The sequence below is a fragment of the Bradyrhizobium sp. HKCCYLS2038 genome (assembly GCF_051167655.1).
GTDB lineage: Bacteria > Pseudomonadota > Alphaproteobacteria > Rhizobiales > Xanthobacteraceae > Bradyrhizobium.
In genome coordinates this window covers 1-56,566 of the sequence record NZ_JBNPTM010000013.1, presented here as the reverse complement: position 1 = coordinate 56,566, position 56,566 = coordinate 1, and the positions used below count along the sequence as shown (strand labels likewise).

Genomic DNA, 56,566 nt, shown 5'->3' with positions numbered 1-56,566 from the left:
CGAGGTGATCGCCGAGCGGCTGTCGGTCACGGCGACACCGCTGTTCTTCTCGACCGACGAGTTCGTCCTTCTCCAGGCGATCGCGGCACGGATCGTTCCTCAACCGGCCACGCGCCCCGCCATTCCGGTCGCAGCGCTTGTGGACCGCAAGCTTCATACCAATATCTCCGACGGTTACCGGCCGGCCGGCATGCCCAGGCAGCGCGATGCCTGGCGGAGCGGACTGCACGCGCTCGACGCCGAGGCCCGCTATGCGTTCGAGCGATCATTTGTCGATCTGTCCACTGCGCAACAAGACCAGTTGCTCCACCGCGCCGAGGCCGGCCAACTGACCGCAGCCGACTGGGGCGACATGCGCTGTGACGACTTCTTCAAGCGCCGGCTGCTGCACGACATCGTGCTGGCCTACTACTCGCATCCGACCGCCTGGAGCGAGATTGGATGGGGCGGCCCGGCCAGCCCGCGCGGCTATGTCCGTCTCGGCGACAACGAGCGCGATCCCTGGGAGGCGGCCGAGGCCAGCCCCGGACATGAGGCCGACGCAGAGAGGATCAACCGCCATGTCCGATGATCCGCTCGAAACGCCGCGCGCCCGCAGCGGCCGCGCCCCTGACGTCTTTCGTCCGGGCGGATGGGTGCCGATGCGCTGTTATGGCAACGACGACCTGGTCGACTTCGTCATCGTCGGCACCGGCGCCGGCGGCGGCACGCTGGCGTGCAAGCTGGCCGAATACGGCTTCTCGGTCGTCGCGCTCGATGCGGGGCCCTACTTCCGCCCGCTGGAGGACTTTGCGTCCGACGAGGCCGAGCAGACGAAGCTGTACTGGACCGACGATCGCATCGTCGACGGCGCCAATCCGCTGCAGCTCGGCAGCAACAACAGCGGCAGGGCGGTCGGCGGCTCGACCGTTCACTTCGCCATGGTGTCGCTGCGGTTCCGGCCCGAATGGTTCAAGTCGCGCACCCTGCTCGGCTATGGTGCCGACTGGCCGCTCGACTGGCGCGAAATGTGGAGCTACTACACCGAGGTCGAGCAGGCGCTGAAGATCTCGGGGCCGATCACCTATCCGTGGGGACCGAAACGGCCGCGCTATCCCTATCGCGCGCACCCGCTGAACGCCGCAGCGCGCGCGCTCGCCCGTGGATGCGAGGCGCTCGGGATCTCCTGGACCGAGACGCCGCTCGCCACCGTCTCGGCGCCGCGCGGCCTTTCCCATCCTTGCGTCTATCGCGGCTTCTGCGTCGCCGGCTGCTCGACCAATGCCAAGCAGAGCGCATTGGTGACATGGATCCCGCGCGCGCTGGCGGCGGGAGCCGAGGTGCGCGATCTCGCGATGGGGGGCCGGATCGAGGTGAGCGGCGATGGTCTCGTCAGCGGGGTACACTATCACCGCGACGGCGGCTGGCACTTCCAGCGCGCGCGCAACGTCGTCGTCGCCGGCTATGCGATCGAGACGCCGCGGCTGCTGCTCAATTCGGCGACGGACAAATTCCCGGACGGGCTCGCCAACAGCTCAGGCCTGGTCGGCAAGAACCTCATGGCGCAATCCAACCAGGCTGTCTGGGGGCTCATGGACGACGAAATCCGGTCCTACAAGGGCCCGCCCTCGCTCGCGATCACCGAACACTGGAACTATGAGGACAAGGGCAAGGACTTCTTCGGCGGCTACGCCTATATGAGCCAGGGCCCGTTGCCGCAGCTATGGGCCAACACGCAGGCCCAGGCACGCGGCCTGTGGGGCGCGCGCCTCGTCCAGGAGATGGCGAACTACAATCACGTCGTCGGCCTCAAGATCGTCGGCGAGATGCTGCCGCAGGAGCGCAATTGCGTCACGCTGGCCGACGAGGTCGACCAGTACGGCCTGCGCATCCCGCGCGTCAGCTATTCCTGGTGCGACAACGACAAGCGGCTGATCGATCATTCGCTCGCCTTCATGAGTCGTGCGCTGCAGGCGGCGGGTGCAAGGGACATCTGGACGCAGGAGGACGACACCTGCCATCTCAACGGCACCGCGCGCATGGGCGCTGATCCCCGGAGCAGCGTCGTCGATGCGGACTGCCGCAGCTGGGATATCCCGAACCTGTGGATCTGCGACGGCTCGGTCTTCCCGACGGTCGGCGGTGTCAATCCATCCCTGACGATTCAGGCGATCGCCTGTCGCACCGCGGACCGCATTCGCGCCATGTCCCGTCGCGGCGAGCTCACATGCCGGCGAAGCGCAACGTCGAAGGCGGCGCTTGCCATGTAGGCGACGTGACCAGTCGTCAAGCCTCACGCATGCCGGGAGCGGATTGGTCAGTCCGCGATCGCGTAGCGTTGAGGATCCAAACTGCAGCTGTCGCCAACGACTTGCAGCCGGGCGATGAACTCGATCAGGCCCGATAGCACGTCTTCAAAGATACAGCTCGAATGCCTCGCGTTCGGCACGGCTCAGATGCAGGCCGTGCTTGGTTCGGCGGTCGAGCACATCAGCCGCCGTGACCGCCCATTCCCGCTCGCGCAGATAGGTCAGCTCGCGCTCATAGAACGTGCCGCCGAAATGACGGCCGAGATCGTCTGCGTTCCGCGCCGGCCCGAGCAGATCGCGCGCGCAGCTGCCATAGAGCCTTGCGTAATGCGCCACCGCTTCGCGCGGCACGCCGGCATAGTCGTTGGTGAGATCGGCGAGGAACAGATCGAAGGACGAACCGAGATCGCCGCCGGGCAGACAGGCGCCCGCCGTCCAGGCCGGCCCCATCTGCGGAAACCACGGACCGAGGCGCTCCAGCGCATGCTCGGCGAGCTTGCGGAACGTCGTGATCTTGCCGCCGAAGATCGACAGCAGCGGCGGCTGCTCGGGCGTGCCATGCACCTCGAACACGTAGTCGCGCGTGACGGCCGAGGGATTGTCGGCATTGTCGTCGTAGAGCGGCCGCACGCCGGAGAAGGCGTGGATGATGTCCGCTCTGCCGGGCGCGGCACGGAAGTAGCGGTCGAGCACGGCCAGCAGATAGTCGGTCTCGTGATCGTCGATCGCAACATCCTCGGCACGGCCGTCATGCACGATGTCGGTGGTGCCGATCAGCGCCAGATCCGTCTCGTACGGGTTGACGAAGATGACGCGGCGGTCGGTGTTCTGCAGCAGATAGGCCTGCGATCCACTCCAGAATTTCGGCACCACCAGATGGCTGCCCTTGACGAGCCGCACGTTGTGCGCCGAGTTCAGGCCGGTGACCCCCTGCACCACGTCCTGCACCCAGGGACCCGCGGCATTGACCAGCGCCTTGGCGCGGACCGTGCGCAGCTCGCCGCTTTCCGACCGCATCTCAAGTTGCCAGCAATCGGCCTCGCGCCTGGCGCTCACCGCCCGGGTGCGCGGCAGGATCACGGCTCCCTTGCGCGCGGCCTCGACGAGATTGAGGATGACGAGCCGTGCATCATCGACCCAGCAATCCGAATACTCGAAGCCGCGTTGAAACTCAGGGCGCAGCGGTGCGCCTTCCGGCTCGTGCGCGAGGTCGACGTTGCGGCTCGCGGGCAGCTGCTTGCGGCCGCCGAGATGGTCGTAGAGAAACAATCCGGTGCGCACCAGCCAGGCGGGGCGCTGCTCCGGCGAATGCGGCAGCACGAAACGCATCGGCCAGATGATGTGCGGCGCCGAGGCCAGCAGCACCTCGCGCTCGATCAGGGCCTCGCGTACCAGGCGGAACTCGTAATATTCCAGATAGCGCAGGCCGCCATGGATCAGCTTGCCCGAGCGCGACGACGTGCCTTCCGCGAAATCGTCCTTCTCACACAGCAGCACCTTCAGGCCGCGGCCGGCGGCATCACGGGCGATACCAGCGCCATTGATGCCGCCGCCGATCACGGCGAGGTCCAACAAGCCGTAATCGGATCCGCTGCGTGAGACCGTCGCGTTCATCGCGAAGAGCTGCGCTTCTTGTCAGGCTTGCGACGCACCGCAGCCGCCCGCGCCTTCGTTGTCGCCTTCGCCGGCTTGGGCTTGGCCTTTGCCTTTGTAGTTGTCTTGGGATCCTGCAGTCCGTAGGTGGAAAATCCCTGCGCCGTCTCGGCAATCTCGGCGTCGCCCAGGATGTGCGGCTGGCCGAGCGCCAGCGACAGATAATATTGCTTGGCGATGGTCTCGAGCTCGACCGCGAGCCACATCGCCTTGTCGAGATTGGCGCCGACCGCGATCATGCCGTGATTGGCGAGCAGGCAGCCATTGCGTCCCTCCAGCGCCTGCAGCGCGAGCTCAGACAGCTCGGCCGTGCCGTACCGCGCATAGCCGGCACAGCGGATGTCGGTGCCGCCGAACGCCGCCATCATGTAGTGGCAGGCCGGAATCGGCTTGCGGGCGATCGCAAGCACGGTGGCGTAGGTCGAATGCGTGTGCACGACGCCGCCGACATCCGGACGGCCGCGCATGATGTCGAGATGAAAGCGCCATTCGGTCGACGGCTTCAGCGGCCCGTCCCAGGAGCCGTAGTCGCCGTTGAGCGGCATCGAGGCGATCATCTCCGGCTTCATCGCGTCGTAGGGCGTCGCCGACGGCGTGATCAGCATCCGGTCCTTGTAGCGGGCGGAGATGTTGCCGGACGTCCCCTGGTTCAGCCCCGATGCGTTCATCCATCGGCATTTTGCGATGATGTTCTCGCGCAGCAGTCGTTCCTCGCGATTCATTCGAAAGACCTTTCGTCAGCAGGGATTGAGCGGCGGCTCGCCGGCGAGATAGCGGCGAACCTCTTCGGCCGCCTGGTCGGCGGCAAAGGTGACGGTACGCACCGAAGCGCCGGCGATGTGCGGCGTCAGCGTGACATTGGGAAGCTGCAGCAGCGGCCAGTCCGGCGGCACCGGCTCGACCGCGAACGTATCCAGCATCGCGCCGGCCAGGCGCTGCGAGCTGAGCGTGTCGTAGAGCGCGTCATAGTCGACCAGCGGCCCGCGCGCCGTGTTGATCAGGATCGCCCCCGGCTTGATTGTCGCCAGCGCGTCGCGATCGATGAAGCCGGTGGTCTCCTGCGTCACGCGGGCGTGCAGGCTGATGACATCGGCACGCGCCAGCAGCTCGGGCAGCGCGACATGCTCGACGCCGTCGTTGCGGTCCTGCGCGCTGAGCTGGACATAGGGATCGGTAACCAGGATCTTGCAGCCGAACGCCTTCAACAGCTTGACGACGCGGGTGCCGATCGCGCCGTAGCCGACGATGCCGACGGTCATCTCGCCGAGCTCGCGTCCGGTACGGTCGGCGCGGTAGAGATCGCCCCGCCACTCCCCGCTCCGCATCGACTCGTGCCCGCTGCGGATCAGCCGGGTTTCGGCGAGCATCGCACCGATGGTGAATTCCGCGACCGCGCTGGCATTGCGTCCGGGCGTGTTGACCACCAGCACGCCGTGGTCGCGCGCGGCCTGCATGTCGACATTGACCGGGCCGCCGCGGGACACCGCGATGAATTTCAGGGCTGGAAGCCGCTGCAGCATCGCGCGCGAGATCGGCGCCAGATGGGTCACCAGCAGCGGCGCTTCGCCGATGAATTCGGCGAGCTCATCGGGATCGCCCATGAACTCCTTCAGACCGTCGAGCTTGGAGCCGGCATAGCCATGCTCCATCGGCTCGTCCGGCCAGGGCTGCTCGAGCATGCGGATCTCGAGACGATCGCCGCAGATCGCGGTGATGCGCTCGGCGAATACCGAGGGCAGCATGAAGCGGTCGCCGATGATCGCGATGGAGCTAGACATGATTGGCTCCCGCGCGCTGCGCCGCAAGCTGCTTCCACACCGGACGCGCCGCCAGCCGCGCGTCGACATAGGCCGGGAACAGCTGCGCATAGCGTTCCGTCAGCGCCGCGTCGGGCGCTTGCGGCTCATCCAGATACGGTCTCACCCACTCCTCCGCGCAAACCATCATGTCCGGGTAAAGGCCGGTGGCCACGGCAGCGATCATCGCGGCGCCCGAAGCGCCCGCCTCCTCGCGCCGGCAGACCCGGATCGTGCTGCCGAGCGCGGCACCGAGAATGGCACCGAGCGCGCGGCTGCGGGCCGCACCGCCGGTCAGCCGGATCTCTGCCGGCAGCGACCCCATCGCCGCGTAGCAGTCGCGCGCGGCGAAGGCCAGACCCTCCATGACCGCGCGCATCAGGTCCCAATAGCCATGACGGGTGCGCAGTCCGATCAATTGCGCAGATGCCTCGTGCGACACGAACGGGCCGCGTTCGCCCGCATCCGAGATGAAGGGATGATACAGCAGCTCACCCGCCTTCGCCTGGAGCACACGCTCATCCAGCCGCCGGATCAGGTCGTTGCGCGACCGCGCGATGCCTTCCATGGCGAGGATGCCGCGCGCGACATCGAGCAACCAGTCGATGTTCAACGTCGCCGCCATGGTCGACTGCATCTGCGCGTAGTGACCCGGCACCGGGAACGGCATCGTGTAGCCGGTCGCCTCGGCGTTCAACTTTACTGCCTCCGCACCGTTCACCAGCCGCATATGCATGCCGGTCGAGCCGATGATGGTGCAGCCGACATCTGGGGCGGGATCATAAAGCCCGCCGCCGAGCGCGTTGCAGATGACGTCGACATAGCCGAGCGACACCGGCACGCCTTCCGGCAGCCCCGTCTCCGCCGCTGCCGCGGACGTCATGCGATGCGTCGTCACGACGCCATCGACGACATCAGGAAACAGCCGCGCGGACTGCGAGATGCCGATCAGATCAGCGGCTTCGGCGTCGAAGCAGCGTTTGCGGAAATTGCCACAGGAGAACGTCGCTTCCGATGGATCGGTGGCGCGCTCGCCCGTCAGCTTGAAATAGAGCCAATCCTTGCAGTGGAACACGGTGCGCGCACGTTCCAGCATTTCGGCATCATGCGCCTGCAGCCAGGCCAGCTGTGGCCCCTGCTGGCAGGCATTGAGCCCCGATCCGGTGCGCCGATAATGCGCGGCGTTGCGTTCGCCGGCGCGGAAGGATTCGACCAGGCCTGCGGCCCGCGAGTCGAGCCACAGCAGAGCGGGCGCAACCGGATGGCCCTCGGCATCGATCAGCCAGGTGCCGTCGCCCTGCCCGGTCACGGCGATCGCGGCAACGCGTGGGGCGAGATCCGGCAGCGCGGCGCCGAGTCCGCGCAACGCGGCCACCGTGTCGGTCCAGGTCCTCGCCATGTCCTGCTCGACGCGACCGCCCGGCGCCGTGGTGTAGCTGTTGGGGATGGCGAAGTCGCCAAGCTGGCGACCGTCCCGCGCGAAGGCAACGGCCTTGATCACCGACGTCCCAGCGTCGATGCCGATGATCACGTCGCGGGTCGCGGCGGAGCCCATGCTCAACGCGCCTCCGCATGGCGGATGCAGTTGCCGTCGGCGCCGAAGATGTGGAGGTGGCGCGCCTCCAGCGCACAGGGCACGAGGTCGCCCGGCCGCGCGGCGACCTTGCTGGGACTGACCGCGACCAGCATGTGTCCCGCGCATTCGCCAGCGACATGCGCCTGATCGCCGAGCCATTGGTTGGAAACGACGCGCAGCCGCGCCTCGCCGCTGCCGATCGCGACGCGCTGCGGCCGGATGCCGATCTTGATCCGACCGAGCTGCGCCAGCGCCTGCTGTGCGTCCACATCCAGCGTCTGCCGGGCAATCTGAAAGGCCAGGTCGGAGCCGACCGACAGGCGGAAGCCGCCCTCCTCCTGCGCAACTGCGACGTCGAGCAGGTTCATCGGCGGCTCGCCGATGAAGCTTGCGACAAACAGATTGGCCGGACGATTCTTCAGCTCGCGTTCGCCTGCGAACTGCTGCAGGACGCCATCCTCCATCACGGCGATGCGATCGGCGAGCGCGCTCGCCTCGGTCTGGTCATGGGTGACGAAGATCGCGGTCATGCCGCGCTCGGCCAGCAGGCCCTTGATGCGGCCGCGCAGCACCGCGCGCAGCTGCGGCTCCAGCTGCCCCATCGGCTCGTCCAGCAGATAGAGGTCGGCGTCACGCACCAGCGCGCGCGCCAGCGAGACGCGCTGCTGCTGGCCACCGGACAGCGCGCGCGGATATTGATCGAGGATGTCCTCGATCTCGACCAGCCGGGCGATGCTGTCGACGCGCTGCGCGATCTCGGCACGCGACAGCTGCTGCGCCTTGAGCGCGAAGCCGATGTTCTCGCGCACGGTCAGCGGCGGATACAGCGAGTAGCCTTCGAACGCCATCGCCACCCTGCGCTTCGCCGGCGGCAGATCGTGGATCGGACGTTGCGCCAGTTTGATCGATCCGGAGCTCACGCTCTCGAACCCGGCGATCATGCGCAGTGTCGATGTCTTGCCGCAGCCGGACGAGCCGAGCAGCGCGACGATCTCACCCGACCTGATGTCCATGTCGAGCGCGCGCACGGCATGGACATCGGGCTTGCCCCTGGTGTGGTAGATCTTGTCGACGCTGCGGATCTCGAGCATGCCCATGTCAGATCCTCACGCCGCCTGCCGCCGCGGCGAGAGCCCGATGCGGTCTCCCGTGGCATGATCGAACAACAGCGCCGTTTCAGGCGCGAACCGGACGAACACCTCATCGTCGGCGCCAGCGTCCAAGGCCTCGGGCGCCAGCGCAGCCAGCCATTCGGAGCCGTCGGCAAAGCGTAGCAGCACGACGGCCCGCTCATGCAACGGCGTGATCGCGACGATGCGCGCCGGAATCGCGCCCTCGCCGCCCTGACGTGTCACGACGACATCGTCGGGACGCACGCCGAGCCAGCAGCGCTGGCGTGCCTCGAGGGCTTGTTGGTCGGCATCGAGCCGAATGTGCGTCCCGGCCACGGTCGCGATCAGCCGGCCCTGCTCGGCCACCGGGGCGACCTCCGAGAGATTGATGCTGGGATCCCCGAACAGCCGCGCCACCGCGACCGACGCCGGCCGCGCATAGATGTCCTCCGGGCGCGCCACCTGCACCAGCCGACCATTGATCAGCACGGCGATACGATCGGAAATCGCCATCGCTTCGCGATAGTCCTGTGTCACATAGAGTACCGCCGCCGAGCTCCGGCGCAACAGGCTCGGCAGTTCCAGCCGCATCTCATAGCGCAGCTTGGCATCGACGTTGCGCAGGGGATCGTCGAGCAGCAGCACCTCGGGATTGCCGATCAGCGCCCGCGCCAGCGCCGTCCGCTGCTTCTGGCCATTGGACAATTCGCGCGGCCGGTGACCGAGCACGTGCTCGATCTTCAAGAGCCGGCTCATCGCCGTCACTTTCGTGGCGATGTCGGCCGCGCCGCTCGCGCGCAGGCCGCTCGCGATGTTGTCGCGCGCGCTCATGTGCGGGAACAGCGCAAAGTTCTGGAACGCCATGCCGATGCCGCGCTGCTCGGGCGGCGCATCGACGATCGAGCGGCCACCGACCAGGATGTCCCCCGCATCAGGCTCGAACATGCCGGCGATCATGCGCAGCAGAACGGTCTTGCCGCTGCCGGACGGACCGAACACGGCGACGATCTCGCCGGGCTCGACCGTCAGCGACACGCCCTTGGCGCAGCTGACGGCGCCAAAGCTCTTGTCGACGGATTTCAGCTCGAGACGCGCCATGTGTCCTCAACCCTTGACCGCACCAAGAGACAGGCCTTCGACCAGATAGCGCTGCGCATACAGCGCGAGCAGCAGGGTCGGTGTCACCGACAGCACGATCGCGGCCGCGATCTGCCCGTATTGGATGCCCGAGGCAGTCACGAAGGCCAGCGCGCCGACCGTGACCGGCTGCTTGTCGGCGGACGCCAGAATCAGCGCGAAGACGAAATTGTTCCAGCAGAAGATGAAGGACAACAGCCCCGCCGCGGCGATGCCCGGCCCCGCCAGCGGAACGGCGATGCGCGTGAACGCCTCACGCCAGGAGTGCCCCGCCAGCCGGTAGGCATGCTCGATGTCGGGGCTGATGTCCTCGAAATAGCCGCGCACGATCCACAGGATCAGCGGCAGCGCGATCAGCTGGTAGACCCAGACGATGCCGAAATAGGTGTCGTTGAGGCCGAGCTGCTGATAGTAGAGCGACAGCGGCAGCAGCACCAGCAGCGGCGGCGCAAAGCGGAACGACAGCAGCGTGAAGGCGATGGTCTCGCCGAGGCGGAACTTGAAGCGCGCGAACGCATAGGCCGCGGGAACGCCGAGCAGCAGCGCCAGGATCACCGAGGCGCTCGACAGCACGAAGCTGTTCATGAGGTTGCGCATGAAGGTGAGCTGCAGATTGCCGGCAGCGGTCTTGAGCTGCCCCGAGATCAGCGCCTCGTAATTCGCCAGCGTCGGTTCGAACAGGAGGCGCGGCGGAATGCGCAGGATCTGCTCGTTGGTCTGGAACGACATCAAGAGGATCCAGACGATCGGGAACATGAAGAACACGAGTACCAGCGACAGCGCGATGCCGCGGAAGATGCGTCCGGCGAGACTGGAGTGATCCATGACCTCGCTCCTCAGGCGTGACCGTGGGCGCGTGCGCGCAGCCGCAGCCAGTTCTTGATAAAGATGTTCGACAGGATGTTGGTGATCAGCCACAGGATCATCAGCAGTGCCGCCGAGCGTCCGACATTGGTGTACTGGAAGAACTCCAGATAGGCCTGGACCTGGAACACCATCAGCCGGTCGCCAGGCCCGCCTTGCGTCATCGCATAGACGATGTCGAACTGCTGGATGGAGTCGAGCAGCCGGAACAACGACGCGGTGATGATGTATGGCGCGAGCATCGGCAAGGTGATGCGGAAGAACACGAAGCTCGCCGGCACGCCGTCGAGCGCCGCCGCCTCGAACGGCTGCCGCGGCAGCGAGCGCAGGCCTGCCAACAGGAGGATCATGATGAAGGGCGTGTAGACCCAGACGTCGACCAGGACGACGGTGAACAGCGCGGTCGATGGATCGGAGGCCCATTTGAAATCATGCACGCCGAACAAGCCGACCAGATAGGACAGGATGCCGAAGCTCGGATTGGTCATCAGCTTCCACATCAAGGCGGCGATCGCCGGCGCGGTCATCAGCGGCAGCAGCAGCATGATCGAGACGGCGTTGTGGAAGCGCGTCGGCCGGCGCAGCAGCAGTGCGATGCCGAGGCCGAACAGCAGCTCGGCGATGACGGTCACCGCGGTGTAGACCAGCGAAATCTTGAGCGTATTCCAGAACGCGGGATCGGACAGGAAATCGATGTAGTTATCGACGCCGATGAAGCCGCGCAGATACGGCAGGTTGAGCCGGTAGCGCTGCAGCGAATAGATCGCCGCCGTCACGAACGGCACCAGGATGGCGATGCAGACCAGTAGCGCCGGCAGGCTCAGCAGATACGGCAGCAGCCGCCCGCGCCAGCGTTTCGTGCGGCGCGGTGCCGCCTCGGTCTCGACAAGTTGGGCCATGCTCATGACAGGCGTGATCGCATCGACGCGGGATGGCGCCGGTCCGGACGCTTGTGGGGAGCGTCCGGACCGACAGGTGGTCATGGAAGATGCGGGCTCAGCCGAGGCCGGCCTGCTTCAGCTGACGGTTGATGCTCTCGGCAAGCTTGTCGAGGCCCTCATCGACGCTGATCTCCTTGGCCACCATCTTCTGCAGCGACGCCGCCCACTCGGTGGTGAGATCGAAGAACAGCGGCTGCGCGGTGAAGTAGATCTTGGCACCGGGCGCCGAGAGGTCATGCTGCTCGAGATATCCCGGATAGGATTTTGCGATACGGTCGCGGAATTCGCTGTCCTTCCACACCGAGGTGCGGACCGGATTGACGAAGTCCATCTTGCGGGCGCCGAACAAATCGTGCTCGACCGAAGCCGCCCATTGCATGAACAGCCATGCCGCGTCCTTCTGCTTGGAGAAGCTCGACATCGCCAGCGACCAGATCCAGACGTTCGGCGTCGGCGCCTTGGCGGCCGGATTGGCCGCGAACGGGGCGTAGCCGAGATTGCCGCGCTCCTTGTTCTCGCCGCCGTTCATGAAGTAGCCGAGAATGTCGGCGTCGAAGATCATGCCGGAGGCGCCGGCGCCGAGATCGGTGCCGACCTGGTACCAGGTGTAAGTCGACCAGTTCTTCGGACCCGAGCCCTGGATCATCTTGACCCACTTCTCGTGGAAGTCCTTCGAGGCCTTGGTGTTCATCGCGGCCTTGAGCTTGCCGCCCTCCATCACGAAGTCCTTCTGGCCGAAGTTCGAATAGGCCGAGAGGAAGCCGGGATGGATGGTCGCCCAGGAGCGCGAGCCGCGCACGCCGACGCCATAGGGGCCGCCGGCGTCCTTGGTGATCTTGGCCGCGACCTCCAGCATCTCGTCGAGGTTGGTGGGCGGCTTGACGCCGACCTTGCTGAAGATGTTGCGGTTATAGGTGATGTTGTTGAGCTCGTAGCCCCACGGAATGCACCACTGCTTGGCCTTGCCGGAGCCGAGCTCGGAGCCGGCGACGCCATCCCAGGCGGTCGAGGAGCGCAAGCCCGGCAGCACGTCGTCCCAGGCGAAGGCCGGATTGGTCTTGCCGGGATCCTTGATGTAGGTGTTGAGGTCCTCGATCCAGCCGGCCGGGCCGTAGGTCCAGGTCATGTAGGCGCCGGTCATGAAGGCGTCGTACTGATCTGACTTGGACGACAGAGCCGCCGTCACCTTGTCGAAATAGACGTCCTCGGGGAAGATGTCGTAGGTGACGTTCATGCCGGTCAGGCTCTTGAACGCCTCGATGTCGCCGATCATCGCGTCGACGTAAGGATGCTTGTTCAGGAGCAGCTTGACGGTCTTGCCGCTCTGGGCCTTCCAGTTGAAATCGGCGGCCATGGCGTTCGACATCGCGGACGCGAAGGCGGCATTGGCGGCGACGCCGGCGATGCCGAGCTTGGCGGCGCCGTCGAGCAGATCACGCCGGCTGATGCGCTTGCCGGCATAGGACGCAAACAGATTCTTCTCACGATCGTGCATTTCAACCCTCCCTTTGTTTTTGTAGAGACTTGAGCGCGTTACCTGCCCTTCCGACTTTTGTTTTTGGATTGACCGGATGTTGTCTCCGGCTTGTCGGTAGAAAGTGCCTGAGCGGTCGCTTCATCGATGATGAGACCGTTCAGGAAGCCGCTGCGCAGCACCGCGCGCAGGGCCGTGATCTTCGCCCCGCCGCCGCCGATGGCGACGATGCGGTGTTTTTTCAAATCGCTCGCAGCCATCGAGGTGGCGCGCGCGGAGAGATCGAGATCGAGCAGTTCGCCCTGGGCATTGAAGAAATGCCCGAGCAGGTCGGCGCAGGCGCCGGCGCGCTTCAGCTCGACGACCTCGTCGGGCTTGATCATGCCGCTCGACACCAGGAATCCGTCGGCGTGGATCTGGCCGATACCGACGAACAGCAGCGAGGCCTGCTGCGCCAGCGCGAACACGTCCGCGATGCCGAACTGCTGCATCAGCACGCGGCGGTCGGCGACGGAATTGGCGAACACGGGAACGGGCAACAGATACGCCTCGGCACCGGTGCGCTCGGCGAGACGATGGATGACGTCGAACGGATTGGCGGCGAACTTCCGCGTCAGGCCGCCGAGCAGCGACACGAACTGCACGTCGCGCGCCGGCGTCTGCGGCAGTTGCGCGACGACCGCGGCGAGCGTGCGGCCGTGGCCGACGCCGATGATCTTGTCGTCGCCGCGCTCCAGCACCTGGCGCAGGAAGCTCGCGCCCTCCAGCGCCAAGGCCTTCAGCGGCAGGTCGCCCTCGCCGAGATCCGGCGCGACGCGGCAGAAATCGAGGCCGTAGCGATCAGCCAGCGCATTCTCCAGCGCGACGCATTCGGCGACGGGGCCCTCCACGAAGACGCGGATCATGCCCTCGCGGCTGGCGCGGGCGATCAGGCGATGCGCCTTGGTGCTCTGGATGTTGAGGCGGTCGGCCACTTCCGACTGCGTCAGCCCGGCCGCGAAATACAGCCACGCCGCGCGCGTCGCCAGCGAGGCCTCGCCGTCCACCATGGGCGCCCTGTCGGAAGCTGTCGTCACGCGCGATTGCCTGCTTGCAAAATTCTTCACACCTTGCAAAAAATTGCAGACGCCGATCCGGCCGTCAATCCCGAAAACGTGCTGCAGCGCATCAGGCGTGACGGATTGAACGAGCCGGGTCATGCTCGCGAGCGGACAACGAGTGAGGTCGCATGGCGGAGTTGTTTGTCGGCATCGACGTGGGCACCAGCGGCGTGCGCGCCTGCGCCGTCGATCACAGCGGCGCGATCCAGGGCGCAGCCGCGGTTCCACTCGCGTCGCCGCACCAGGATGGCGCGGCAATCGAGCAGGATCCGGAACTGTGGTGGCAGGCGACGGTCGCGGCGATCGACCGGCTCGGCAGAAGCGTCGATCTGCAAACCGTGGCGCGCATCGCGGTCGACGGCACCTCCGGCACGCTGCTGCTGATCGATGCGGACGGACGGCCCCGCTCGCGCGGGCTGATGTACAACGACGCGCGCGCGGCCGATGAGGCCCGGCGCATCGCCGCCATCGCGCCGGCCGAGAGCGGCGCACATGGCGCCAGCAGCGCGCTTGCCAAGCTGCTGCACCTGCTCGCCGCAACCGGCGGCGCGCGCCATGCCGTGCATCAGGCCGACTGGATCGCCGGACGGCTCGCCGGTCGCCATGGCATCAGCGACGAGAACAACGCGCTCAAGCTCGGCTACGATCCGATCCGGCGCGAATGGCCGCGCTGGCTCGATCAGCTCGACGTGAACAGCGCCGTGCTGCCGGAGATCCTGGTTCCCGGCACGCCGTTTTCCGACATTCATCCCTCGATCGCGCGTGCGCTCGGCATTTCCGCATCGGCGTGCATCGTGGCCGGCACCACCGACGGCGTCGCAGCCTTCATCGCCACCGGCGCCGACGCGCCGGGCGATGCGGTGACGTCGCTCGGCACCACGCTGGTGGTGAAGCTGGTCGCGACCCAGCCGATCTTCGCCGCCGCTCAGGGCGTCTACTCGCACCGGCTCGGCGACAAATGGCTCGCCGGCGGCGCCTCGAATTCCGGCGGCGCGGCGCTGCTCGCGCATTTCTCCGCCGACGACATGGACCTGATGACGCCGCAGCTGCGCCCCGACGATCCGACCGGGCTCGACTACTATCCGCTGCCGAAACCAGGCGAGCGCTTCCCGATCGCCGATCCCGCGCTGGCGCCTCGCATCACGCCGCGGCCGGCCGAGGACCACCGCTTCTTCCAGGCGCTGCTCGAAGGCATCGCCGGCGTCGAGGCGCTCGCCTATCAACGTCTGCAGGCGCTCGGCGCGCCGGCGCTGCGGCGCGTGATCAGCATCGGCGGCGGCGCCAGGAACGATCGATGGACTGCGATCCGCGAACGCATCATCGGCGTCCCCGTGAGCGTCGCCGCGCAGACCGAGGCGAGCTACGGCACGGCGCTGCTGGCCTTGCAGGGGCCGCCACGATGACCGCCGCGGCCTGCGAGATCAGCGGCCTGTCCGCGATCGCCGACCGGTTCGATCACGTGCTGCTCGACCAATGGGGCACGCTGCACGATGGCCGCGCGGTGTTCCCGGCCGCCCATGATTGCGTGCTCAAGCTGCGCAAGGCCGGCAAGCACATCGTCGTGCTGTCGAACTCCGGCAAGCGCGCGAGCGCCAATGCCGAGCGGCTCGCCCGGCTCGGCCTGCCGCGCTCGACCTATGACGGCATCCTTACGTCAGGCGAAGTGACCTGGACGGGCCTGCGCGACCGCACCCGCGCGCCGTTCACCGATTGCGGCAACGCCTGTTTCCTGATCACGCGCGGCAACGACGGCTCGCTGGTCGAAGGGCTCGACCTCGCCCTCGTGACGGACACGCGCGACGCCGATTTCATCCTGCTCGGCGGCCTCGACGACGATCTCGCCGAGCCCGACCTCTGGCGCGAGCGGTTCAGGCAGGCGGCGGCGCGCCGTGTGCCGATGATCTGCGCCAATCCCGACCTGATGATGTTCGGCGCGACCGGCCTCGTGCCCGCGCCGGGCACCCTCGCCCGTGCCTATGAATGGCTCGGCGGCCCGGTGTCGTTCGTCGGCAAGCCGTATCAGCCGATCTTCGCAGCGGCGCTGGAGCAGCTCGGCGGTGTCGATCCGCATCGCGTGCTGATGATCGGCGACTCGCTCGACCACGACGTCGCCGGCGCCCGCGCGATGGGATTGCAGAGCTTGCTGCTCGCCGATGGCGTCCATCGCACGACGCTCACCGGCGCACCCGATCTGGCCGCTGCGACGCGCAAGCTCGCGGGCTCGGCCAACCGCATGCCGACCTGGACGATGCCGCAGCTCGGCTGGTGACGAGGAGACGAGAGATGCGCGAGCCCGGAGAGCTGCATGCGTTGCGCGCGATGTCGGCGCGTGTCGGCCGCAACATGCTGCTGGTGCAGGGCGCCGGCGGCAACTCCTCGCTCAAGGACGACGACGTGCTCTGGGTCAAGGCATCTGGCACCTGGCTGTCCGATGCGGACGACAAGGACATCTTCGTTCCGGTGCTGCTGCCCGCGGCCCGCGAGGCGCTGGCCCGCGATGACGAGCGCATTCCGCTGGCCGCGCCCGGCCCGTTGCGCGCCTCGATCGAAACCTCGCTGCACGCGCTGCTGCCGCACCGGATCGTGCTGCACGTCCACGCCGTCAACACCATCGTCTGGGCGGCGCGCCGCGACGCGCGCGACGAATTTGCCGCACGGCTCGCTGGCCTCTCATGGCGCTATGTCGACTACGTTCACCCGGGGCTGCCGCTGGCACGCGCCGTGAGTGCGATCGTCGCGCGCGAACACGTCGATGTTCTGATCCTCGGCAATCACGGCCTGGTCGTCGGCGCCGACAGCAGCGAGGCGGCCGAGGCGCTGGTCCACGACGTCGAGACGAGGCTCGCATTGCCCGTGCGCGCGACGCCGGCCGGCGACGAGACCGCATTGCGGCGGCTCTGCGCCGGCACCGATTATCGGCTGCCGCATGATGCCAGCTGTCACGGCCTTGCGACAGATCCGTTCAGTCGCGCGGTTGCCACCGGCGGCTCGCTGTATCCGGACCATGTCGTGTTTCTCGGACCGGGCCTGCCGACGGTCGAGGGCAGCGAGGCTCTCGCCACCATGCTGGCGCGGGCAGAGGCGAGCGGCCTGCCCGCCCCGGTCGCAGCCCTCGCGCCCGGTCTCGGCGCCATCATCCGCAACGATGCGACACCCGGCGCGGAGGCGATGCTGAGCTGTCTCGCGCTGGTGACCAGCCGGCTGCCGCTGTCGGCTGACATCACCTATCTGTCGTCCCAGCACGAGCAGATGCTGCTCAACTGGGACGCCGAACGCTACCGGCAGCAACTGACGGCGAGCCGCCAGTAGCGTCAGGCCTGCAACTACGCGGCGAGCGCGCCGAGCTGCTTCAGCATGCCGAGATTGTCGAGCTGCGCCCAGTGCTCGACCAGCACGCCGTCCTGGATCTTGAACAGATCGAGCACGGCGACGCGGATCGGCTTGCCGGTCGGCGCCATCGGTCCGAACGGACCGGTATGCGTGGCGTGGATCACCAGCCGCACCAGCACCTTGTCCTCCTCGGCGACGAGATCCAGGAGATCGAGCTTCATGTCGGGAAACGCCGGCATCAGCGCGTCATGCAGCTGCAGCACGCCATCAGGGCCGCGCACCTCGAAATCCAGTCCGGGATCGTGGCGCACGAACGTCTTGGCGACATGCTTCTCCATCCACGCCGCATCGCGCGCGAGGAAGGCCTTGAAGTAGTCCCGGCAGATCTGCTTGTTGGTCTCGGACATTGTGGTTCTCCCTTGATCTTCGTTGGTTTTGATGTGGCATTTGCTGCTGCGACAGGAGAGGCTTGTGTTCGCCTCTCGCCCCATCGTCATGGCCGGGCCTGTCCCGGCCATCCACGTCGATCGGCATCCTGGGAACGACGTGGATGCCCGGGACAAGCCCGGGCATGACGGCGTAACTAATTGACGGAAGTGTTGGTAGCCTCGGTGATATCCTTAGTATGCGATCGCTCTGCTTCAGGCGGGGCGAGGTGCACCGCCCGAGTCGCTACGTCTCGACTCACACTCCCACTAAGCTGCCACCACTTCGAACCCCAGCCGCGGGAAGTGGATGTGTCTCACCCCTGTTCGGGTCCATCTGCAGCACGCCGATCATGATGTGGACCATCGCGTCGATCACCCCCATCGCGGCGCCGGCACGCGAGATGATGCGGTCGAGATCGCCGTCGAGCAGCGATGGCTGTGGCACCTTGCGCTCCAGCCAGGTGACGATGAGCAGGCTCTCGGTCAGCGGAATGCCGGAGTCGAGCTCGAGCGTCGGCACCCGCGAGGCCGGCCAGGCCGCTCTCGGCCTGCACCAAGAGGTCATAGGCCTTCATGTCGGTATAGGCATTGCCGGCGCCGTAGCCGGAGATGTCGACGGTGATCAGGCGCGGATGCCTCTCGCGCAGCGCCGCCGAGCCGAAGCCGGCGCGCGCGGCAGCACCAGGCGCGAGGTTCTGCACGACCACGTCGGCGCGCGCGATGATCCGGTGCAGCAGCGCGGCGTCGTCGGGGTTCTTGATGTCGGCGACCAGGCTCTGCTTGCCGCGGTTGAGCCAGACGAAGTAGCTCGACAGCCCGCCGACCGAGGCATCGTAGCCGCGTGCGAAGTCGCCCTCGGCGCGCTCGATCTTGATCACCCGCGCGCCGGCATCTGCGAGACGCGAGGTGCAATACGGCGCGGCAACCGCCTGCTCGAAGGCGACGACGAGAATGTCTTTCAGGGGCTTCATGGCACGACCACCGCAACGGGGAGACGGCGAGCGGCACCGCGCGCGGGAAGGCCATGCCGCAACGCGATGCGACATAGCCCGGCCCCCCCGCTTTGTGCGGCTTGGTCCGTCTCCTCCCGGACAGGTTGTTTGTGGCGCAGACCCTGCCCCCGATCCGCTCTTGCCGTCCAATATATAATTGGTAGCCTGTTCATACCCTGGAGGTATGGGGCGGTAGCGATGCAAGCAGCAGTCCCGACGATGACGGCCCGACTCGCGCGTCAATCTCCGCTGTCGTCCCGGCGAACGCCGGGACCCATAACCACAGGGCTTTGTTGTGACGCTCGATCTCTCCCCGCGTGCCCCAAAGTTAGATCACGCGGTATGGGTCCCGGCGTTCGCCGGGACGACGTGTGGAGAGGCCTTGTGTCGCCCGCGAAGTCCTGACCTCGCGGCACGACTGACGAGTAGATAGGAGACCCCCCATGGAGCTGCGCCTGTTTCGCTACTGTGTCGCCGTTGCCGAGGAGGCAAGCTTCACGCGCGCGGCGGCGCGGCTGCGGATTGCGCAGCCGGCGCTGAGCCGGCAGATCAAGGCCGTCGAGCAGGAGATCGGCTTTGCGCTGTTCCAGCGCGGCCTGCGCGGCGTCACGCTGACGGAGGCCGGGCGCGTGCTGATCGCGAGCGCGCGCACCGTGCTGGCGGAAGCCGAGGCCGCGGTGCAGAAGGCGCGCCGCGCCGGCCGCGGCGAGCTCGGGCTGCTCCGGATCGGCTTCACCGCCTCGGCCTCGTTCAATCCGTTCGTGACCGGGGCGATCCGCGATTTCCGCACCACCTATCCGGACGTCGAGGTCGAGCTGATCGAGGAGGCCACCAGCTTCCTGCTCGAGCGCTTCGCCACCGGCCGGCTCGACGTGGCGTTTCTTCGCCCTGCCCCCGGCGAAGTCGATCATCTGCTGTCGCAGCGCGCGGTGTCCGAACCGCTGGTGGTCGCCATGCCGAGCGGTCGTCGGCAGGCCGGCCGCAAATCGGTGGCGCTGAACTCACTGGCGGACGATGCCTTCATCCTCTACCCGCGCCCGAATGGCCGCGCACTGTTCGACAGCATCGTGTCGGCGTGCCAGGCCGCGGGCTTCTCTCCGAAGATCCTTCAGGTGGCGCCGCAGCTCACATCGGTGGTCAATCTGGTGGCGACCGGCATCGGTGTGTCGATCGTGCCCAGCTCCATGGCGCAGGTGTCGACCGATGGCGTGGTCTATCGTCCCCTCACCCACGCGCCGAAGGCGGAGATCACCCTGGTCCGGCGCAACCAGCTTGAACCGCGATCGGCGGTGCTGTTCGCCGAGCTGGTGCGGGCGCGGGCGTCGAAGCATGCGGCGACGTCGCCGGACCGGCCGGCGACGCCATCACCGCCCCTGCAGAAGCGCCGTCAGCGGCGGGACACAGCGTCGGCTCGCCGTCGCAACTGAGCGCATCGCAGAATTGAACATCCCGGCGACGCACAGCCGCCGTAGCTGGCCGTCGGGCGACTCAGCCGGTTGCGCCCGCGGCCACCGGCACGCGGCAGCTTCCAAGGCCCGCCCGATCGAGCCTAAACGGCTCGCACCGAAAAGCTCATTTCAGCTGTGGTCCCAACCACATCACCTCTGTCCAGTCCTCTCGCGCAAAATATTTCACTTTCCAATTTTCCGAAATCATGATTGTCTGTGCCCGTCCCGCCTCGGCACGAGGGGCGTTTCGCGATCGTCACGACACGCGGGGTGGGACGCGGTGGGCGCGTCGGAGCGCAGCATGGTGATCATGCGGACGAACGTCTCCGATGCGCCGGCGAAATCGTAGGGTCCTGGCCTCCCGGTGCTGAGGCCAAGCGGATGGCGACGATGATCCGTCCGTGACGGGGGCAAGACAGCCGGTCCCCGGGGAGAGAACGTATAAGCCGTCAAACCATCGCGCGGGGAATGCCGGGATGTCTCGGCTGAACCTGTGGTTCCTGCCGCCTGCATTTTTTTCGCAGGCGGGCCATGGGTGCGGCCAGCGCCCGGCATTCCCTGCGCCCTCGGCTCTTTCGAGGGCGAGACCACCGGCACAGCTCGGACGCATCGGCGCCGCGAGGCCGCAGCATCACGCTGCTCGCCCGGACGACGTGCCTGCCGTCGGCGTCGTTCGACGACCGCTCCCAGCATGCGCCTCTGCCGATGTCGTTTAATTTTTTAAACTCGCTTGCCGGGCGACATTATATTTATTATAAATTAAATCAAGCGGCACCCCAGATCGTTTAATGACGCGAAAAAATAAATCATTGTTCAGGCAGGCATCCGGACGGCCCCGGCGTCCGAAGCGCAACTCATGAAGCTTCAAAAACATGCTGCATAACCCTAACGCAAGCACGGCTGCCTATAATCCTCAACAGGACCAGGGCTGGGAGCGCAACAGGGCAGGCGCGCTCGATATGGCGCTCGGATTCCTGCGCCGGCGTTACCGGCTGATTGCAGCCACCGCTGCGGTGTCGCTCTTGGCCAGCATTGCCGTCGTCAAGATCCTCCCGCCGACCTATTCGGCTGATGTCAAGATCATGATCGGCAGTGCCAAGCCTCCGGCGGTTCAGCCACAACCAGCCCAGGACGATCCGCCGCTCGACATGGAATCGCAGATCGAAATCCTGAAGTCCAAATCGATTGCGGCGGCGGTCATCACCAAGCTCAACCTGGCTGAGGATCCCGATTTCAACGGCAAGGCCAGCCCGCTGCACGGCCCGGTCACCGCGATCCGCGCGCTGCTGGGCGCCGCTCCGGAGCCGACGACGCCGTCGATGGATGATCTGCTCGAAGAATTCCAGCGGCGCATGAACACCTTCAGGATCGGCACCAGCACCGTCGTCGAGGTCGATTTCACCGCCAGCGATCCGCAGCGGGCGGCCGTGATCGCCAATGCGATCGTCAAGGAGTATTTCGATCAGCAGCTGAAGGCGGAAGCCAACGAGCAGCGCACGTTGACGGCCTGGCTGCATGAGCGCCTGCAGGAACTGGGGAATGACGCAACCGCGGCCGAGCGCTCGGTGAACGAGCTGAAGAACCGCCACAACATCATTTCGGCCGACGGCAGGTTCATGGACCAGCAGCAGGTCACGGAGCTGACCAACCGCCTGATCGCGGCCCGTACCCATACGGCCTCGCTGATGACTCGTCTGAACCGATTTGACGACATGCTCGCCGCGGGACATTCGAATGGGCCGCTCGACAGCGTCGCGGCCGTCTCGGACTTTTCCCCGGCAGAACTCAGCGGCAACCTCAACCCGCCGGACGGGCTGTCCCTGAGCAACTCCAACGGCACCCAGATCATCAACGGCCTGCGCCAGCAGTATCTCGATATTGCCAAGCGGGAGTACGAATACGCCGCCAAATACGGCAATGACCACTTGGCGGTCATCAATATCCGCGCCACGATGAAGAGCATTCGCCAGGCGATGCTGGAGGAGGTTCGCCGTCTCGCCGATGTCGCCAAGCACGATTACGAGGAGGCCAGGCGGCAGCAGCAGGAGATCGAAAGCCAGCTGGCTGATGCTGTGGCGCGGTCGCAGGACACGCGGGCTGCCGAGCTCAGCATCAAGGAGCTGGAGACCAGCGCCAAGAGCTATCGCGCGTTGTATGACAGTTTTCTGCAGCGCTACATGGGCTCGGTACAGCAGGGCTCGTTCCCGATCACCAAGGCGCGGGTCATCTCTGCGGCCACGCCGCCCAAGAAGAAGAGCAAGCCGAAATCCATGGCGCTGCTGGCGATCGGTCTGTTCGGCGGCCTGGCGTTCGGCGGCGGCCTGGGACTGCTTCGCGACATGAGGGACCGCAGCTTCCGCACCACGGCGCAACTCGAGGACCGCCTGCGCCTGCCCTGCCTCTCGGTCGTGCCCCTGTTGAACCAGGGCGAGGTGATCAAGGTCACCCAAAAGGCAGCCGTCGGTAGTGCGCCGGCAGAGACGGCTTGCAGCGAGCGCACGGTGACGAGACGTCCCGGCACGTGCTGGGCTGCGTCGGCGATGCCCTCCTCCCGTTTTGCCGAATCGATCCGGTCCCTCAAGGTCGCGATCGAGCAGGATCCCAGCCGAACCTCGCGCAAGGTCTTCGGGCTGACATCCGCGTTGCCCAACGAGGGCAAGTCCCTCATCGCCGCCTCGCTGGCCCAGCTCATGGCGAGGTCCGGGAAGCGGGTCATCGTGGTGGATTGCGATCTCAGGAATCCGTCGCTCTCCGCGACGCTCGCTCCGGAGGCCCGCACCGGCATTGCCGACATCGTCCTGGGCGCACGAAGCCTTGAAGAAACGGTCTGGACCGATGCCGTCACCGACCTGCATTTCCTGCCCGGGAAGGGCGTTGCCGCGCGCGACACCAGCGACATTCTCGCCCACGAGCAGATGCGAAAGCTGCTCGACCGGCTGCGCGACACCTACGACTACGTCATCGTCGATCTTCCGCCGCTGGCGCCGGTCGCCGATGCGCGCGCGATCTCGGCGCTGCTCGACAGCTTCCTCCTGGTGGTCGAATGGGGACGGACGCCGGCAGAGGTGATCGAGCACGCGCTCAATACCGCGCCGAACGTCTATGATGCGCTGCTCGGCGTCGTGCTCAACAAGACCGACATGAAGGCGCTGAAGCGCTACGGCACGCATTTCGGCGACTACTACAACCACGAGCACTATGCCCGCTACGGACAGGTGATGGCCGAGTAGCAGCCGTGCGCGATCCGCTCGCCGCAGACGACAAGCTCCGCAATCGGCTCAGGCTGATCATCAAGGCCGTGCGGCGGCTGGCGCGGGCTATCGCTGCGGTCGGGGATCAGGCGTCCGTCGGCGACCGCCGAGACGCGACGGAACGAGCTACCGCTGGTGTTCCGGGCGGACGGATGGCTGGGCGATACCGACGCGCTCGAGCGCGCTGCGAAGGTAGACGCCGGCGAGATACCCGACCTGGACCGCGATCAGGGCGCCGATCGACAACAGCGCCGCGGACAGGCCACTGATGGCTGCGGCCACGAGGCATTCCACGGCGGCGATGGCCACGAGTGCAATCAGGGTGCGAACATTGAACGCCGCTCCCGCGACGGCCCCGGCTCCGAAATGAAGCGCGATCACCCACATCAGATTCATGCCTCCTCGCTCAAGTCCAGAGGCTAGCGGCGAATGGTTAGGGATGAGCTAAGCCGCCTCGGCGGATTCGAACAAGCGCAGGGGAGCAACACTGCACCGCCAAAAAATCGCTATCGGCGGTCCACCGGCTGAAGCACCGGGAGGGGATGCTGCCAATGCTGGCGATAGAGCCATAGCACAATCGTCACCAGCACGACGTCGAACAGGCCCATGACGGTCTGACCGAGAACCTGAGGATGAACGCCTCCGATCACGAGCGCCAGCTTCACCGACTGGCGGACCACCTCCGAGCCGAGGAACGCGACCAGCGAATTCTGGCCGACATTGAGGACCAGCGCGACGACGGGCGATTGCCTGGTGCGGGCGAACAACGCCCACAGCAGCGCCAGCAGCAGCGGCGTCGTCTACGGAGTCGCGAAATTCGTTTGCCGTGTGGTGATAGAACACAAGCAGCATCGAGCAACCACGGTAGAAGTCGATCAAGACTTCGCGCCGTGTCCGGCCTGCCGCGTCTGGCACTGCGGCTGCAGACCTGTGCGGCGCGCTCCACCCCAAAGCCTAGGCCTTCAGAAGGCGGTCAGGCGCGCGCACCGATCACGTCGCCGCCGCAAGAGCGGCATCTCGTCCCCGCGCAGGGATGTCACCGCCCCCTCCGAACCGGCTCTTCAGACGGAGAATCCGCTTCTCGAACAGCTCATAGCTCAAGACGGCGACGGCCACCGAGGCCAAGATTCCGAACGCCGCCTGCAATGCGACGGCCAGCCCATGGGAGCCGACCCGGCTGGCCAGCTCCAGCTCGGTCCGGTTGCTGGCGAAATAATACGAGAAGAAATGATGGTAGACATACAAGCCGTAGCTGTAGGTGCCGAGAAACACCATGACGCGGCTGCGAAAGAAGCGAGAGATCGCCGAAGGCTGGGGCGCGACGAGGGTCCAGACCAGCAGACAGGCGAGCATGATCTGGAGCAGCGCCGCCCGGATCGCCCCCGTGATTTCGAGACCCTCGCGCGACACGAGACCAGTCCAGACGAAGGTGAAAACGACGAGCGCGCCGGACACACCTGTGAGTCTGGGAAGCGCGCCCACCAGCCGATCCAACCCGCCAGGCTGGCGCGCAATGAGCGCGACGGCCGCCCCCAGCGCCAGACCGTCGAGCTTGAACGGCGTGAGTACGATCGTCGTCCACCAGCTCAGCCCCGCCGCGAGGCCGACAATGCGCGCCAGCATGGCGCCGACAGAGATCGCCAGGCTGGCCGCAATGAGCGCCTTCGGCCGCTTGGCCAGCAACGACACCACAAACGGCCAGAACAGATAGAAATGTTCCTCGACCGACAGCGACCAGAAATGATTGAGGTAGGAGAACGACCACTCCTCGTGTCCGGCAAGATAGACGTTCACGCCGTAGAGCCAGGCCCAGCCCTGCCGCTCCACCAGGGAGTTCAACGTCGGCCCCTGGAAAGACGGTATGTGAGGGGCGACGAAGAACACGAGCATGAGCACGCCGTAGTAGAGCGGAAAGATCCGCAAGGCGCGTCGAAGATAGAAGTTGCGCAGACAATGCGGCGTCTCGCGCGCGTCGTAGAGCAGCCCGGTGATCAGGAAGCCGGACAGAACGAAGAAGAGGTCCACTCCGATCACGCCCTGCTTGACGACGGCGAGGATCGCACGCTCGACCGAATTGGTCGAAAGCATCGATCCCACGAAGTGAAAGACCAGGACCATCATGACAGCCAGCCCGCGCACACCATCGAGCGCCGGAAGGTGTCCACGGAGCGCAGGCGGCAACCCGGTCGACACGGCGCGGGTGTCCGCGACGGCCGCTCTCGATGACTTCATCATCATTGCAGCTCCAGGCCGCCGAAGCGGAAGATCCTGGCGAGTTGAGGCGAGACGCCGACGAAGGTCGCGCTGCAGCCCTGGGTCTCCAGCTGCTTCCGCAGCATCAGCAGCAATCCGAGGAAGCGCGAATCGATGGCGCAAACGTTGGAGAAGTCGATCAGCACGCGCTTGCGGACCGCCACCGCGGAGCGGAACACCGGAACGGCCCGATCCACGTGCCGCGCATCGGCAGGTCCGGAGAGGCTGAGCGTGACCTCCCGCGAGCCGTAATCCTGCGTGATCGTGAGAGCCTCTCCCCGCTCATGCGTGCGCCGCATCCACCACGTCGAGACCACGAAGGGCAGCACGCGGGTGAACAGCAGCCGCAGCATCGCCGTGCCGTCGTTCCAGTAGCGCCGCCAGAGGTAAGGCTCCTCCTTGATCCTCCAGAGCCACTCCAGGCCCAATCTGCGCATGAACGGCGGCGCGCGCTTCACCGTGCCGGCCTGGAAGTTGAGCGCAGCGCCGAGATGGGCGCGCACCGGAATCTCGAGCCGCTGGTGATTATGCTGGAGCCAGGATTGCCCCTTCTGACTGCTCAAGGATGCCACCAGGAAATCCGCCCCGCTGGCGTTGATCTCCTCGATGATGTGATCCCGGCTCATCTCCTCGGCGGAACAGTAGCCGGGGTTCGACCAGCCGACGCAGCGAAGCCCACCCGACTGGCTGTTCAGCGTGCGAGCGGCGCGCTCGGCGGCGCCTTCCGGGCCGCCGAACAGAAACAGCTTGAGCGACCTCGACGGACCGGCGTCGGACTTGAGCGCATCGAAGATGTCGGCTCCGGCCGTCCGCCTCTTGATCGGGATGCCGATGAGCCGGGCGATCCACACCACCGGCATGCCGTCCACGGTGCAGAGGTCGCTTAGGATCAGGGAGTCCCTGAAGCTCCTGTTCGACTGGCTCGTGACCAGGAAGTTGAGATTGGGAGTGGAGATCAGCAGCCGCGTTCTTCGTCGGGCGGCATCACGGATGCGACGCAGAACCCCGCGCATGCCGATGGCATCGATCGGTATTCCGAGCACGCAATAGACGTCACGCGACAGGTCGTCGTCCGAAACGGCCGGATCAGGCATCAGCGCATCGATCTCGGGCCGATCGAGCCCGGTCCCGGCGCGGCCCACGCGATGATAGGAACGTTCGGCCTCCTGCAGTTCCTGCGTGGTCAACATCGACTGCCTCCCTCGAGCTCGCACCACGGCGCGGCTCCGGCAACTCCCCCGCCAAGGGGCGCACGGCCTGAATTAAACCATTTAAATTTAAATCATCTGATTTATTCAATGTGGTTTAATTGTGGGCGGCGAATTGATTTTCGGCAGCCTTGAAGCAAATCATCGAGAATATCGGGATGTCGTTTGATTTAATTGCAGCCCCGGGCCATAATCGGACGGACGGCTACCGGTTCAAATTCTTCCGGCCACGACATTCAGACAGAGCGCAGATGCCCCGACCTTCAACGACGCAGCTATCAGCCGGGCCGCACGTCGCCGCGCCGACCTTCGACATCTGCGCGCTGATCCCGATTGCGGCCTTTGCCTATTCTTCGCTGATCCAGCCCCTGATCTATTTCGGTTTCCCGCCATCGCCCGGGCTTGAAGGCCTGCTGGAGAGCCGCATCGAGAACCGCGTCTTCTGGCCGGCTCTCGCGGCCATTGCCCTCATCGTTGCCGCGCAGCGCCTCGCGCGCGGCGGCCGCCTGTCCGTTCCGCCGAACATCGTCAGTCTCTCGGCTTATTTCTGCTTTGCCGGCGCCAGCGTGGGATGGGCGCTCAAGCCCGAAATTACCTTCGTCCGCTTCGCGCAGGAAGCGATGGTGCTCACTGCGATCGTGCTGCCCGCGTTGCTGGCCAATCCGACGGCAGACATCCTGCGCGGGATGTTCGCCTGCTTTGCCGTCGGCGTGATCCTGAACGTGCTGCTGATCCCCGGCGGCTATGCGAGCTACGCGCTATACGGCGCGCAGCTGGTCGATATCGGCTACCAGGGATATTTTTCGGGAAAGAACCTGCTCGGTGAATTTGCCGCCGCAGCACTTCTGCTCGCGATCCACGAGCTGCGTTATGCAGGCCACCGCCGCGTCTTGGCGATCGTGGTGGCCTGCGGTGCAGTCACCTTGATCTTCATCTCGAGTTCCAAGACGGCCCTTGGGCTCGCCCTCCTGGCTCCGGCTCTGGCCTTCGTTGTCCTTCTCCTTGCCCGGAGCTGCCGGATCTCGCCGGTTCTGATCCTCACGGCGATGGTCCTGGGCTACATCGTTCTGAGCGAGCTGTTTGGCTTCAGCACCAATCGCATCGCCTATCTGCTGACAGGCGACTCCAGCTTCACGGGTCGGACGACGATATGGGCTTTCGCGAAATCAGAGATCGCTCAGCGGCCGCTGCTCGGTTGGGGCTATCAGGGCTTCTGGCTGGTCGGAGCGGATGCGCCGAGTATCACGGAAGCGCCCGGCTGGGTGAAGGGCATGCCGAATTCCCACAACGGCTATTACGATGCGATGCTTGAGCTGGGATATTTCGGCCTGGCCTTTCTGCTGATGTTTCTTGCGGCCACTGTTCACGTGATCGGCCGCGTCATGGACCATGACTACAAGCGGGCATGGATCCTGCTCTCCGTTGCCTTGTTCGTCATGATTTACAATTTCCTCGAAACGTTATGGCTGCGGGCCTTCGATGTGTCCTGGGTCTTGTTCGTTCTCGTCGCCGTCGACGCCGCACGCTACTGGCGCCGATCGACGGTGAGCTTGCCCGCACGCCGCACGCAGGAAACACAGGTTCGCGCCGGGCGCTCGCGCCCGGCATGGCGCCCCCGCGTTGGCATCCGCATCTGAGCTCTTGCGGAGGGCGCCCTGCTCGTTTGATTGCAGGCTACTGCGTAGCGCCGGGCGCTGCGGCGAACGGCGACCCGGCATCAAGTCTCGCCTTGGCCGGCAGCGTATGGAGCTTGGTCTCCCCGGTCGGATCGACCCATGGCCACGGATGTGTGCCGAAAAAGCCTGGCTTCGTATTCAGGTAGAGTGAGGCGGGCAGAGGCCGAGCCTGCAAGCCCTCGCTCCACACCACCTTGTTGGTCAGATAATCGAAATTGCCGCCACGAATGACGGTCGCCAACGTCTTCGGGTCTGCAGACATCGACCAGCGCTCCGGATCATAACCCAGCATCCAGATGTTGCCGAGGCCGCCTTGCCCCCACATGGCGCCGGTCAGAACCATCGACGGATCATCATAGCTCCATCCGGACATGCGCCGCGGACGACCGAGGACGTTTCCAACGAAGGAATCCCACCACGATCCGTAGGCGAGGCCGACGGTGCGGAGGCCTGCGCGGTCGACCAGACGCTGGCGCTGTCCCGTCAGGTGATTGCGAAAGAAGGTCAGGTAGATGGCGTTGCCGTGCGTGTAGTCGCTGTCGGCATTGTGAGACAGATTGCCTTCGAACAGAACGTGATGCGGACCGGCCATATGCGAGGCGTTGATCCCGACTTCGACCCACCCGGGATTATCGAAGTCGAACGAATCGTCGGCATAGTTGTAGCCGACGACGCTGCCTGCGCCCGAGGAACGAAACACCATGTTCTTGCAGACATCGACCAGGATGTTGTTCTCGATGAGGATTTCCGATGAACCCGCGGCAAGGCTGATCGCATAGCCGGCGCCGCCTGGCTGCGGCCAGGACCCCTCATGGATGTAGGAGTCGCGAAGTTCGATCCGGAACGAGTTGTTGATGGCCACTCCCTCCCCAAGCCACTGCGTCACTTCGATCGCCTTCGCCCACGAGAACGCGGCGGTCTCGAACCGCAAGGCGCCATCCGCACCGCCGATCATGCTGAGATTTTCGACGCCGGCATGGGCGATGTGAACGTCGCGGGCGTTGGCTGCATGGCGACCACTGTTCGGATCGGTGCTGTAGGGCGTGAGTTGCGCCTGATGGCTGGCGCGATAGCTGATCGTCAACGGCGACGTGAACGTCACCATGCCATCCGTTACCGAGGCGATCTGCTTGATCTCGGACGTCGGGCGGTCGGCGCGCGCGAACCACGACATCGATTTCGGCAGCACGCCGGGCGTCTGATCAAACGGACCGCCGGCATCCGCGCCGGCGTTGTCGTCGCCGGGCTGCACCGGAAGGTGCATGTTCCAGGCGACGCGATCCCCTTGCCAGACCTTGGCGGCTCCCGGGAAACCCGCAGGCGTCGGCTGCCATGACGCGCCGCTGGCTTCATCGAGCAGGACGACATCGCCGGCTTTGAAGCCCACGGTGCTGTCCAGCGTGATCGAGGTTGCGCTCTGGGCGCCGTCCACGCGCAGGTTCTGCGACGCGCTGCTGTCGGGGCCGTTGTTCCAGCGCGATGGCCCGACGATGATGATCGGCTTTGCATCATAGCTGTATGATCCCGGATCGACCGGAGCGAGAATCCCACTGGTGCCGGCAATGACGGTTGATGTTCTGGCACGCGCGCCATTCGGCTTCATCAGGATCGTCGAACCCGCACCGGAACCGCGTAAGGTGACCGCGCGGCTGATCAGAAGCGGTTCTCGGACAATGAAGGTGCCCGGCCCGAGCATCACCACCTGCCCCGCCGGCGCGGCGTAGAGTGCGGCCTGGATCGCGCCGCTGTCGTCGCGCCCGCTCGGGAGCAGCGTCCGATAGACCGTGGTGCGGTGTGGAATGCCGCCCTCCGACATCAGACCCGGAGTCCACGCGGCGACGCGATCTGCCGGCAGGAGATCACCGGCCAGCGATGACTGCACCGGGGTTGCCGAGTCGGCGGCATCGGCGCACCCCAGCGCCGAGATACCAAGACCTGCTGCGGCAAGGAGGACCGCGGAGAGCATTCGGAGCCGCGCCTGACTTGTCCGCGACCCGTGCTCGTGGCCGCCGGCCGTCGCCGCCCGGGGGGCTGAGCCCGCGGGGCCGAGCGCAGTCCAGGACGAGCGGCCAGGAAGCTCACCCAGGCCGCCCCGATTCAGTCTCACCATTATTTTGACACGCGTCATGATTTAATATTAAATCAGGATTTAATTTATTGAAAGCCGTTAACGACGAACGCTCCGAAACGGATCTGCGTCGGCCAGCGGGCTTCTGCGAAGGAATTTGAGACGTGACGCCATCGCGCCGCTATCTGCTCATCTCGCCCTGCCGGGACGAGGCCCAGTATCTCCGTCGGACGCTCGACAGCGTCGCGGCACAATCGGTGCCGCCGGCGCTCTGGATCGTCGTTGACGACGGCTCGACCGACGACACGCCCGCCATTCTCGAAGATTATGCCCGGCGCCTGCCCTATTTGCGCGTGGTGCGCCGCGCGGATCGCGGCGGACGCAAGGTCGGCCCCGGGGTGATCGAGGCGTTCTATGCCGGGCTTGAGACGGTCTCGCTCGAGGATTTCGACTATGTCTGCAAGCTCGACGTGGATCTCGATCTGCCGCCGCGCTATTTCGAACTGCTGATGGCGCGGATGGAGGCGGATCCGCGGGTCGGCACGACCTCAGGAAAACCGTGGTTCGTGCATCCGCAAACCGGCGCCCTGGAGCCGGAGGTCTGCGGCGACGAGATGTCGGTCGGCATGACCAAGTTCTACCGCGTGGCCTGCTTCCAGGAGATCGGCGGCTTCGTCCGCCAGGTGATGTGGGACGGCATCGACTGCCATCGCTGCCGGATGCTCGGCTGGATCGCCGAGAGCATCGACAGCGAGGCGCTACGCTTCATTCACCTGCGGCCGCAGGGAGCCAGCCACAAGGGGATCTGGACCGGCCGCCTGCGCAAGGGCTTCGGCCAGTATTTCATGGGCACGTCGCCGCTCTATCATCTCGCGGTCGCCGTCTATCACTTGCCCGCCTATCCGGCGCTGATCGGCAGCACGGCGATGCTGTGGGGTTACTTCAGAAGTTGGCTGAAGGGGCTGCCGCGCTACGACGATCTCGAATTCAGGCGCTTTCTTCGTGACTATCAGACAGCGTGCCTGCGGCTCGGCAAGCGCGCGGCGACCGCTCGGATCAATGCCGAGCGCGCCCCGCTCTGGCAGGCAAGCCATCCGCTCACTGATTCCCGATGATGCTGCCGGCCCGATCCGCAGCCGGGCCAAACGCGCGCAAGTCCGCCGATCTTTGATCGACCAGCCCCCTGGACACCATGGCCAAGATTCTCGAGTTCAATCGGCATCGCCCGGGATCGACGGGTCCGGAGGCGACCGGCGAACAGTCCGCGGGTTCCGCCACGGCACCGCCGTCCGTGGCGCAAGGCCATCATTCTCCCGTCATTCCCTCGCTGGACGGCATCCGCGCGATCTCCGTGCTGATCGTCGTGCTCGGGCATTCCGGGCTGCAGACGCTGGTCCCCGGCGGCTTCGGAGTCACGATCTTCTTTTTCCTGAGCGGCTTCCTGATCACGACGCTGATGCTGGCAGAACATCAGCGCACCGGCACACTCCATGTTCCAAGCTTCTATGCCCGCCGCGTGTTCCGTCTGATGCCACCCCTGCTGCTGTCCCTGGGGATCGCCTATGGTCTGACCGGGGCCGGCCTGCTGGACGGCGGCATCACAGCCAAGGGCCTTGCGGCGCAGCTGCTGTATTTCGCCAACTATTATGGTCTGTTCTTCGATCCCGGCAACACCGTCCCGGATGGTACCGGCATTCTGTGGTCTCTCGCGGTCGAAGAGCACTTCTACATCGTCTATCCGCTGCTGATGAGCCTGCTGCTCGGATTTGCGCTGCGGCCGCGCACAATCGGCGCGTTGCTCGCGATGGTGTGTCTTGCCGTTCTGGCCTGGCGTATCCACCTGCTGCACACACCCGGCTTCTTTTCCGACCGCACCTATTACGCGTCCGACACGCGCATCGACTCGATCGCTTACGGATGCATTCTCGCGCTCGTCATGAAACCGGTCCGGCAAAGATCCTCGGCCGGTACGATCGCCCCGGTGCACTGGGCCATCATGGCGACCGCTGCAGCGACGCTGCTGTTTTCCCTGCTCTACCGCGATCCCTCCTTCCGCGAGACCGCGCGCTACACCATTCAGGGCCTCGCCCTGATGCCGTTGTTCTACTTTGCGGTGCGCTTTGCGGACGCTGCGCCGTTTCGCTATCTCAACCGCCCCTGGGTGATGACGCTCGGGACCTATTCCTACGCGGTCTACCTGATCCACAATGTAATCATCCGGACGATCGACAAGAACCTTCCCGCAATCGCCGCCAAGCCCTACTTGCTGTTTCCGTTGGCGCTGCTGATCTCGGTGGCCTTTGCGGCTGCCATCGAGCGCTACGTCGAGCCGTATTTCAAACGGCTGAGACAAAGCTTCAGGCCTGTCGGCGCGGAGAATGTTGCGAGCGGAGTGGCGGAGGCGCCGGGCGCGACGGCCTTGCCGCTTCGGTCAGGTCGCGTCTAGCGCTCGACCTCGCGCTAGATCCGACACTGGCGTCTCAACGGAAGACGCGGTGGCGGTGGCACCAGCGGACGAACACGTAGATCGACCACACGCGCGACCAATAAAGTCCCGGAGCACCGTCGAGGAAGGCACGCCAGAGCCGCTCCACCGCCGCGGGGTCGAGACCCACGGGCGCCGTCGCCTGCGGGTCGCGCAGCGTCTGGTCCATCGCATCCTGCAGGCCGCGGCGGATCCAGCGGTCCATCGGCAGCACGAAGCCGCTCTTCGGCCGGTCGAACAGCGACAGATCCAACCCGCGCAGGCCGATGCGCCTCAACATGGCCTTGCTACGCAGGGGCTCGTAGCGCGACGCATCGGGCAGCCGGTCGACCGCTTCGAGCAGCACCTGATCGACCAGCGGCACACGCTGCTCCAGCGAGGCCGCCATGCTCGCCACGTCATTGTCGCGCAGCAGGCGCTCGCCCAGGAACAGGCGCTGCTCCATGACGCTGATCGCAGACAGCGGCGTGCGGGCGCGGGTCTCGGCTGTGATCTTCGCCTTCATCGCCGCGGGCAGGCCGTCGCTGACCGTCGCGGCGACGTCCGGCGCGAGCAGCTCGCGCTGAAAGCCGGGCAGGAACAGCGCATAGGCCATCTGGTAGAGCGCCAGGAGATCATCGCCGCGCCGGATCATGTCCGGAAGCTTGGCCCAGCGCGTCTGCGCGGCGACGGCGCCGCCGGACGGCGACAGCATCCGGGAGGCCAGTGTGGCAGCGGCGACCTTTAGGCCGCCCGGCATCCATGCGGTGCGCTGCGACCATTGCTGCAGCACCGGCAGATCGCGGAACGAGGTGTAGCCGCCGAACAGCTCGTCGCCGCCCGTGCCCGACAGCGCCACAGTGAAGCCGGCGCCGCGGATGGCGTGCGACATGTAGTAGGCGTTCAAGCCGTCGAAGGTCGGCTGGTCCAGGCTGTCGAGGGCGGCGTCGAGATTGTCGACGAAGTGCTGCTCGGTCAGCACCACCTCGTGATGCTCGGTGCCGAGCGCCTCGGCGATGCGCCGCGCGATCGGCCCCTCGTTCAGCTCCTGCTCCTCGAAGGCCAGCGTGAAAGTGTGGATCGGGCTCGTCGCCGCACGCTGCGCCAGATTGGCCATCACGGAGGAATCGATGCCACCCGACAGAAACACGGCCAGCGGCACGTCGCTGGCGAGATGCAGCCGCAGCGTCTCCTCCAGCACCTCGGTGAGCTGCTCCTCGTCCATCCCCTGCTCGGGCGCGAGCGGGGGAATGCTCCAGAAATCCTCGTCGCGGATGGTGTTGCCGACGCCATCGACGGCCGTCAGATGGCCCGGCGGCAGCAGCTCGACGCCCTTCACCGTCGTGCCGGGACCGACGACGAAACCGTTCCACACCGCGCTGGCGACGGCTTGCGAATCGAGCGTCGGCGTGCCGAGCAGGCCCGACGCCAGCAGCGCGCGCAGCTCCGATGCGAAGGCCAGCGACCAGCCCCCGTCGCGGTTTGCCGCGCGGGCGACATAGAGCGGCTTGATGCCCAGCGGGTCGCGCGCCAGCAGCAGCTGGCGCTGGCCCGGATCCCAACAGGCAAAGGCGAACATCCCGCGCAGCCAGGCCATGGCCTCCGGCCCATGCAGACCCAGCGCGCGCAGCATCACGGCGGTGTCGCCGGTTGACGTGAAGCGCTGGCCGCCGGCGATCAGGCGCTGCCGCAGATCGGCGAAATTGTAGATCTCGCCGTTGAAAACGATGACGTGCCCGGTCACCGGATCGGTCATCGGCTGCACGCCGGCTGGGGAGAGATCAAGGATCGCCAGCCGGCGATGCGCCAGCAGCGCACCCCAGCCGCGCTCGTCGGGCTCCGAGACCCACGTGCCCCCGGCGTCGGGGCCGCGGTGGAGCATGGCATCGTTCATCCGCTGCAGCGCTGCGCGGTTGTCGTCGTCAACCCGTCCGATGATCCCAGCAATGCCGCACATTCAAGCAATCCGTTCGATAGGCGAGATCAAAATGACAAAGGATGGAGAACGACGTCGAGGGCGAGCTTCTCCAACTCGATGATTGCCGTCCGCAGGCCGCCACGCGTCTGCCACCAGCACTCGGGATCGAATCCCGAATAGCGCTCGGCTTGAACCAGCACCCGCGTCGAACGGCCCTTCATGTCGCGATCGAGCACGCGCCGCAGCCGTCGCGAATGGTCGCTGGCCGCGACGAGGATGATGGAACGGATGCCATGCTGCTCCGACCACGGCGCCAGCGCCCGCCCCTCGCCGCCCGATCCCGCCTCGTCACGCGGGATCTTGACGACATCCTTGATGCCGAGCGAGCCGAGCTGCCTGATCTGCCTGGCGGCGGCATCCTCGTAGGGCAGACCGCGGCGACTGAACTCCAAATCTTCCTTGCCGGGGGGATCGGTGAAAACGGCGACGCGCGCCGCGATGCCCTCGTGCATCAGGTCCGCCGCCTGCAACACGCCCGCGCCGCCGGAATCGGTCGTGATGACGATGAGGTCGGCCGGTGCAACCGGCTCGCTCAGCACCAGCGCGCGCCCTGCCGCGCGCAACAGCGGCTTGGCCACCGAGGGAACAGCAGCGATGATCAGGCCGACGGCAGCCACCACGATCAGCGCCGCGCTCCCTCCTGACCGGCGCATCGTCGTGGCGTTCCTCACACCGAAGCCGCCGTTCCGGAGGACCACGACGCCGGCGCTTCGGCCGGCAACGGCACCGGGCCGTAGGTGCGATCCAGGCACTGTTTGTAGTCGAACGGCGGCGTCCAGCCGAGCGTCTCCCTCAGCTTGCGATTATCGAACCGCAACGGCTTGAGCATCGCATCGAACTTCTTCGGCGTCAGGATCGCCGGCACTTTCGTGGCCTTCCTGAACACCGTCACGAAGGCCAGCCGCACGACCGCGCTGGCGAGCCAATGCGGGATCGGCAGCCGCAATCCGCGCTCGCCGGTCCCCTGCATATGGTCGGACAGATAGCTCCAGACCTGCTCGCCGGGACCATCGACCACATTGAACGTCTGTCCGCGCGCACGCGCATCCAGCGCGGCGAGCGCAAACACGTCGGCGCAGTTCTCCACGTGGGTCATCGGAATGCGCGTCAACGGCCCGATGACGACGTGATGGCGCCCGATCTGCTGGCCAAGCGCCGCGAGATAGCCGTGGCCGCGTCCCCAGATGAAGCCGGGACGCAGCACCGTGAGCTCCCAGCCGTGCTTCTCGGCGCAACGCCGGGTCACGCGCTCCTGCCACCATTTGGCGACCGTGTAGCCGCCGCGGGTATAGACGTCCGGCGTCTGCTGCAGCGGCGAGCTCTCGTCCAGCACATCGCGCGTGGCCGTGTAGTCGTACACCGAGAAGCTGCTGCACAGCACGAGCCGGCGGCAGGCGCTGCCGGGCATTGCCTCGAGCAGCCGCTCGGTGCCGCCGACAGTGCCGGCGAACTGCGCGTCCTCGCCGCCGGAGACCACGGCCGCGAGATGGATCAATACATCGACGTCCTCGAAGGCGCGCGCGAGATCGCGCGAGCTGCGCAGATCGGCCCTGACGATGTCGACGGATGTCGGCCAGCCTAGCGCGTCCACGCGGGTTGCCGGGCGCACCATGGCACGCACTTCGACGCCGCGCGCAAGCAGCGCGCTGACGACGTGCTGGCCGAGAAATCCATTGGCGCCGGTGACGAGAGCTTTCATAGCGCTGGCTCCGTGACTTTCACCTGCTGTCTGGGCTTCATGGCTTCGACCAACCGATTGACCGCCAGAACGTCATCTGCCGCGATCGGCAGCGCAGTGCCCGCCCCGAGCGCCCGATAGGTCTGAGCCAGGCACTCCCACAATCCCTCATAGGCGCCGGGCCCCTTGAACTTGCGTAGCAGCGTCGACACCGCCGCACGGCTGATGTCGCGGCCCTCCTCCAGGCCGCTGACGAACGGACGCAACGGCTTCGGCACGTTGCGCGGACCGTCGAAGGTGAGCCGCGTCTCGAACAAATTGGCGGTGGCCTGCATGCGCTCGCCGTAGACGCGCAGCCAAAACGCATCCGGCTGGGCGCTCGCGCTGAAGCCGAGCGTCGCGGTACCGCGCTCTGCTTCGATAACGCTGCGGAATTCGTCGAACGGCAGCGGCGACGGCTTGCGCTTGCTCCAGACCGTCTGCGCGCTGCGATGCGGGCCGACGAACGCGTGGGCCAGCGAAGCGAGATGCGGCAGGAAGTCGGCGATCGCGCCGCCTGCGAGATTGAGCGCGGGATGCGGCGCGTTGGGATCGGCAAAACCGTCGGGACCGAGGATGTCGAGACAGATCAGCACGTCCACATGCGTGACCGCGCCGAACTCCCCGCTCGCGATCCTCTGCAGGATCTGCTGCGGCGCGCGGTTGAAGATGTAGTTGTAGTCCTCGATGACATGGCGGCCGAACTCGCCGGCGCGCCGCGTCAGGATCTCGAGCTCCTCGAAGGTCGCGGTGGCCGGCTTCTCGACGATCACGTGTGCGCCGGCTTGCAGCGCGTCCATGGCCAGCCGGAAATGCGAGGTCGGCGGCGTCGTCACGTGCACGACATCGGGCCGCACCGTCTTCAGCATGGCCTGGTGATCGGTGAACCAGGAGGGAATGGCATAGCGCTCGGCCGCGGCTTCCGCGGTCGCCGGCGACAGGTCGCAGACGGCTGCCAGCTGAACGCCGGGGAGCGAGCTGAGGCAGGCCAGATGCTGACGGGCGATCTGCCCGGCTCCGATGAGCGCGGCCTTCATGACGGACTGGTCTCCAGGATCTCGCAGTAGAAGCGTTCGAGTTCTTGTGCCGCAGCGCTCCAGGCATATTTCTTGACGGCCACCTGCCGCGCCGCACGGCCGAGCTGCGCCGCAAGTGCCGGCTCGGCGAGCAGCCGGCCGACGGCGTCGGCGAAGCCCGCCGGCTCGTTCTCGATCAGGATGTCGCGCCCAGCGACCGCCTCGATGCCCTCGGCGCCGAGGCTGGTCGAGACGATCGCCTTGCCCATCGCCATCGCCTCGACGATCTTGAGCCGCGTTCCGCCGCCGAGCCGCAGCGGCACCACCACCGCTGCAGCCGCAGCCAGATGCGGCCGAAGGTCGGGGACGAAGCCGGTCAGCTCGACCCGCGGCCCGGCCAGCGCCAGCAGCGACGGCGGCGGCCGGCCACCGATGATCTTGCATCTCGCGTCGGGATGACGCTCCGCGATCCGAGGCCAGATGTCCTGAATGAAGTGAACGACCGCGTCGATGTTGGGAACGGTCGAGAGCAGCCCGAAGTAGACGATAGTGCGACCGTCCGGCGACGGATCCGTGCTGCGCGGCTGATAGAAATCGACATCGGCCGCGTTCGGGATCACGGCAGTACGAACGTCAGGAAGGTCGTCGTGCAGCCGCTTCGCGTCGTCGGTGCTGCAGAGGTAGACGCCGTCGGCCGAACTGTAGGCCGCGAGCTCCTCGCGCCGCAGCTTGCGCCAGTTCGCGCCGGCATAGAGCCGGCGGCCGACGCTCGCTGCGGTGACCGCGAACTGCCGCGCCAGGTCGTAGGCGATCTCGTGCGAATCCACGATCAGGCGCGGCGGCGCTTCGCCGGCTGGCGCCTGACGGAACAGGCAATGACCGAGATAGGGAAACTCGAGATTGACGATGTCGAAGCGGGTCGCGCGCAGCACCTCGTCCAGCACGCGCTGCAGCTCGGGCAGCGCCACGCGCAGCCGGTCGAAGCTGCTGGCTGACGCCAAGGAACGCAATTGCAGGAGCCGCTTGGCGAGCCCGTCGCGACCGTATGGGTTCGGCACGAGCACGACCTTCCGGCAATACGCCTTCATCGCATGCCGGCACTCGTCGATGTCGAAGGCATCGTCCACCAGCATCACGGCCGTCAGGTCGTGACGGCGCGCGAGCTGCGTCATCAGCCCGTGCATGCGCGCCTGGGCACCGAACCGCGGCGGGCTTGGCGGCATATGCGAGACGCAGAGAATGCTGAGACGCCGCCGCTGGTCCGGCGCGGGCCGCGCTAAGCCGTCCCGTGCAGACGCCGCGGGTTCGGACTCCATGACCACTGAGGATGAGATATCGTGCGCCATGACCATTTAAATAATTAAATTCACGACCACATTATATGACGGATTTAATTGAAAGCGCCAGCACATCGTGACGTCGGCTCGCGGGATCGGCGCCACGTCTGCGGTCACCGTTTCCTGATGAAATCCTGCATGATCGTACCTGCGATCCTGAGCGGCTCGACCTGACGGAATACGCCGACGACGACCGCGAGATAGAGGCAGCCGCAGAAGCCGCCCGAGAGCACCAGGCGCGCCAGAGCCGGGTAAGTGCTCAGGAACGTCGATTGCAGCCACCAACCGGCGGCCGCTGCGGCCACGGCGCCGATGGTCTGCGGCCCTACCGCCCGGATGACGAGGTCCGTGCCGATCCCGATCGGCTGTCCGGCATAGAGGATCGACGGCAAGGCAATCAGCGAGCAGCCGATAACGACGCCCCAGGCCACGCCTGCGGGTCCGAACGGTAATCCGGCGAGCACGGCGACGATCTGCACCGCCAGCGACACGATGCCCCAGTTCTGCCAGCGATCGGCTCTCCCAAGCGACAAATGCAACCAGCCCTGCGATCCCTCGACGACGTGGGAAATGCCGCGCAGCGCGATGATGCTCAGGAGCGCGCCGGCAGCCTGCCACTTCTGACCCAGCAGCAGCACCGTCACATCCTCGGCGGTGACCGAGAGGATCGCCGCCACCGGCATGACGAAGAAGGCCAGCATCGACAGCGCCGCCTCGTATTTCTGCCTGAGCGCAGCCGGGTTGGACTGCAGCTTGCTCAGCGCGGAGCTGCCGACCGCGTGCATCTGATTGAGCGCCTGATAGATCGAGTTCTCATACAGATTCATCGCGTTCTGGTAATAGCCGACCTGGTCGGGCCGGTAGAGCAATCCCAGCGCGATCCGGTCGACCGCACGCGATAACGTGTAGGCGACGGTGAAGCCGACGACGTGGAGCCCGAACCGGACCATCGATTTCACGTCGTCGTCGAACACCGGAGTTCCGGGACGCCAGTGACAGGCCGACCACGCCGCCACCACGACGCAGACCGAACTGATCACCGGCCGCAGCACCAGCGCCCAATAGCCGTAGCCCGCGATCGCGGCAGCGATGGCGACCACCGTCCCGGCCAGCGTTCCGAACAGCTGGATGCGGCCGATGCGCCCGAATTGCATGGTGCGCCGGAGCAAGGCCATGTGCTGATTGGTGAGCCCCGACAGCACGAAGGTGATCGCCACGCACAGCGCGATCGGCTGCAGCCGCGGATCGCCATAGATCCAGGCGATCAGCGGGCTCGACGCGGCGACCACGACGGCCACCGCGCAGCCGATGCCGGTGCTGACCCAGAACAAGCCGCTCACCTGCGCCGGCGTGATCCGGCTCCGCTGTGCGGTCGCGTCGAGCAGACCGAAATCGATCAGCAACGGCGCGAAGCTCGTCAGCACGGTGACGATGGCCACGAGCCCGAAATCCTCCGGAGCCAGCAGGCGGGCCAGCACGATGGCCGCAACGATCTGGAGCACGGCATTGCCGTACTGGATCACGATGGAAATGATACCGCCGCGCAGGGCGCGACGTCCGAGATCGCTCGATTCCCGGTGTTCCTCGAAATAGGCGGCAACGGCGTCTGACATGTCCGGTCAACGACCTCTCAACGGCACTGGCTTCCGAAGCGGGCATGAACGGCGGTTCGGGTCGAACCGGAGCAGGCAGAAACCGCTTCCAACAAAATCACGATCGGGAAAATCAGCTGCGCGAAACGCGAGTTGCGCAGCGGCGGAGCCATGACGTCCCTTTATGGCGGCGGCAAGGATTAATAATCGCCGCCGATCATATTAAATCCCTGCCCTGCCCCGTTGCCGCTTCTCGCGCCACACCGGCGCACCATCGGCCATCGTCATGTCCGCCAGCGTCTTGAGGCGGTGCTTGCGTGCGGCAAGCCCGGGCATCGGCTGCAGCCCGCCGGCGGCGCAGAGGATCGCCTCCCAGCGATAGGCCCAGTCGTGCCGCATCAGGCTCTGCGCGATGCCGGTCCGCCGGATTCGGTCCTGCCGTTCGGGATCGCGGTCCAACTCGCTGATGAGGCGGTCGACCTCGCTGGACTGGTGCGGCAGGTCGATCACGGCATCCGGCCAGTCGAACAGATCCGGGAAGACCTCGTTGTTCGGCCGTTCGCCGAGCATGATGGCGCCGGAGGCCGCGCCCTCGAAATAGCGATAGCCGAACTCGACCTGGTTGCCGGTTTCCTCGGGCCTGTCGAACTTGCCGGGGTTGACGAGAAAATACCGGCTCCGTTTGGCGAGATTGGCGACCTGCGCGCGATGCTCCCGCGTGTCGATCGCCTGGCTGCCGCTGATCGTATCGTGCAGGTAGAACAGGCCGTTGTCGCGCGCCATCGCGACGAGCTTCTGATGCACCGCTTCCGGCCGGCGTCCCATGCTGTAAACATCGATCGGCCGCGCCGGCGGGTCGGGATAGGGACAGAACAGGCTCGCATCGACGCCCGGCGCGAAGTACCGGCATCGCGGGCCGATCAGTTCGCTGAGCGGCTGCACCGTCTGGCTGTGATATTGCAGCACGATGTCGAATTTGGCCAGGATCGGCAGGAAATGGCGGTGCTTGTGAATGTCGCGGGCCCAGAGCTCGTCCAGCAGGCACACCGACGTCTTGCAGTGGTCGCGCAGATGATCGACCGCGTTGAACATGAGCAGATCCTGCGGAAAGCCGCAGATCGTAAACAGCAGGTCGTACGAACCCTGCACCGGCGGCATCGAGAGGCCCGGATTCAAAGTCAGCGGCGCATGATAGGCCAGCCTTGTGGCAAGCGCCGCGCGACGGCTGGCCGGATCGAGCGTCGGCGCGATCAGATCCGCGGAGTCGATGTCGCAGATGATGTCTTCGAACTCGTAGTGCGGGCCGCGGTTGAGCGCCTTGCCGAAGATGTTTCGCAGCGAAAAGATCAGCACGCGCGGCTTTTCGGCCCTGTCGGTCATCGAGCTCTCCTCTGCGGCGCCCATGATGCTGCTTCGAAATGGCGTCTGAGCACTCATCTCACGGCTCCCCGGCAGCAACCGGGCGAACGAGCTCCGCGTCGAGCGCGAGGCGTGCGGCAGCCTCGATCCGTGCGAATGGCACATTGGCGCGGATCGCCATGTCGAGCAGGCTGTGCCGTCCGTCGGCTAGATTCAGGAACCACAACAGGTCCATCTGCGTCGCCCCGCCGGCCTCGCGCTGGCCTGCGATGGCGCGGTACAAGCCGCGCCGGCCGAGCTGCGGCTCGCCGCGACCGTCGATCCGCAGATAGAGGCAATTGCGATCGAGCAGATCGAGTAGTGTGTCCAGCACCTCATAGGAGCGCTGGAGCGCCGTGGGCTTCACAAAGGCGAGGTCGTCGGCCGACGTGTGATATTCCGGGAAGGTGCCGTGAACACCGCGCATGAAGCAGCCGACGGGAAGATCGAAGCCCGGCGAGCAGAACTGACGCTCGTCATAACCATACGGGTTGAACGGCAGGATCGCATGCGGCTCGCCGGCCTGGGCGAGCACATGCGCGACGGCCCGGTCGACGACCGCTCCTTCCCGCCTGCTCTGCTTGTAGTGGAATGGCCCATCGTCCCCCAGGCAGGTCAGAACGAGCCCATGCGCAACGCGATCGAGCCGCGCCTCGTTGCGCGCGAGCCAGGTGATCGCGCCGATCGTGGCCGGCAGAAACAGGAAGCGGTAGCCGAGCCGGCCTTTCCGCCCGGCCCGCGCTTTTGCGAGCGCCGTCGCCACCGCAATGCCCGACAGATTGTCATTAGCAAGGCTCGGATGGCAGACGTGGCAGGTGATCAGAACCTCATCGTCGATCTCGCCTGGAACGAAGAACTCGCCATAGGTCATCGCCCCCGGCGCAAGCTCGCTGTCGATATCGACGCGATAGGCCTCGTCCGTCATCGTCTGCCAGAGCCGGTCGGTCAGGCAGAAGCCCCAATTGTCGGCGTAGTACCCCGTGCGATAGGGAATGAGATCCGGCTGCTCCGGCAGCGTATGAACGTGCTGCGCCAGCTCGGCCCGGGTGACGACGCCGTGAAACGGCTTGCTGTACCCCATCACGTGCAGATTATGCTGCGCGAAGTCGACGAGGCACCGTCCGTCGAGCGTCTTGATCGTTCCGCCGCGAATGTTCCATTCCTGCGGCACGTGCCAATCCAGCACCGGTGTCCCCGATGCCACCTCGTGAACGACGAGGTCGATGTGGCTCGCGACGATCGCGAGTGTCTGACGTACCCCGGCCCCGGTCAGGCTGCGGTTGAGCGGATACATCTCGGCGACCATCGCATGAAGGTCGACGTCCGGACTTTGATCCGTCATGAGATGATCCGGATTTATCGACATCTGCATGGTCGGTTCACCACAACGGCCGGTCTGCGAGCGACGGCCAGGCGGCATCCTTCGCCGACAGCACGGTCACGGGCGCAGGCCATTTGATGCCGATCAGCGGATCGTCGTGGCGAAAGCCGTCCGACAGCTCCTCGGCGTATTCGATGCCCATCAGGTACTCGACGGTGACATCGTCCGTCAGCGTCTGGAACCCGTGGGCAAAGCCCGCGGGAATGTAGAGCATGCGCCCGGTCGAGGGCCCGAGTTCGTAGGCATAGACCTCGCCACGCGTCGGAGACGACGGCCTGATGTCGACGATGACGTCAAGGATCAACCCGGCCGTGCAGCGGACAACCTTGGCGTCGGCCTTGGGCGCGCGCTGGAAGTGCATGCCGCGAACAGAGCCGCGCACGCGGGTCACGGAGCTGTTGCCCTGAACAGGCTGAAAATCGATGCCCTCATCCGCAAAGGTCTTCGTACACCAGGTTCGGGTGAAGCTACCGCGATCATCGGCGCGAACGTTCAGCTCGATCAGCCGTGCATCGGATCGTCCGAGCTGTAGAAACTTCATCGGAAACTCTTTCGCAGCAAAATCTCGGCAAAGCCGTCGCTCAAAATACTCTGGTCACGCATCGCCCTGCATGGGCAGGGCGACGCCAAGTCGTCGGTCGCGCCGGTTAGTCCTCGATGGCGGCCTTCGGCACCGGAACGATGAAGCGGCCGCCCCAGCTGCGGATCTCGGCCATCTGCGCCTTGATCTCGTTCTTGATGTTCCACGGCAGGATCAGGACGTAGTCCGGCCGCGCCTCGAAGATCGCCTCGGGCGGCAGAATCGGGATGCGGACGCCGGGCATGTAGCGCCCCTGCTTGGACGGCGCACGATCGACGGTGAAATCGAGGAAATCCGTCCTGACGCCGCAGTAGTTCAGCAGCGTGACGCCCTTGGCGGGCGCGCCATAGCCGACGACCTTCTTGCCGTCCCGCTTGAGGGCGGTCAGCAGCTCGAGCAGCGCCCGCTTGGTCTCTTTGACCTGCTCGTTCCAGGCGATGTAGATGGCGTCGTCATGCAATCCGTAGGCGCGCTCCCGCGCGAGGACGTCGGCGACGTTCGGGCTCTCCGGATGCGACGCATCGGCGTGACAGACGAAGAAGCGGATCGAGCCGCCGTGCGTTTCCGGGAGCTCGACGTCGAACACGCGCAGGCCGGCACGGGCAAAGATCCGCGAACCGGCGATCAGTGACAGATAGGAAAAGTGCTCGTGATAGATGGTGTCGAACTGATGCCGCTGCATCAGCGTCAGCAGATGCTGGACCTCGAACGTCGCCACGCCCTCGGGCGCCAGCAGCGCCTTCACGCCGCCGACAAAATCGTTGATGTCGGGAACATGGGCGAGCACGTTGTTGGCCGTGATCAGGTCGGCCGACCAGCCCTCGGCACAGAGCTCGGCGGCATAGCCGCGGCCGAAGAACTCGACGCGGGTTTCGATACCCTTGTCGCGCGCGGCCAGCGCCACGCTCTCGCAAGGCTCGACGCCGAGGCATTTGATGCCCTTCGCAATCGAATACTGCAGCAGGTAGCCGTCATTCGACGCGATTTCGACATGACGTGACGCCGGGCCGAGCTTGAAACGCGTGGCCGTCGCCTCGACATAGGCCCGCGCGTGCTCGAGCCAGGACGTCGAGTGCGAGGAGAAATACGCGTAGTCCGCGCGAAAGATATCGGCGGCAGCCAGCAGGTCGCGGGTCTGCACCAGGCGGCATTCGCGACAGACGAAGGTCTCGAGCGGATAGAACGGCTCCGCCTTCATGTAGTTTTCGGGATCGACATAGTCGTTCGCAACCGGCGAGGCGCCGAGGTCGATCAGCTTCAAGGTCAGGTCGTCGCCGCAGTGGCGGCACTTGGGTGCGACGCCGACGGCCGTGGGCAGGCTCAGTTCCATGGTCATCTCCCTCAATGTTCGGTCAGGCGCAGCAGATCGCGTAGCGGCTCTGGTCCTCAGACCCACTCGAGCCTGTCGTTGATCCGGCCACCCTCCATGTGGTCCTGCAGGACCTTGAGGCGGATCAGATCGGACGAGCGGAATTCGCTGTCCTTGAAATTCATCCGTCTGAGACCTTCGATCAGATTGCGGATCGACTGGTCCAGCGTCACCTGGGGCTGGTGGTCGGGCGCCAGCGAGCGATACAGGCTGAAATCGACCTTGTACGACCGGCTGTCGACGGGAGCGGACAGGTTGATGGACACGTCGGTGCCCGGCACTCGGCCCGCCACGGCGTGAGCGAGCTCCTTGACCTGATAGTTGCGGTCGTCGGAGCCGGCATTCACGGTCAGGAAACGCCCTCCCGTCGCCGCGGGCCGGCCGATCGCCCAGTCGATGGCGCGCGCCATGTCGGCCACGTCGATGAGAGGCCGCCACGGCGTTCCGTCGGAGAGCACGCTGATCTGCCTCCGGCTCAGCGCGCAGGCGACGAAATCATTGAGAACCAGATCGAGCCTGAGCCGGTCCGACATGCCGCACGCGGTGGCGAAACGCAGGCAGGTCACCGTCATGTCGGTAGCGATCGCCGCCAGTTCCCGCTCCGAGCCGATCTTCGACTTGGCATAGGCGGTGATCGGGTTGAGCGGATCGTTCTCCTTGCGCGGCGGCCCGTCGGCAATGCCGTAGACGCTGCAGCTGGATGCGAACACGAAGCTCTTCACGCCGGCAGCTGCCGCCGCCCTGCCGAGAGATACGGTCGTGTTCTGGTTGATGTCGAGCGTCACATCCTGGAAGCGGTTGCCCATCGGATCGTTGGAGATGGCCGCCAGCTGAACCACGGCATCATAGCCACGGAGGTCCAGCGACATGTTGCGGACGTCACCGTAGAACTGCTCGTCGAGATGGCGTTCCGGCAGCACCGGAGCTCCGGTCAGGCAATGCGCGAAATAGGCGTTGTCGTAGCCGTGCAGCGTCGCATCCGGCCGGCGTGCCCGCAGATATTTTGCAACCTCGGGCCCGACATAGCCCATGTTTCCCGTGATGAGTATCTTCAAAACCGTCGCCCTCTGCGCCGTTCGATTAAAACAAAGATTAAACCATCTGGGCCGCATTATATTTTAATATTTTCACCCACGTCCAGCGAATACGTGCGGCATCGGACGAGCTCGCCCCGCCGGCGCGCAATTCGCGTCCAGGCAAAGAAAAGCCAGGAAAAATCCGGATGACACGGGCCGGATACCGCCCACCCATACCGTCCGGGCAGGATCCCGTCGCCTGACGAGCGATCTTTGTCGAATTAAATAGGACACGCCATGAATTGAACAAAACAGAACCCCAATTCTCGACAGCTTTAAATCTCGCACTTCAGACTTTGGCGCCATCGGCCGTCCGGATGCCACCGCGTCCCGCCGATGATTTTGGTTCAAGAATTGAGAGGCCGTGCATGGCACTATCCGTCGGTGACTGGGTCGAAGTCCGCAGCAAGGAGGACATCCTCGCAACGCTGGATTCCAGCGGCCGGCTCGAGGGGCTGCCGTTCATGCCGCAGATGTTCAAATGGTGCGGCAAGCGGTTTCAGGTCTACAAGCGCGCCCACAAGACCTGCGATACGGTCACGGGCTACAACACCGGCGAGTGGCTCGGGCGGCGGCTGCCGAACGCCGTGCATCTCGATCTGCGCTGTGACGGCGAGGCCCATGGCGGCTGCCAGGCGGCCTGCCTGATCTTCTGGAAGGAAGCGTGGCTTTCGCCGGTCGATCCGGCTCAGCCGACATCCGCTACCCCGGCCGCTGCTGCGGCTCCGGCCGGCGGATGCTCGGTGCGCGACGTGTGGGATGCGACCAAGTCGCCCGACCAGGTTGCCGGAAAGGGCATCAGATACAGCTGCCAGGCGACTGAACTGCCTAACTATACGCAGCCACTGAAATGGTGGGATGCGCGGCAGTATGCCGAGGACATCACCTCGGGCAACGTGCCGCTGCCCAAGATGCTCGGAAGCTTCACCTACTTCGCCTATGTCGGCGCCACCATGGCGCGGCGGCCGCGGCTCGGCCGGCCGGCGCGCTGGATCTATGATCGCATTCAGTCGCTGTGGGGCGGCGTGCCGTTCCCCAGAAAGCGCGGCGATCTCGCAACCGACAAGGACGCCCCGATTGCGCATCTCGGCCTGCAGGAGGGTGACCTCGTCCGCGTCCGCTCGCACAAGGAAATCCTGGCGACCATCGACAAGCAGACCAACAACCGCGGCATGGGCTTCGATGCGGAGATGGTGCCGTACTGTGGAAAGATCTTCCGGGTGCGAACCCGCGTGGAAAAATTCATCGACGAACGGACCGGGTTCATCCGCCGGATGAAGACGCCCGCGGTGATTCTCGACGGCGTGTATTGCCAGTCGCGCTACAGCGAGAACCGGCTGTTCTGTCCGCGCGGCATCTATGCGTGGTGGCGCGAGGTCTGGCTGGAGAAGGTGCCGGCCACGGCGATCGAACCGGTGGCAAAGAACGAGCCTGTCGACGTTCCCAGACGCGCAGCGGGCTAAAGCCGGCTCGCGGGAGGCGCGCTCGTGATCAGCGCGCTTCCAGCTCGAGGCTGCACGGGACGGACAGTCCCGCGCCTCATCAATGCTGATCAACCAAGCGACAGCTTGCGCACGACGAAGGCCTCCGCATAGCGCTCAGGCGCGCGGCATTCCATGCCACGCAACCGTGCGAGGCCCATGAAGGTCTCGGGGTCGAACCATTGCTTCGAGCGCTGGGTGCCGAAGTGCGCCATCAACAGCGCCACCTTCCGCTTCATCGCGCGCTCCGACACCGGCATGTAGACGTTGGGCCGGCCAAGATCGCCGTCCCATTTCGGGATCTCGTATTCGAGGATGAGATGATCCCGGAACGTGTTCCACACCAGACGATTGACCTGGCGATGATCCTGATGGCCATCGTCACGCCGGTGAGTCAGGATCACGTCGGGATTGACCCTGCCCTTCAGCGCCTCGAACCAGGCCTTGATCTCCTCGCCCTGCTCGGGAAAGAAGCCGTCGCGGAAGCCCAGGGTCTCGACCCGGCGCGCGACGGCCTCGGCCAGGAAATCGTCCGCCGATGCGCGCGCTTCGACGCCGCGCTCTTCGTTGCCGCTGAGCACGCACCAATGCACGTCGAGACGGACGCCCTGGTCAAGCCAGCTGAGCAGCGTGCCGCCGGCGCCGATCTCGATGTCGTCGGAGTGCGCGCCGAGGCACAACACCGACAGCCGCTCCCCGCGGCCGGCGAGCTGCAGCGCCCTCATCCGTTCACCACCGCCGGCATGTTGGCACCGAAGTGCCACGGCGTGTCGCCGCGCTCGATCATCTCCTCGAGCACCTGGCGATCGCGCAGCGTATCCATCGCCCGCCAGAAGCCTTCGTAGCGATACGCCATCAGCTCGCCGCGATCGATCAGCCGCTTGAACGGCTGCACGACGAGCTCGTCGCCCTCCTCGATGTAATCGAAGATCTCCTTGCGGAAGATGAAGTAGCCGCCATTGATCCAGATGTCGGAATCGTTGCTGGCCGCCATCCGCCCGACCTTGCCGTCGGCGTCGAACTCGGCGAGATGGAAGCTGATCGGCGGATGAATCGCGATGAAGCAGCCGATCTGGCCGCTGCGCTTGAAGCGATCGATCATGTCCGGCAGCGGCGCATCTGTCAGCCCGTCGCTGTAGTTGGCGAGGAAGATCTCCTCGTCCTGCACCAGGTGACGGACGGCGCGCAGGCGCTGGCCGATGTTGCGCCAGATCCCGGTATCGACCAGCGACACCCGCCAATCCGCGGGACGCTCGCCCAGCAGCTCGACCTTCTTGCCGAATTGCGAGATGGTGCAGTCGGTCGTGGCCGCCTGATTGTAGTTGAGGAAATAATCCTTCACCACATTCGCCTTGTAGCCGAGACACAAGACGAAATCACGATGCCCGTACTGGCTGTAGTACTGCATGACGTGCCACAGGATCGGCTGATGGCCGATCGGAATCATCGGCTTCGGGACGCTCTCGGAATATTCCCGTATCCGGGTGCCAAGTCCTCCACAGAACAATACAACCTTCATGGCGCGACGTCCTTCGGATCCATAATCTCGGAAATGAGCGTTATTATTCGTGTTCCGGTCGCGATGGCCGGCTCCATCGCAGACAACTCAACCCAATTCGGGCGGGCTTTGCGGCGTCCGGCGGTGAAGCCACCGGCCTTTGCGAGCGCTAGCACCACCTTTGTCAGGCCGGCCATCCCGAGCCAATTAATAGGCCAAGCGCCGCCCTCTTTAAATATTAATTATTTTCACCGCAGATCAAAATATTCAATCTGCCGACATTAATTTGCCACATCCGCCGTGCGGCGCATGGCATGCGTGTCAGGCCTGCTCGGAAGGCCGGGCCTTCGCCGGTTATTCCGGCTGCGCCACCGTCAAGGCGGCCTGCAGGACCGCCCCCGCGCCAAAGACCCCGCAAATCTACGGTGCAGTGCAAATTTCATTTGTTTAATTTAAATGCTGCATTATGTTTAATTTGATCGACCGCCAAATAAATCGACTCCGAAAAACCCATTTGTCGCATGAATTATATTGAACCGCGCGAGACGCTCGATCGGAACGGTCTGCCAGCTGCCGTTCTGGTGGAACGCCAGCTTCAGGGGCGCAAGTGGCCGGTCCATTTCGACTCGGTGGAGCCATTCGCGATCATCGCCGATATCGCGACGATCACCCTGTCCAGCGTTGCCTCCGGCTTCCTCTATCATCTCCAGGATACGGCCGGGGCCAACGACGTAAGTAAATCGTTCGGTATGGCGATCCTCGTCTCCGCCCTGTTCGTTTCGCTGATGAAGATCCGCGGAATGTACCGTCCGGTCGAGCTGCTGAACCTGCGGCATCAGGTCCGCGCGTCGTGCCTGACCTGGATCACCGCCTTTCTGGTGCTGTCCGGCGCCCTGTTCGCGCTCAAGATCGGCAGCGAATTCTCGCGCGGCACCAGCATCGTGTTCGCGATGCTCGGGCTGGCGGCGCTGCTCGTTCATCGGCGGATGACGGCTTTTCTGCTCACCAAGGGCCTCGCGGAAAGGCGGTTTTCGGGCCGCGCCATCGTCCTGATCACCGACGAGGCCGGCAAGGACAGCGCCAGTCTGGCCCAGGCGCTCACGGACACCGGCTTCCGCGTCAAACGACACTTCCTTCTTCCCGAACCCGGCGCGGACCTTGCTCACAGGCAGCGCATCGTTGCGAGCGTCATTGATTTCGTCCGCGGCTCCGACGTCGAGGAGATCGTTGTCGGCGCCAATCCCCATCCCTGGTCCGACCTGCGGACGCTCGGGGCCGAACTGAGGGTGCTGCCGTTTCCCGTGAGCTTCGTTCCGCTCGGCACCGCGTCCGATATCTTCAAGCGGCCGCAACGCGAGCTCGGCAGCGCTGTCTGCGTCGAGCTGCAGCGAGGCATGCTGAGCCCGCTCGAGCATGGCATGAAGCGGATCATGGACCTGGCCATCGCGAGCGCGGCGCTGACGGCCCTGTCGCCGCTCCTCGCGCTCGTCGCGATCGGCATCAAGCTCGACTCGCCGGGGCCTGTGCTGTTCAGGCAGCAGCGCTGCGGCTTCAACGGAAGGTCCTTCCAGATCTACAAGTTCCGCACGATGTCGGTGCTCGAGGACGGCCCAACGGTTGTGCAGGCCCAGGCCGGCGACAAGCGCTTCACCCGCCTCGGTGCCTGGCTGCGCCGGACCAGCATCGACGAGCTGCCGCAACTGCTGAACGTGCTGAACGGCAGCATGTCTCTGGTCGGCCCCCGGCCGCACGCGCTCGCTCACGACAATGAATTCGACAAGCTGGTCCGCAACTACGCGTTTCGGCGCCGCGTGAAGCCGGGACTGACGGGATGGGCACAGGTGCACGGTTGCCGCGGTCCCACGCCGACGCGGGCGTCGATCGAGGAGCGGGTCGAGCACGATCTCTGGTACATCGACAACTGGAGCCTGTCGCTCGATATCGCGATCCTGCTCCGGACGCCGCTTGAGCTCATCCGCGGCGACAACGCGTATTGAAAGCGGCGGTCGAAGAACAACCACCTGGAGGCGATCCGAGAACCCAGGAGCCGTCGCAGGAGCGATTGGTCGGCGCGGCGCGTCGGCCCCCCCTATTCCGACCGCAGCTTCGAACCTGAGAAAGCGAAGATCGTCGCGTTCGAGGATAACTACGCCCTCTGACGGCGGCCCTTCGCTGCACCGGTCGCATTGATCGCAAACTCCTCGATGCGATGACCGGTCTTGATCGCCGCCACCAGCCAGCGCGGCTGCTTGCCGCGGCCGGACCACGTCTCGGACGTCTGCGGGTTGCGATATTTCGGCAGCACCCGCGGATATTTGCGCCGTGCCTTGCCACTCGAATTGTAGGACTGCGCACCGTCCGTGTCGGCCCCCTCGATGACGCCGCGGCTGCGGTTGAGCACCGCAAGCCGCCTCTCGAGCTCACGTTTCTCGGACGCGATCCGCACAGCCAGGATCTGGCTGATCTGTTCGTGAAGCGACCAGAGGTCCTCGAAAGACATCGCTTCGAAATCGATCTTCTTGGTGGACATACAGCGACCTCTATCTGTGATCTCTATCCTGCCGGATTAATGTCATATAATTCGGTATTTCGTTCCGCAAGTGGTTCGCCGACGCAAAACTCGATTATTTGATTTTGCGCTTTTTCCATCACGTGTAAATGGTTGTAACCCAATAAATCAGCAACCCGCAACCTTATTTCGCCACGTTGTGCCGCCCATCCGGACACGCGCGGCATCAGGGGTCGCTCGGGATGAGTTCGCCAGAAACGGGTTTTTTCGGCCGATTCCCGCAAATAAAGCGGGCGCAGCCGTGTCCATCTCGTTCAATTCGCGCTGCGCGGCCGCTCTGCCTCGATGTCCACGGTCCGCTCCCTGGAGAAAAACGCCAACAGCTTGGAGAAAATCCACAACCTATTCGGGCACTGCGATCCTCAACCCGAATTGGGATATTTTCGCATAAGCGAAAAATCAGAGAATAAGCACAATAACAGGAATATGCCACAATGCCGCTCGGCGGCGATCATGCGCCGCCATAATCCTGGCCCAGGATGCGGCACGACGTCACAGCAGCGCGAGGGGGGAACACGGGAGATCGCCCTCAGCCGGAGATCGGCCCTGCGGAGGGCGCCTCATCGCATCGGCGGAAGATCGTATGCTGGCCGCCCTGTCCCGAGCAACGCGGCATCCTGGTCCGGCGCGGCTCGCAGGCGTCGAAGCTCTTGGAGCGCAGACCCGCGCCGGCTTGGCACGGGCACGCACCGGCTTGGTATTGGCAGACGGCTCGTGACCTCGAGCCTATTTGCGCTGCTTGGTCCGGCGGGGGATGCTCGGACGGATGATCTGGAGGTGAGCGGTGCCGCGATGCCGCCGGATCGCCACCGGGCGGCGGGTGACCGCGCTGCGAGCCTCGGGCCGCTTTTCCAGGCTGCCGCTGATCGCTTGAAGCTCCGCGAGAAGGCCGTCGTACAGCGCGATCTGCAAGGCCAGTTCCGCCCGCGTCGGACGGCCGGAGGTCAAATGTTGGAGGCGGGATCTTGCAGCCCTTATTTTCTTCAGCGACTCGAAGACGGGATGATCGACGCGGCCGTTGTCCGCGAATTCCATCGTCTCACCTTCACTCAACGCAACACCAGACTCGTCACGCAAGGACGGCCCCCACTCGTTGGCGAGATTTCAGGGACTTCTTGTCGAACGCCGGCGAACGGGAATCGCAACCAGGCCCGGCTTCGATGATCGAGATAAAATTAACTACTCGCGACAAGTTAATTTACCATCTTAAGTCAAGATATTAAATACTCCCGACCCCTGATGCGGTAACGACGTAAAAAAATACCGCAGAGCCGAAAGGACTTGTTAAGCACCTTTGGTCGGGGAAAATTGAAGCTTAAGTTTGTTCAGGACGCGCCTTTTTTACTGACTAGAACGGTTCCACCTGAAGAAAAAATATTTAATTTCAGATTGTAATTAATCTGACATGCAACCGGTAAATTTAATTCGAGCCGCCCGCCTTCGGCCGATACCGGCTCCTTCGTGCAAGCGGGAACCACCACTCCGAGACCAGCGGTCCAGCCGCGGCTGCGCGCCAATCATTCGTGCGATTGTGCAGAATTGGACTGATCTGACCACGTCCCCGGCAAGGCAGGTCGGGCCGATCGGGTGCAGATGGCGGCCGGTCTTACCGGATCATCGGCCGGTCCGGCGCACCGCACACCACGGCGCGGCGGTAGCGCAGGCCTTCCGGTGTCTCGACCGCCACGCGCCGAATGCATCCCGGATAGATCGCCAGATGATAATGGAAGGGAGTGGCGTCGAACGCGCCGTGCAGCCGGCACAGCCGACCGAGATCGGGGCCACACTCGGTCAGCGGATAGTTGCCGCGGGCGAGAGCCGGGCTCGTCGCGTCAGCAAATACGACTGCGAAGGCGGCAGCGGCGATGATGCTTGCGTGCGGCAAAGGCGGCTCCCGAACTCCGAAACAACGACGGCCACAACATAGACATGATCGGCCACGCCCGACAACCCGGGCCCGGCGCCCATGCTCCCCCGACACCGATCAACTCGGAAACCGATGCTCAACTGATTTCTGCGTCCAATACTGACGACGGGCTCGGTTGGTACCACGCTGGGGATCAGGTGCCTCATCGATCGGCTTGATAGTGCCCGGCAGGTACGTCGGTGAGGTAACTGTGACCTAATTAGCACGACGCGGCAAAAGCCGGTTTTGCTGACAAGCGTGCCTTTCACCGGACATGACTGCCGGGTACGTTGGAACTTGTTAATAAAGCGCCGTTCTCGGCTTACGAGCAGGGGCGCTGGGAAAACGTTGTATTGTTGTACCCGAGGTTGCGTTGAAGGCCTTGAACATCCCGCCAGCACCGCGCGGATCGAGTTGCGGTGCCGGATCTCGCATCCGAAATTTCGTCTCGGGCCAACGCAGGTTTCATGACCTTCGCCGCGGATCACGGCTGCTCATCGCGTTCGCGCTTCTGGTGCTGATCCCGGCGTGCTCGCTGCTTCCCGGCACCGGTCCGACCAGCGAGGCAGTCAACGACAACGCCACCGCCAGCGTGCGCTCGTCGACGGCTCTTCCCTACGCGCTCGTCGACGTCAGCTCCGAGACGATCGGCTTCCTCTCGCAGCCCAACGTCGTCACCTTCTCGGGTGTGTTTCCGGACAAGCGGCCGAAGCCGGTGCAGGTTGCCGGGATCGGCGACGTGCTGAACGTCTCGATCTTCGAAGCGGCACCGGGCGGCCTGTTCACGCCGCCGACCGCCGCCGGGGCCCGTCCGGGCAATTTCGTCGACCTTCCCGCGCAAGCCGTCGATCAGCGCGGCAACATCCGCGTGCCCTATGCCGGCGAGATTGCCGCGGCGGGCCGCACGCTTCCAGAGATCGAGCAGGAGATCGTATTCCGGCTGCAGAAGCGCGCGCTGGAGCCGCAGGTCGTCGTCAGCCTGAACCAGCAGCATTCCAGCGTCGTGAGCGTTCTCGGCGACGTCAACACGCCGGGCGTGCTTGCCTTGAACAGCGTCGGCGAACGGCTGCTGGCTGTGATTGCGCGCGCGGGTGGCCCGAAGCACGAGGCGATCGAGAGCTACGTCACGCTGCAGCGCGACGGCCGCCGCGTCCGCGTGCTGCTCAGCCGCGTCGTTCAGGATCCGCGCGAGAACATCTTCATTCGCCCCAACGACGTCGTCTACATCACGCGCGAATCCCCGACCTTCACGGCACTCGGTGCGCTCAACCAGAACGTCTTCGGCTTCAATTCGGAAATCTCGTTCGATACCGAGACGCTCACGCTGGCGCAGGCCATCGGCAAGGCGGGCGGCCTGAACGATCAGCAGTCCGACCCTGCCGAGGTGTTCCTTTATCGCTATGAGGAACGTCCGCTACTGCAGAAGCTCGGCGTCAACACCGGCCGTTTCGTCTATGACCGCATTCCGACCATCTATCACATCAATCTGCGCGATCCCTCCGGGATGCTGCTGGCCTCCGGCTTCCAGATGCGCAGCAAGGACGTGATGTATGTCGCCAACGCCAAGGTCGTGGACTACTACAAGCTGCTCACGCTGATCAACAACACCGCAGCCACGACGTCGGCGACCGCGAATGCGGTCACCAATACCAATATCGCGGCGAAGACCAGGTGGTGACGGCCGCCGGCCGTCTGGCCGGCGCCCGATATCCTCGCCCCCGTCACGGCATCACGTTGGGGCACCTGGCTCGGTCCAGCAGCGCTCCGCCGGCGAGCAGCACCCGCATCAGGCCGGAAGGCTCGGCGTCGTGTTGGGCGCGAGCGGAAGCTCGGCCTCGGCGGTCTCGGGCAGCCTCTCGCCGCGAATCCCCAGGGGGGCTCCGATCCACAACGCGTGCGCGGTGTGATCGGCCAGCGGCTCCGTCGTGTTCGGATGCACCAGCACGCTGAGGCGACCGTGATTGAGCATCAGCCATGGCACCAGTTTTGGAAACACCTCGACGGCGAAGGCGACCTGGTACATCGATCGCTCGTGAGGCCCGACCAGAACGTCGTGCCAACGCCCGAGTGTCACGGTGAAGCGCTCGCCGATCCAGCTGCGCAGCAGCTCGGCCTCGGTGCGGGTCTCCTGATCGTAATAGACGTGAGCGTGAAAGCTCGCGATGGTCTTCAGATCCTGAGGCATCTTCTGTTCCATGCCCTCGCGTCCTCCCCTGCGGCGTGGCCTCGCCGCCGCTGTCGCGATCGTATCACATCGCGGGTCCACCGCGTCGCAAAGCGCCCGCGACCATGGCTGAACTCTGAAGGCGAGGAATTCCTGAGACGGAGATTGGCGCCTTAGCGCCTGCGGCAAGCAGGCCAGTGCTGATCCGCTCCGGAGCGAGCCGCAGCGCTGAACCAATCACAACCGCGGCGGCGCGATCAGCGATCCGGCCGACCGCGCGTTGACTGATGCGAGTGCATCAGACCGCAATCCATCCCGACAAACGACAACGCCGCGCTGAGGTTTCAGCGCGGCGTTGTTGTTTTGGGTTGTGAAGAGGGGATGTCCTTTGCAGGCCTGGCAGCGACCTACTCTCCCAGGGCTTGAGCCATAGTACCATTGGCGC

Annotated in this window: 49 protein-coding genes and 1 pseudogene (1 of these 50 cut by a window edge); 13 read left to right on the top strand and 37 right to left on the bottom strand. The window is 65.3% G+C overall.

From position 1 onward, the window contains the following. On the top strand, window positions 1-571 hold the 3' portion of the coding sequence (locus tag ACQR1I_RS33815; protein WP_434869824.1) for a gluconate 2-dehydrogenase subunit 3 family protein. It extends 98 nt beyond the left edge of the window; the window shows 571 of its 669 coding nt (coding positions 99-669); the start codon falls outside the window, past its left edge; the stop codon is at window positions 569-571. Continuing rightward, the gene (locus ACQR1I_RS33810) at window positions 561-2,249 is read left to right on the top strand and encodes a GMC family oxidoreductase (RefSeq protein WP_434869823.1); all 1,689 of its coding nucleotides are present in this window, start codon (window positions 561-563) and stop codon (window positions 2,247-2,249) included. The genes ACQR1I_RS33815 and ACQR1I_RS33810 overlap by 11 nt, the downstream gene beginning before the upstream one ends. Before the next feature lie 144 nt (window positions 2,250-2,393). Here ACQR1I_RS33810 and ACQR1I_RS33805 read toward each other — a convergent pair whose 3' ends face one another. From ACQR1I_RS33805 to ACQR1I_RS33760, 10 genes are all read right to left on the bottom strand, one after another. Then, window positions 2,394-3,902 carry a glycerol-3-phosphate dehydrogenase gene (locus tag ACQR1I_RS33805; protein ID WP_434869822.1) on the bottom strand — a complete coding sequence of 503 codons (1,509 nt, stop codon included), beginning with the start codon at window positions 3,900-3,902 and terminating at the stop codon, window positions 2,394-2,396. Further along, window positions 3,899-4,663, bottom strand: coding sequence for a class II aldolase/adducin family protein (locus ACQR1I_RS33800; protein ID WP_434869821.1), 765 nt, complete (start codon window positions 4,661-4,663; stop codon window positions 3,899-3,901). The genes ACQR1I_RS33805 and ACQR1I_RS33800 overlap by 4 nt, the downstream gene beginning before the upstream one ends. Before the next feature lie 15 nt (window positions 4,664-4,678). Further along, window positions 4,679-5,719, bottom strand: a complete 1,041-nt coding sequence (locus ACQR1I_RS33795; protein WP_434869820.1) for a 2-hydroxyacid dehydrogenase — start codon at window positions 5,717-5,719, stop codon at window positions 4,679-4,681. Continuing rightward, entirely contained in the window at window positions 5,712-7,292 is a 1,581-nt protein-coding gene (locus tag ACQR1I_RS33790; protein ID WP_434869951.1) for an FGGY-family carbohydrate kinase, read from the bottom strand. Before ACQR1I_RS33790 ends, ACQR1I_RS33795 begins: the two co-directional genes overlap by 8 nt. A gap of 2 nt (window positions 7,293-7,294) precedes the next feature. Beyond that, window positions 7,295-8,404, bottom strand: coding sequence for an ABC transporter ATP-binding protein (locus ACQR1I_RS33785; RefSeq protein ID WP_434869950.1), 1,110 nt, complete (start codon window positions 8,402-8,404; stop codon window positions 7,295-7,297). A gap of 15 nt (window positions 8,405-8,419) precedes the next feature. Next, window positions 8,420-9,523, bottom strand: a complete 1,104-nt coding sequence (locus ACQR1I_RS33780; RefSeq protein WP_434869819.1) for an ABC transporter ATP-binding protein — start codon at window positions 9,521-9,523, stop codon at window positions 8,420-8,422. A 6-nt stretch (window positions 9,524-9,529) separates the two neighbouring features. Continuing rightward, a complete protein-coding gene (locus tag ACQR1I_RS33775; protein WP_434869818.1) occupies window positions 9,530-10,387 on the bottom strand; it encodes a carbohydrate ABC transporter permease in 858 nt (285 codons plus the stop codon). 11 nt (window positions 10,388-10,398) lie between these two features. Continuing rightward, window positions 10,399-11,325 carry a carbohydrate ABC transporter permease gene (locus ACQR1I_RS33770; protein ID WP_434869949.1) on the bottom strand — a complete coding sequence of 309 codons (927 nt, stop codon included), beginning with the start codon at window positions 11,323-11,325 and terminating at the stop codon, window positions 10,399-10,401. Window positions 11,326-11,422: 97 nt separating this feature from the next. Continuing rightward, window positions 11,423-12,862, bottom strand: coding sequence for an extracellular solute-binding protein (locus tag ACQR1I_RS33765; RefSeq protein WP_434869817.1), 1,440 nt, complete (start codon window positions 12,860-12,862; stop codon window positions 11,423-11,425). A gap of 38 nt (window positions 12,863-12,900) precedes the next feature. Next, complete coding sequence (locus ACQR1I_RS33760; RefSeq protein WP_434869948.1) at window positions 12,901-13,890, bottom strand: sugar-binding transcriptional regulator; 990 nt, start codon at window positions 13,888-13,890, stop codon at window positions 12,901-12,903. A 179-nt stretch (window positions 13,891-14,069) separates the two neighbouring features. Here ACQR1I_RS33760 and ACQR1I_RS33755 point away from each other — a divergent pair, with 179 nt between their 5' ends. From ACQR1I_RS33755 to ACQR1I_RS33745, 3 genes are read left to right on the top strand one after another with little or no spacing between them, the layout of a single operon-like run. After that, window positions 14,070-15,344: an FGGY-family carbohydrate kinase gene (locus ACQR1I_RS33755; protein ID WP_434869816.1), complete on the top strand. Its 1,275-nt coding sequence runs from the start codon at window positions 14,070-14,072 to the stop codon at window positions 15,342-15,344. Further along, window positions 15,341-16,210, top strand: coding sequence for a TIGR01459 family HAD-type hydrolase (locus ACQR1I_RS33750; protein ID WP_434869815.1), 870 nt, complete (start codon window positions 15,341-15,343; stop codon window positions 16,208-16,210). The genes ACQR1I_RS33755 and ACQR1I_RS33750 overlap by 4 nt, the downstream gene beginning before the upstream one ends. A gap of 14 nt (window positions 16,211-16,224) precedes the next feature. Next, window positions 16,225-17,250, top strand: a complete 1,026-nt coding sequence (locus ACQR1I_RS33745; RefSeq protein ID WP_434869814.1) for a class II aldolase/adducin family protein — start codon at window positions 16,225-16,227, stop codon at window positions 17,248-17,250. Window positions 17,251-17,264: 14 nt separating this feature from the next. On the opposite strand, the gene ACQR1I_RS33740 is transcribed toward ACQR1I_RS33745, so the two are convergent. The 3 genes and pseudogenes from ACQR1I_RS33740 to ACQR1I_RS33730 all read right to left on the bottom strand — a co-directional run. Beyond that, complete coding sequence (locus ACQR1I_RS33740) at window positions 17,265-17,678, bottom strand: ester cyclase (RefSeq protein WP_434869813.1); 414 nt, start codon at window positions 17,676-17,678, stop codon at window positions 17,265-17,267. 277 nt (window positions 17,679-17,955) lie between these two features. Beyond that, window positions 17,956-18,219, bottom strand: a complete 264-nt coding sequence (locus ACQR1I_RS33735; RefSeq protein ID WP_434869812.1) for a hypothetical protein — start codon at window positions 18,217-18,219, stop codon at window positions 17,956-17,958. Further along, window positions 18,125-18,670, bottom strand: a pseudogene (locus ACQR1I_RS33730) (CoA transferase); the annotation flags it as partial. The pseudogene ACQR1I_RS33730 and the gene ACQR1I_RS33735, both read right to left, overlap by 95 nt. A gap of 464 nt (window positions 18,671-19,134) precedes the next feature. Here ACQR1I_RS33730 and ACQR1I_RS33725 point away from each other — a divergent pair. After that, window positions 19,135-20,118, top strand: coding sequence for a LysR family transcriptional regulator (locus ACQR1I_RS33725; protein ID WP_434869811.1), 984 nt, complete (start codon window positions 19,135-19,137; stop codon window positions 20,116-20,118). Window positions 20,119-20,851: 733 nt separating this feature from the next. Here ACQR1I_RS33725 and ACQR1I_RS33720 read toward each other — a convergent pair. Further along, window positions 20,852-21,013 (bottom strand): hypothetical protein, encoded by a 162-nt coding sequence (locus tag ACQR1I_RS33720; RefSeq protein ID WP_434869810.1) that lies wholly within the window; start codon window positions 21,011-21,013, stop codon window positions 20,852-20,854. Here ACQR1I_RS33720 and ACQR1I_RS33715 point away from each other — a divergent pair. Further along, the gene (locus ACQR1I_RS33715) at window positions 21,012-23,369 is read left to right on the top strand and encodes a polysaccharide biosynthesis tyrosine autokinase (RefSeq protein ID WP_434869809.1); all 2,358 of its coding nucleotides are present in this window, start codon (window positions 21,012-21,014) and stop codon (window positions 23,367-23,369) included. The genes ACQR1I_RS33720 and ACQR1I_RS33715 overlap by 2 nt on opposite strands. 147 nt (window positions 23,370-23,516) lie before the next feature. Here the strand turns inward: ACQR1I_RS33715 and ACQR1I_RS33710 are convergent, their stop codons facing one another. From ACQR1I_RS33710 to ACQR1I_RS33695, 4 genes are all read right to left on the bottom strand, one after another. Further along, complete coding sequence (locus ACQR1I_RS33710) at window positions 23,517-23,786, bottom strand: hypothetical protein (RefSeq protein WP_434869808.1); 270 nt, start codon at window positions 23,784-23,786, stop codon at window positions 23,517-23,519. A 110-nt stretch (window positions 23,787-23,896) separates the two neighbouring features. After that, window positions 23,897-24,157: a hypothetical protein gene (locus ACQR1I_RS33705; protein WP_434869807.1), complete on the bottom strand. Its 261-nt coding sequence runs from the start codon at window positions 24,155-24,157 to the stop codon at window positions 23,897-23,899. A 223-nt stretch (window positions 24,158-24,380) separates the two neighbouring features. After that, window positions 24,381-25,622, bottom strand: coding sequence for an acyltransferase family protein (locus tag ACQR1I_RS33700; protein WP_434869806.1), 1,242 nt, complete (start codon window positions 25,620-25,622; stop codon window positions 24,381-24,383). Between the two features lie 2 nt (window positions 25,623-25,624). Continuing rightward, window positions 25,625-26,833, bottom strand: a complete 1,209-nt coding sequence (locus tag ACQR1I_RS33695; RefSeq protein ID WP_434869805.1) for a WecB/TagA/CpsF family glycosyltransferase — start codon at window positions 26,831-26,833, stop codon at window positions 25,625-25,627. Between the two features lie 149 nt (window positions 26,834-26,982). Between ACQR1I_RS33695 and ACQR1I_RS33690 the strand changes: the two genes are divergently transcribed. Further along, window positions 26,983-28,488, top strand: a complete 1,506-nt coding sequence (locus ACQR1I_RS33690; RefSeq protein WP_434869804.1) for an O-antigen ligase family protein — start codon at window positions 26,983-26,985, stop codon at window positions 28,486-28,488. A gap of 37 nt (window positions 28,489-28,525) precedes the next feature. Here the strand turns inward: ACQR1I_RS33690 and ACQR1I_RS33685 are convergent, their stop codons facing one another. Then, on the bottom strand, window positions 28,526-30,493 hold the full coding sequence (locus ACQR1I_RS33685) for a pectate lyase (RefSeq protein WP_434869803.1): 1,968 nt from the start codon (window positions 30,491-30,493) through the stop codon (window positions 28,526-28,528). A gap of 266 nt (window positions 30,494-30,759) precedes the next feature. Here ACQR1I_RS33685 and ACQR1I_RS33680 point away from each other — a divergent pair, with 266 nt between their 5' ends. After that, complete coding sequence (locus ACQR1I_RS33680; protein ID WP_434869802.1) at window positions 30,760-31,710, top strand: glycosyltransferase family 2 protein; 951 nt, start codon at window positions 30,760-30,762, stop codon at window positions 31,708-31,710. Window positions 31,711-31,787: 77 nt separating this feature from the next. Then, window positions 31,788-33,041 (top strand): acyltransferase family protein, encoded by a 1,254-nt coding sequence (locus ACQR1I_RS33675; RefSeq protein WP_434869801.1) that lies wholly within the window; start codon window positions 31,788-31,790, stop codon window positions 33,039-33,041. A 34-nt stretch (window positions 33,042-33,075) separates the two neighbouring features. Here the strand turns inward: ACQR1I_RS33675 and asnB are convergent, their stop codons facing one another. The 11 genes from asnB to ACQR1I_RS33620 form a co-directional block, all read right to left on the bottom strand. Beyond that, entirely contained in the window at window positions 33,076-35,016 is a 1,941-nt protein-coding gene (asnB, locus tag ACQR1I_RS33670) for an asparagine synthase (glutamine-hydrolyzing) (RefSeq protein WP_434869800.1), read from the bottom strand. A 26-nt stretch (window positions 35,017-35,042) separates the two neighbouring features. Then, entirely contained in the window at window positions 35,043-35,690 is a 648-nt protein-coding gene (locus tag ACQR1I_RS33665; protein WP_434869799.1) for a hypothetical protein, read from the bottom strand. Between the two features lie 14 nt (window positions 35,691-35,704). Further along, complete coding sequence (locus ACQR1I_RS33660; RefSeq protein ID WP_434869798.1) at window positions 35,705-36,736, bottom strand: NAD-dependent epimerase/dehydratase family protein; 1,032 nt, start codon at window positions 36,734-36,736, stop codon at window positions 35,705-35,707. Next, window positions 36,733-37,791, bottom strand: a complete 1,059-nt coding sequence (locus ACQR1I_RS33655; RefSeq protein ID WP_434869797.1) for a Gfo/Idh/MocA family protein — start codon at window positions 37,789-37,791, stop codon at window positions 36,733-36,735. The genes ACQR1I_RS33660 and ACQR1I_RS33655 overlap by 4 nt, the downstream gene beginning before the upstream one ends. Beyond that, the gene (locus tag ACQR1I_RS33650; RefSeq protein WP_434869796.1) at window positions 37,788-38,942 is read right to left on the bottom strand and encodes a glycosyltransferase family 4 protein; all 1,155 of its coding nucleotides are present in this window, start codon (window positions 38,940-38,942) and stop codon (window positions 37,788-37,790) included. Before ACQR1I_RS33650 ends, ACQR1I_RS33655 begins: the two co-directional genes overlap by 4 nt. Window positions 38,943-39,220: 278 nt before the next feature. Beyond that, window positions 39,221-40,720, bottom strand: a complete 1,500-nt coding sequence (locus tag ACQR1I_RS33645) for a lipopolysaccharide biosynthesis protein (protein ID WP_434869795.1) — start codon at window positions 40,718-40,720, stop codon at window positions 39,221-39,223. A gap of 201 nt (window positions 40,721-40,921) precedes the next feature. Then, window positions 40,922-42,079 (bottom strand): glycosyltransferase family protein, encoded by a 1,158-nt coding sequence (locus tag ACQR1I_RS33640; protein ID WP_434869794.1) that lies wholly within the window; start codon window positions 42,077-42,079, stop codon window positions 40,922-40,924. A 58-nt stretch (window positions 42,080-42,137) separates the two neighbouring features. Continuing rightward, window positions 42,138-43,439: a DUF4910 domain-containing protein gene (locus ACQR1I_RS33635; protein ID WP_434869793.1), complete on the bottom strand. Its 1,302-nt coding sequence runs from the start codon at window positions 43,437-43,439 to the stop codon at window positions 42,138-42,140. 37 nt (window positions 43,440-43,476) lie between these two features. Then, the gene (locus ACQR1I_RS33630) at window positions 43,477-44,019 is read right to left on the bottom strand and encodes a dTDP-4-dehydrorhamnose 3,5-epimerase family protein (protein ID WP_434869792.1); all 543 of its coding nucleotides are present in this window, start codon (window positions 44,017-44,019) and stop codon (window positions 43,477-43,479) included. Window positions 44,020-44,125: 106 nt separating this feature from the next. Further along, window positions 44,126-45,388, bottom strand: a complete 1,263-nt coding sequence (locus tag ACQR1I_RS33625; protein WP_434869791.1) for a methyltransferase domain-containing protein — start codon at window positions 45,386-45,388, stop codon at window positions 44,126-44,128. Window positions 45,389-45,444: 56 nt separating this feature from the next. After that, the gene (locus ACQR1I_RS33620) at window positions 45,445-46,482 is read right to left on the bottom strand and encodes an NAD-dependent epimerase/dehydratase family protein (protein ID WP_434869790.1); all 1,038 of its coding nucleotides are present in this window, start codon (window positions 46,480-46,482) and stop codon (window positions 45,445-45,447) included. 389 nt (window positions 46,483-46,871) lie between these two features. On the opposite strand from ACQR1I_RS33620, the gene ACQR1I_RS33615 reads away from it, so the two are divergent. Then, window positions 46,872-47,966 (top strand): hypothetical protein, encoded by a 1,095-nt coding sequence (locus ACQR1I_RS33615; protein WP_434869789.1) that lies wholly within the window; start codon window positions 46,872-46,874, stop codon window positions 47,964-47,966. 89 nt (window positions 47,967-48,055) lie between these two features. Here ACQR1I_RS33615 and ACQR1I_RS33610 read toward each other — a convergent pair whose 3' ends face one another. Together ACQR1I_RS33610 and ACQR1I_RS33605 are read right to left on the bottom strand one after the other, a co-directional pair. Beyond that, window positions 48,056-48,709 (bottom strand): PIG-L deacetylase family protein, encoded by a 654-nt coding sequence (locus ACQR1I_RS33610; RefSeq protein WP_434869788.1) that lies wholly within the window; start codon window positions 48,707-48,709, stop codon window positions 48,056-48,058. Continuing rightward, window positions 48,706-49,503 (bottom strand): glucose-1-phosphate cytidylyltransferase, encoded by a 798-nt coding sequence (locus ACQR1I_RS33605; protein WP_434869787.1) that lies wholly within the window; start codon window positions 49,501-49,503, stop codon window positions 48,706-48,708. Before ACQR1I_RS33605 ends, ACQR1I_RS33610 begins: the two co-directional genes overlap by 4 nt. Before the next feature lie 500 nt (window positions 49,504-50,003). On the opposite strand from ACQR1I_RS33605, the gene ACQR1I_RS33600 reads away from it, so the two are divergent. After that, on the top strand, window positions 50,004-51,479 hold the full coding sequence (locus ACQR1I_RS33600; protein WP_434869786.1) for an undecaprenyl-phosphate glucose phosphotransferase: 1,476 nt from the start codon (window positions 50,004-50,006) through the stop codon (window positions 51,477-51,479). A 149-nt stretch (window positions 51,480-51,628) separates the two neighbouring features. On the opposite strand, the gene ACQR1I_RS33595 is transcribed toward ACQR1I_RS33600, so the two are convergent. From ACQR1I_RS33595 to ACQR1I_RS33580, 4 genes are all read right to left on the bottom strand, one after another. Then, window positions 51,629-52,012 (bottom strand): H-NS family nucleoid-associated regulatory protein, encoded by a 384-nt coding sequence (locus ACQR1I_RS33595; protein ID WP_434869785.1) that lies wholly within the window; start codon window positions 52,010-52,012, stop codon window positions 51,629-51,631. Between the two features lie 23 nt (window positions 52,013-52,035). Then, window positions 52,036-52,218, bottom strand: coding sequence for a hypothetical protein (locus ACQR1I_RS33590; RefSeq protein WP_434869784.1), 183 nt, complete (start codon window positions 52,216-52,218; stop codon window positions 52,036-52,038). 559 nt (window positions 52,219-52,777) lie between these two features. Next, entirely contained in the window at window positions 52,778-53,086 is a 309-nt protein-coding gene (locus tag ACQR1I_RS33585) for a hypothetical protein (protein WP_434869783.1), read from the bottom strand. A gap of 571 nt (window positions 53,087-53,657) precedes the next feature. Continuing rightward, window positions 53,658-53,936: a hypothetical protein gene (locus ACQR1I_RS33580; protein ID WP_434869782.1), complete on the bottom strand. Its 279-nt coding sequence runs from the start codon at window positions 53,934-53,936 to the stop codon at window positions 53,658-53,660. A gap of 535 nt (window positions 53,937-54,471) precedes the next feature. Between ACQR1I_RS33580 and ACQR1I_RS33575 the strand changes: the two genes are divergently transcribed. Beyond that, window positions 54,472-55,635 carry a polysaccharide biosynthesis/export family protein gene (locus ACQR1I_RS33575; RefSeq protein WP_434869781.1) on the top strand — a complete coding sequence of 388 codons (1,164 nt, stop codon included), beginning with the start codon at window positions 54,472-54,474 and terminating at the stop codon, window positions 55,633-55,635. A 108-nt stretch (window positions 55,636-55,743) separates the two neighbouring features. Here the strand turns inward: ACQR1I_RS33575 and ACQR1I_RS33570 are convergent, their stop codons facing one another. Continuing rightward, the gene (locus tag ACQR1I_RS33570) at window positions 55,744-56,142 is read right to left on the bottom strand and encodes a DOPA 4,5-dioxygenase family protein (RefSeq protein ID WP_434888873.1); all 399 of its coding nucleotides are present in this window, start codon (window positions 56,140-56,142) and stop codon (window positions 55,744-55,746) included. Window positions 56,143-56,566: the final 424 nt, after the last annotated feature.

What these genes read in the sequence shown, in the direction of transcription:
- ACQR1I_RS33715 (WP_434869809.1), top strand. Translation starts at nt 21,012, where the DNA reads ATGCTGCATAACCCTAACGCAAGCACGGCTGCCTATAATCCTCAACAG.
- ACQR1I_RS33810 (WP_434869823.1), top strand. Translation starts at nt 561, where the DNA reads ATGTCCGATGATCCGCTCGAAACGCCGCGCGCCCGCAGCGGCCGCGCC.
- ACQR1I_RS33660 (WP_434869798.1), bottom strand. Translation starts at nt 36,736, where the DNA reads ATGAAAGCTCTCGTCACCGGCGCCAATGGATTTCTCGGCCAGCACGTC.
- ACQR1I_RS33630 (WP_434869792.1), bottom strand. Translation starts at nt 44,019, where the DNA reads ATGAAGTTTCTACAGCTCGGACGATCCGATGCACGGCTGATCGAGCTG.
- ACQR1I_RS33635 (WP_434869793.1), bottom strand. Translation starts at nt 43,439, where the DNA reads ATGACGGATCAAAGTCCGGACGTCGACCTTCATGCGATGGTCGCCGAG.
- ACQR1I_RS33725 (WP_434869811.1), top strand. Translation starts at nt 19,135, where the DNA reads ATGGAGCTGCGCCTGTTTCGCTACTGTGTCGCCGTTGCCGAGGAGGCA.
- ACQR1I_RS33645 (WP_434869795.1), bottom strand. Translation starts at nt 40,720, where the DNA reads ATGTCAGACGCCGTTGCCGCCTATTTCGAGGAACACCGGGAATCGAGC.
- ACQR1I_RS33775 (WP_434869818.1), bottom strand. Translation starts at nt 10,387, where the DNA reads ATGGATCACTCCAGTCTCGCCGGACGCATCTTCCGCGGCATCGCGCTG.
- ACQR1I_RS33745 (WP_434869814.1), top strand. Translation starts at nt 16,225, where the DNA reads ATGCGCGAGCCCGGAGAGCTGCATGCGTTGCGCGCGATGTCGGCGCGT.
- ACQR1I_RS33700 (WP_434869806.1), bottom strand. Translation starts at nt 25,622, where the DNA reads ATGAAGTCATCGAGAGCGGCCGTCGCGGACACCCGCGCCGTGTCGACC.
- ACQR1I_RS33615 (WP_434869789.1), top strand. Translation starts at nt 46,872, where the DNA reads ATGGCACTATCCGTCGGTGACTGGGTCGAAGTCCGCAGCAAGGAGGAC.
- ACQR1I_RS33685 (WP_434869803.1), bottom strand. Translation starts at nt 30,493, where the DNA reads ATGCTCTCCGCGGTCCTCCTTGCCGCAGCAGGTCTTGGTATCTCGGCG.
- ACQR1I_RS33785 (WP_434869950.1), bottom strand. Translation starts at nt 8,404, where the DNA reads ATGCTCGAGATCCGCAGCGTCGACAAGATCTACCACACCAGGGGCAAG.
- ACQR1I_RS33780 (WP_434869819.1), bottom strand. Translation starts at nt 9,523, where the DNA reads ATGGCGCGTCTCGAGCTGAAATCCGTCGACAAGAGCTTTGGCGCCGTC.
- ACQR1I_RS33610 (WP_434869788.1), bottom strand. Translation starts at nt 48,709, where the DNA reads ATGAGGGCGCTGCAGCTCGCCGGCCGCGGGGAGCGGCTGTCGGTGTTG.
- ACQR1I_RS33800 (WP_434869821.1), bottom strand. Translation starts at nt 4,663, where the DNA reads ATGAATCGCGAGGAACGACTGCTGCGCGAGAACATCATCGCAAAATGC.
- ACQR1I_RS33605 (WP_434869787.1), bottom strand. Translation starts at nt 49,503, where the DNA reads ATGAAGGTTGTATTGTTCTGTGGAGGACTTGGCACCCGGATACGGGAA.
- asnB (WP_434869800.1), bottom strand. Translation starts at nt 35,016, where the DNA reads ATGTGCGGCATTGCTGGGATCATCGGACGGGTTGACGACGACAACCGC.
- ACQR1I_RS33590 (WP_434869784.1), bottom strand. Translation starts at nt 52,218, where the DNA reads ATGCCGCGCGTGTCCGGATGGGCGGCACAACGTGGCGAAATAAGGTTG.
- ACQR1I_RS33570 (WP_434888873.1), bottom strand. Translation starts at nt 56,142, where the DNA reads ATGCCTCAGGATCTGAAGACCATCGCGAGCTTTCACGCTCACGTCTAT.
- ACQR1I_RS33675 (WP_434869801.1), top strand. Translation starts at nt 31,788, where the DNA reads ATGGCCAAGATTCTCGAGTTCAATCGGCATCGCCCGGGATCGACGGGT.
- ACQR1I_RS33695 (WP_434869805.1), bottom strand. Translation starts at nt 26,833, where the DNA reads ATGTTGACCACGCAGGAACTGCAGGAGGCCGAACGTTCCTATCATCGC.
- ACQR1I_RS33765 (WP_434869817.1), bottom strand. Translation starts at nt 12,862, where the DNA reads ATGCACGATCGTGAGAAGAATCTGTTTGCGTCCTATGCCGGCAAGCGC.
- ACQR1I_RS33650 (WP_434869796.1), bottom strand. Translation starts at nt 38,942, where the DNA reads ATGACGCAGCTCGCGCGCCGTCACGACCTGACGGCCGTGATGCTGGTG.
- ACQR1I_RS33805 (WP_434869822.1), bottom strand. Translation starts at nt 3,902, where the DNA reads ATGAACGCGACGGTCTCACGCAGCGGATCCGATTACGGCTTGTTGGAC.
- ACQR1I_RS33600 (WP_434869786.1), top strand. Translation starts at nt 50,004, where the DNA reads ATGAATTATATTGAACCGCGCGAGACGCTCGATCGGAACGGTCTGCCA.
- ACQR1I_RS33640 (WP_434869794.1), bottom strand. Translation starts at nt 42,079, where the DNA reads ATGACCGACAGGGCCGAAAAGCCGCGCGTGCTGATCTTTTCGCTGCGA.
- ACQR1I_RS33625 (WP_434869791.1), bottom strand. Translation starts at nt 45,388, where the DNA reads ATGGAACTGAGCCTGCCCACGGCCGTCGGCGTCGCACCCAAGTGCCGC.
- ACQR1I_RS33655 (WP_434869797.1), bottom strand. Translation starts at nt 37,791, where the DNA reads ATGAAGGCCGCGCTCATCGGAGCCGGGCAGATCGCCCGTCAGCATCTG.
- ACQR1I_RS33585 (WP_434869783.1), bottom strand. Translation starts at nt 53,086, where the DNA reads ATGGAATTCGCGGACAACGGCCGCGTCGATCATCCCGTCTTCGAGTCG.
- ACQR1I_RS33710 (WP_434869808.1), bottom strand. Translation starts at nt 23,786, where the DNA reads ATGAATCTGATGTGGGTGATCGCGCTTCATTTCGGAGCCGGGGCCGTC.
- ACQR1I_RS33795 (WP_434869820.1), bottom strand. Translation starts at nt 5,719, where the DNA reads ATGTCTAGCTCCATCGCGATCATCGGCGACCGCTTCATGCTGCCCTCG.
- ACQR1I_RS33665 (WP_434869799.1), bottom strand. Translation starts at nt 35,690, where the DNA reads ATGCGCCGGTCAGGAGGGAGCGCGGCGCTGATCGTGGTGGCTGCCGTC.
- ACQR1I_RS33755 (WP_434869816.1), top strand. Translation starts at nt 14,070, where the DNA reads ATGGCGGAGTTGTTTGTCGGCATCGACGTGGGCACCAGCGGCGTGCGC.
- ACQR1I_RS33740 (WP_434869813.1), bottom strand. Translation starts at nt 17,678, where the DNA reads ATGTCCGAGACCAACAAGCAGATCTGCCGGGACTACTTCAAGGCCTTC.
- ACQR1I_RS33790 (WP_434869951.1), bottom strand. Translation starts at nt 7,292, where the DNA reads ATGGGCTCCGCCGCGACCCGCGACGTGATCATCGGCATCGACGCTGGG.
- ACQR1I_RS33750 (WP_434869815.1), top strand. Translation starts at nt 15,341, where the DNA reads ATGACCGCCGCGGCCTGCGAGATCAGCGGCCTGTCCGCGATCGCCGAC.
- ACQR1I_RS33760 (WP_434869948.1), bottom strand. Translation starts at nt 13,890, where the DNA reads ATGGTGGACGGCGAGGCCTCGCTGGCGACGCGCGCGGCGTGGCTGTAT.
- ACQR1I_RS33595 (WP_434869785.1), bottom strand. Translation starts at nt 52,012, where the DNA reads ATGTCCACCAAGAAGATCGATTTCGAAGCGATGTCTTTCGAGGACCTC.
- ACQR1I_RS33720 (WP_434869810.1), bottom strand. Translation starts at nt 21,013, where the DNA reads ATGTTTTTGAAGCTTCATGAGTTGCGCTTCGGACGCCGGGGCCGTCCG.
- ACQR1I_RS33770 (WP_434869949.1), bottom strand. Translation starts at nt 11,325, where the DNA reads ATGGCCCAACTTGTCGAGACCGAGGCGGCACCGCGCCGCACGAAACGC.